Consider the following 57,671-nt stretch of genomic DNA (forward strand, 5'->3'; position numbering starts at 1 on the left):
TAATGCTTCTAAACTAAACATAGGGCAGGTGCTGGATTTAACGCTATTTTCAGCTTACTACCTGCTCCTTTCCTTATCCCGAACTCAGGTTACATAAATAAAGCTTTGTCATTACTCACATTTTGGTAACAGTTAAAGATTTGATAAGTAATCAAGCAAAGATGATATCAAAGCTTTCTTTCCTCAGTGACTAATGTCAAACTAACCCATTCGCCTTTCTCGTTGTATTTACGAATCATCCGTTGGCGCAGGTTTGGCTGGATTAACCAACCCGTTTCCAGAAAAAATGGTTGGCGTAACTGCACCTTGAGAGGTGATGTTGCAGAAGCGCCATTTGGTAAAAATAATACTTGCACTTGCTTTTGGGGATCTTGGTCAAAGAGAACAATCGGGCCTTTGATGGTAGCAGTTGAGGTAATTGTGCGGTCGCTAAAAGAGGTACTTTGAATTAATCGCCCAGCATCATCAAGTTGTAATTTGAAGATTGTAGAGTAAGTATCAGGCGATCGTAAATCTGGATATATTGTTACTGCTTGACCTTGCCATTCTCCCAACAAATCATTTATCTGCAAAGTTGGACGTTCTGCTGCTGGGGTTCCAGCGAGATGTTCTCGAATTAAAATTAATTCCTTTAGCTCACCAGTATTATCAAACAGTTGTACCAGACGCAAGCGGCGATTTTCATGAACTAAAGCGAGTTCTCCACCAAATTCAGAAAATGGCCCTAGCTGAATTAAACCTTCAGAAAATGAACCATTCTCAAAAAACAGCAGACCCCCTCCTACAGAATTAAATTCTCTGATTATATCTTGTCCCGAACGGCTCAGAGTTAGACGTACTTTCTGGCTATTGTTCAAACCTTCTAGGGAAAGACGACTAGGAGTATCGTTCAAAAGTGTTCCTTGAGGAGAGAAATTCGTAAATGAACCTTCCCAAACACCAAGATTTTGCAAAAAACATTCCCATTGCGATTTCATAGTGATTTTGTCATTTGTCATTGGTCATTTGTCATTTGTCATTGGTCATTGGTCATTGGTCATTTGATTAGCCTTGTTAAGTTGATATATAGGTTTCATTTCATATTCGTTCAAGTAAAACTCCAGTTGTTCTTTTAAAATTTTGAAAGTTCCAAGTTCAGAAGTCAAAGTTTCGGGTTTAGAGGTCGAAGTTTTAAGTTCAGAGGTCAAAGTTCCGAGTCTAGAAGTCGGAGTTCCAAGTTCAGAGGTCGAAGTTCCGAGTTCAGAAGTCAAAGTTCCGAGTTCAGAAGTCAAAGTTCTAAGTTCAGAAGTCGAAGTTCTGAGTTCAGAGGTCAAAATTCCGAGTTCAGAAGTCGAAATTCCGAGTTCAAAGGACAAAGGACAAATGACCAATGACAAAGGATAAAGGACAAATGACAAATGACCAATGACTATCCTTTAGCAAAACGTCGGACAGCAAATAAGCTCCCCATTAATCCTACAGCTGCACCGAAACCTAAAAGAATCAGAGGCAGTAATAAAATTTCTGCTGGAGTGAGTTGCACTCTGTTGGTGATGACCTGGATAAACTCAGGTTTATTGACTAGCAACTTACCGAGAAACTGTTGAATTACAGAAATGAAACTCCAAGCGATCGCACCACCAACCAAACCAAAGGCAATTCCTTGTAAAATAAACGGCAGGTAAATCCAAACAGAAGTTGCTCCTACTAGCCGCATAATTTCAATTTCCTGGCGACGCGCCATGACAATCAGCCTAATTGTGGTGGTAGTCACTGCGATCGCTGTTAAAGTCAAAATAATCGTAATTGTTAAAGTAATCCAGTTCAGGCCTCGGTGCAACTGGGCAATGCGTTTAACTGCTTCATCGACATACTGCACCGTCTCAACTCCACGTAATTTAGCCAACTGCGTTGCTAAGGTTGGCACAATTTGAGAATTACGCGCTTTCACCTTCATCTCATCAACCAGAGGATTCTCACCTAACTGCTGGGTAGCACCTTCAATATCAGAAATTCTCATTTCCTTAACTAACTTAGTCCAAGCTTCTTCTTTGGTAATGGTTTTTATCGCCGCCACCTCTGGCATTTTAGCGATTAGTGGCTCAATATTTTCGATTTGAGTATCCGGTTCGAGATAAACTGATACTTCTAACTGGCTACCAAACTGATAAAGGAGTTTTTCAACTTGCCAAGAGGTTTGCAAACTCAAGCCAAATAAAAATAGTAACACTGTTACAGTACTTACAGCTGCCCAATTCATCCAACCTCCCCGCAGTAAACCGAGGAAAGTTTCTTTCAGCAGATAGTCAAGTTTTGTGAAAGATTTAAACACACATCACCTCAAAAATTGAACTTAACGCCAAGGCACCAAGTTCAGCTTTTGTGTCTTCGCGTCAATAACACCACTATTTATAGTCAATGGTGCAAAGTTTGCCAATACATCAGCTTTTATCTATTGCTATTTCCTTCCTTGTCCTCTTGCTGTCTCAACCATTTACCTGATTTTCGTACCATTTTCTCACAGATATAGTCACTATTGCTTTTAACAGTTATTGATAATAATTGGCTAGCTGTTTTAGTTTCTAAGCAATTTTACTGTTCTTTAAACTTGACCTCAAAAAAGTGGGAAAATAGTTTGGTATTTATACGATGTTTTTCTTTGAAGTTCGGAGTAATTTTATAGGAGCAACAGATTGATTAAAGGAAAGTTGAACTATGAGCTTCTTAAATAAAGCCAATTTAGGCAATACTTTATTAAACCAGATTCGCTCTCAGCTTGAGTCCGTAGAAATACATAATTATAATCTGGCCAAACTATTGTGCAAAATAATTCCTTCTCATTGCCCTTTTGAAAGAACTGTTACAGTTCTCGGTCGGACTCTGTTTCAGATTCCACCTTTATGTAAATTGAATCCTCTTTATGAACAGATAGTTAGTCTTCGTTTTAAGTGTTTATTATATTTAGTCAATGAATGTGGTGAGGATGCCAGAAAATATTGTTAAACATAGGTTTCTATCAATAAAAAATAGATTGGATAAATATTTTTACCAATAAAAATTGTATAGGAATCCTAGTTGCAATCAGATGTGAATACAAAAATAGGCTGGTGAACGACTTATAATCGATTTCACATTCGGTGAGGTTCAGAAGCTTTAAAAGTACTGTTTAATAACCTCAGCCTCGATAATATTATCACTCTAAGTATGGTGCAACGTGACTTCACAAGAATTATTTTGGAGATTGATACTACGTCTAAGAAGATGTTTAAAAGTATTATTGCTAACAATACAACTCCAAAGACGTAACCCCCTTAGCAAGCCCTCCTGACAAAGAAATAAGGGTTTCACAGCCTCTCCCCCTTGGCATCAGCCTGCCGTTAGGCAAGCAAACAGAGGAATGGCAGCTGGGTTTTTGGTATATTCTAGGACTTTTTAAACATCCTCTAACTGAGATTGATAGAATGAAAATAGTAGGAATTTGCACCATCTAGCCATCGAGACTCATGCCTTCTGAAATTGCTGTCGAGAAAAAAAAGTTAAAAAATCCACCTTTGGAGCTTCATTATTTAGGCGATCGCGTGCTGCGTCAAGCTGCAAAACGGATTTCTAAGGTTGATAACGAACTTCGCCAAATAGTGCGCGAAATGCTGCAAACTATGTACAGCAAAGATGGCATTGGTTTGGCTGCGCCCCAAGTGGGAATTCACAAACAATTAGTTGTCATCGACTTAGAACCAGAAAACGCAGCTAACCAGCCTTTGGTGTTGATTAACCCCACTATTAAACAAGTCAGCCGCGATATCTCTGTTGCCCAAGAAGGATGCTTGAGCATTCCCAACGTATATATGGATGTGAAGCGCCCGGAAGTCGTAGAAATTGCCTATAAAGACGAATACGGTCGTCCCCGGACATTAAAGGCTAATGACCTCTTGGGACGCTGCATTCAGCACGAGATGGATCACCTTAACGGCGTGGTATTTGTAGACCGTGTAGAAAACTCCTTGACTTTAGCCCAGGAGCTATCTAAGAATGGCTTCTCGTATCAAGCGGTGAAACCAGTAGCATAGGGGGGCAGTAGTGTATTTAACTCCAAAAAGCAGTTTATTTCTGAGTGGTTCTTGTGTAAGTGCGATCGCCGCCGTCGGTTCAATTTTTGAACTCGGTTACGGACAACCAGATTTTGGTGTCACAGCCACGGCAATTATCCTGGTATTGAGCATTCCACTCACAGGATTATTTTTCTTTGCCGCAGTGAAGGACGCAAGGGCTAACATGAAATAAGCATCAGGTACATAAAAAAGGTAAAAGGATGAAGGAAAAGGCAAAATTCATTCTTTTACCTTTTATCTTTGCTCTGGATCTTCCACTGCCCCTAAAGCTTTTAGCGTCACCAACTGCGCTGCGGTTAATCCTGTAACCCCGGTGATATTCATTTTCTCGTAGGGTTGTGGCGATCGCAGTGTTCTTAGGCACTCACCCGTCAATACATCCCAAAGCTTAATTGTCTCATCTTGGCTACCACTAATCAGGGTTTGACCATCAAGATTAAAGGCAACTGACTTTACCCAATTAGCCCCTTGCAAAGTTTTCAGGCACTTGCCATTATAGACATCCCATAATTTTATCGTTTGGTCTTCACTGGCACTAGCTAAAATTCGACCATCGGGACTAAAGGCAACTGACCAGACTCGATTAGTATGTTCTTGCAAAGTTGTGAAGCACTTGCCCATGTAAACATCCCATAACTTTACTGTTTGGTCATCACTACCACTAGCTAAAGTCTGACCATCTGGGCTGAAAGTAACCGATCTGATCCGATTGCTGTGTCCCTCCAAAATATGGAGACATTCTTCTGTATAAATATCCCATAACCTGACTCTTTGGTTTTCACTACCACTAGCTAAAGTTTGACCATCGGGACTAAAGGCAACCGATCTTACCCAACTGGTATGCCCTTTCAAGGTTTGGAGACATTTGCCGATGTAGACATCCCATAATTTCACCGTTTGGTCGTCACTACCGCTAGCTAAAATTTGACCATTGGGACTAAAAGCAACGGACCTAATTCGATTGCTATGTTCCTGCAATTTTTTCAGGCATTGCCCTGTGTGAACATCCCATAATTTAATTGTTTGCTTTTCACTGCCGCTAGCTAAAATTTGACCATCAGGACTGAAGGCAATCGAACGTACCCAACTGTTATGTCCCTCCAAAATTTTGAGAAACTGATCGTTACGGACATCCCATAATTTCACTGTTTGCTTTTCACTGCCGCTAGCTAAAATTTGACCATCAAGACTGAAAGCAACTGACCTTACCCGATTGCTATGTCCCTGCAAGGTTGTCAAGGACTTCCCATCCTGAACATTCCATAATTTAACTGTTTGGTTTTCACTACCACTAGCTAAAGTTTGACCATCGGGACTAAAAGCAACTGACCTTACCCGATTGCTATGCCCTTGGAAGGTTTTCAGACATTTACCATCACGAAAATCCCATAATTTCACGGTTTGATCGTCGCCACCGCTAGCTAAAGTTTGACCATCAGGACTAAAGGCAACCGACCAAACCCGATTGGTATGTCCCTGTAAGGTTTTCAGGCATTTAGCGTCATGAACATCCCATAATTTTATGGTTTGGTCGTCACTGCCAGTAGCTAAAATTTCACCATCGGGATTAAAAGCAACTGACCTTACCCAACTGCTATGTCCCTGCAAGGTTTTAAGATATTTACCATCACAAATATCCCATAACTTCACTGTTTGCTTTTCACTGCAACTAGCTAAAGTTTGACCATCGGGACTGAAGGCAACTGACATAATTCGATTGGTATTTTCCTGCAAAGTTATCAGACATTTGCCACTGTGGACATTCCATAACTTCACTGTTTGGTCTTCACTGCCACTAGCTAAAGTTTGACCATCAGGACTGAAGGCAACTGATCTTACCCAATTGCTATGTCCGTGCAAGGTTTTCAGGCATTTACCATCACGAACATCCCATAACTTCACTGTTTGGTCATCACTGCCACTAGCTAAAGTTTGACCATCAGGACTGAAAGCAACTGATTTTACCCAGCTGCTATGTCCAGTACAGCTAAAAAGTAGCTTTCCATCGTCAACTTGCCACAAGTAAGTCTTGCCATCAGCATCACCCGTAGCCAAAAGTTTTCCATTTGGGCTAAATGCTACTGACGAAACACTAACTAGTGTTTCACAAAAAACGGACTTAGCTAAATCAGCATTGGCAAAATTTACTCGATGCAAATTCACACCTTGTAAATATGCTTGCCAAATACTCAAATTAGAAAAGTCATAGCCGCTAAAATCAATTTGTAGTTGACAAAGAATATTTAACAGATTTCCACCTGCATATCCTGCTGTTTGGGGAATCTGTCGCAGGGACAATAAAATTTGATATAGATGATGTTCAATATTTCTAGCATATCTAAAAATAGTTGATAACCTATCTATAATTGGTTTAATAATTAGGGTAATTTGAGTGTTTCTAATATAATCTTTGGCCGTAGCTTCCATTAAAGCATGGCTCGTAAATAGTTTAATATTACCAGTGGTAATTTCCTGACAAACCTGTTCAATCAGTTGGTCGGTCATGTATTCCATGACCACAGACTGGAGGGTGAAAAGTGCTGTTCTTTGTTCAATTAGTGATCGCCGTCGCAGTGATTCTAGCGCTTCCATCACTTCTCTTTTGGGCAAGGGACGCACAATATCACTTAGCAATTCGTCAAGAGAAACTAACTTGCGTTTGATTGCTAGCCAATAAATTATTTCTTTTTCGATCTCTGATAACCGCTTGAATTGCTGGTTTAGTAAATTCCGAGTGTCGCCAAAAATTATCTCTCCTTCAGCTAGAAAAGCAGCGATATCACCATCAAATAACTCTCGAATTGGCTCAGAAACGAGCTTTAAGGCTAAAGGATTGCCTGAATACTTCTCAACAAGTTTGGCCCATTCCTGTTGTGAGCCAAATAACCCTTTATCTTGGAGAATTTCTTGCCCTTCTGTTTCTCCTAAGCCAACTAATGATAATGTTCTGACTGGTGATGCTTTTCCCTCTAAAGGCGCAAATTCTTTTGGTTTTTCGCGAGATGTCAGCACCAAACAGCTTTTATGTAGTTCTTCCCCTACCCGTTGCAGTAATTGACCATAATCTTCATATTCTTGTCTATATTGTCCAGCGCGATCGCCTTCTTGTAAAATTGTCTCTGTATTATCAAATACCACAAGACAACGACGCTCTCGTAAATAATTAATCAGCAGCGTTACTCTACCATCTACGCTTTCTGGCAAATCTGTTTCCCGCTGATCGGATAAAAACCCGATCAAGTTCGCTAACATCTCTGCAACAGGTGGCGCATTGCCAAGACTTCGCCAAATCAAATACTCAAAACTATCCTGAACTTCCTTTGCCAGTTTTACAGATAAAGCAGTTTTGCCGATTCCGCCCATTCCCAATATTGCCACTAGTTGGCAGTTATCCTCGATCAGCCACTGCCTTAGCTCAGACAATTCTGCTACACGTCCATAAAAAACGCAGACACCAGGCGCTTCACCCCAATCTTGGCGGTTTTGGGTAATATTCAGCAAAGATGCTTGATACTCAGCTATAACTTGTTGTAACTTAGTGAGCTTCCCTGGGCCGCTACCAGTAACATTAAATTTCTTGTAAACTTCGCTTAATCTTTTGCGTACTGCCTCGGCGCTGATTGCCAATTTTTGAGCGATCGCATTTGGCGAATGTCCCTCAACAGCATATAAAAAGACCTCAATCTCGCTCTTAGACAAGCACCTTTTTTCGGATAAAGCCAAAAGAGCATTTTCGGGAATGACACTCATACTCACACAAAGACACATTACAAACCAATGTTATCTCACTATGTGAGATAACATTACTGCCAATCTGGTATCCCCTCAATATTTCAGGGTAAACATTTGCTGTGGGAATGCTTTCTTGGGCTTTGTCGTTTTTTCTCTGACGAGATGGGCGATCGCATGCATGAGCTTAGTGTACCTCACTTAGATACATTGAGTCTACTTTCTTTGTGCAACTGGCTGCACGCGCAAACCCTCTGTCTCATCAACTGTAGGAGTGGCAATCAGCGATTCATTTCCTGTCAGACCTGATGTAATTTCTACTTCAGTACCGTAATCTCGCCCAACAGCAACTTTTTGATAATGCACTGTGTGGTCTTTGGTTACAGTTGCTACCTGTGTACCTCTGGCATTAACAACCAAGGCACTATCTGGCACGATAAAAGGAGGATTAGTGCGGTTAATCGCAAATCTGACATTGGCATACATCCCAGGTCGCAGCGTCGCGTCTAAATTCTGCACTTCTAATTGTGTCAGCAAAGTGCGAGTCGTTGGATCTATAGCGTTGCTAGTACGCACTACTTTGCCCGTAAACACTCGTTGAGGTAGCTCTCTGACTGTAATTTGTGCTGTTTGTCCAGTTTGAAGTGACTGTGATAAACTCTGGGGAACACTCACATTTACGTTTAGATTGTTATAAGCAGCAATAGTATAAAGGCTGGTATTGCTGCTAGTGTTGGTATTGCTGGTACTGTTACTGGTGTTGCCATTACCTGCTGAAATTAAAACACCTGTATTGACATTACGTGCAGTAATCACTCCTGCAAAAGGAGCTGTGACTTTCTTATAAGACTGCAATACAGTATTACGCTGGAAGTTTGCTTGACTTGCGTAGGCATTAGCTTGTGCTGCTTTGATGTTGGCAGAGTCAGAATTAACCGTGTTTTGTGCTGCCTCAACGCTGGCAAGATTAGCTTGATATGTAGCATATCTTGTATCTGCATCTTGTTGAGGCACTGCACCTTGCTTTACAAGAACACTCCAGCGCTGCCAGCTCTGACGTGCGATCAATAGATTAGCGCGGGCTTGCTTCAAATCAGAAACGCTTTTAGCTAAATTAGCACGAGTTTGAGATACATTGGCTTGTGCTTGCGCTACCTCTGCCTTCGCTTGCAGAACTTGCTGATCGGTGTCTGGTGAATCAATTTCTGCCAACAACTGACCGGCTCGGACGCGATCGCCAATATCTGCGTACCACCGCTTTAAATACCCAGTACTGCGAGCGTAGATAGTCGTTTGATTCAGGGCTACAACATTGCCAGGTAGTTCCAATTTGGTAGCACCAGTAGCGCGACGGGGAGTGATTACGTTCACTGAGGGTAGGGTGCTTGCCTCCTTGACTGCTGCTTGTAATTCTGACTTTTGGCTTAATCGGGGTAGAATGCCTATGGCCAGTAAGCTACCAAAAAAAACAGCACCAATTACAGCCCAACCAATAGCACCAATGCCGCGCCTGTGTTTTTTAGAAGTCGTTTGTTGTTCAGAATCAGGAGATGGACGATGCTGAGAATCCATAGGTAAACTGTCCTGTATTATCTAAGAAAGCAAAAATTTAGCGGCTAGAGTTATTACCATCATTGGTTTTGACAAGAAAGCAGGGGAAGCAGAGGGGCAGAGGACAAAAAGTTCTATTTGGTACACCTCGTATATTGTGGGCGCTACAACTTTTCTCCTCTGCTTCCCATCCCCTCTGCCCCTCTGCCTCTGTGTAACCTGCTGAATCGCAGAATTTTCAATTGCTTATGACTTGCCTTGAGATGATGACAACGAATATGCTGTCTGCGAATCTGAGAAATTTAAATCGTCATCATCCTGATCGATAGGACGAGGTTGTTGACGCCGCATAATGCTGTATACAACAGGTACAAAGATGAGAGTAGCAACTGTTGCAGCTGACAAGCCACCAATTACAGCGCGACCCAAGGGTGCATTCTGTTCGCCACCTTCACCTAGACCAAGAGACATTGGCACCATACCAATAAGCATGGCTAAGGCAGTCATCAACACAGGACGTAACCTTGTATAGCCTGCCGCTTGCGCTGCTTTATAGGCATTTTCTCCTTCCTGACGCTGGTCATTAGCAAAAGTGATCATTAAAATACTGTTGGATGTCGCCACACCGATACTCATAATTGCACCCATTAACGAAGGAACGCTGAAAGTGGTGCGGGTGACAAACAGCATCCAGACAATACCAGCTAAAGCACTTGGCAGTGCCATCATAATAATCAGGGGATCGAGCCAAGATTGGAAGTTGACCACCATTAAGCAGTAAACCAGTACAATTGCAAACACAAGTCCTAAACCAAGTCCCAGAAAGGAAGAGTTCATCGTTTGCACTTGCCCGCGGACATTAATCTGACTTCCCTTAGGCAATTTTTTCTGATAATCAGCGATGATTCGATTTACATCATTGGCAACTCCCCCAAGGTCGCGACCAGAGGCGTTAGCGTAGATATCGAAAACTGGCTGAATGTTGTAGTGATTCACAACTTGCATCACTGTGTCGCGCTTGACACTAGCTAAATTACCTAAAAGTTGGGGTGTAGTTTGACCGTTGCTAACTGGCGTATTTTTCAGGCTGTCAATAGAGTCAAGTTTGTACTGCGGAACTTGTACAGCAAGGGTGTAACTCACGCCTTTTTTGGGATCTAGCCACTGATTGATTGCAGCTTGACCGCTTGAACTTAAGGAAGTGAGGACGCTATTAGCAACATCACGCTGGGTCATACCCAGTTGTTGAGCCTCGGTGCGATCTACATCAAGACGTAATTTGGGAGCATCGACAACTTGCTGAAGATGTACATCTACAGCCCCAGGAATGCGCGTCATCTGGGCGGCGATTTGTTGGGCAATTTCAAAGTTGCCCTTTGAGTTTTTCAGAGGACCAGATATTTGCACGTCAACAGCAGCAGGCAAACCGAAATTGAGAATTTGAGTCACAATATCAGCTGGCTCAAAAAAGAAAGTGTAGCTGGGAAATGTCGCTTTCAATTTCTGGCGGAGTTCCTTGACGTAAGAAAAAGTTGCACCAGATTCTTTTAGGGACACAAGAATATCAGCATCAGCCGGACCAATTGTGGCACCGTTGTAGCCATAAGTAAGGTTAATGCCACTGGTGGGTAAGCCGATGTTATCCAGAATTAGAGAGAGCTTCTCTTTCGGTACAGTCTGGCGAATAACGCCTTCAACTTGGCTGACAATTTTTTCTGTCTCTTCCAAACGAGTGCCTGGTAAGGCTCGAACATGTAAGCTAAACTGACCACCATCAACTTCAGGGAAAAAGTCTTGACCGACGAACGGTAACAAAACTCCTGCACTGACGATAAAAGCACCAAACAGCACAAAGACTATACGGCGGTGATTTAATGCTGAGGTCAGTACATTGTAGTACCAACTGCGAAGTTTCTCAAATTGCCGATTGAACTTTTCGTGTAGCCGCCATATCCAATCTTTCTTCACAGATTTGGTAGTTGTCGTTGTTGCTTCTGACTTTTGGTGGTGGTTGTCGTGACCATTATTGTTTTGGACTGGCGAATCAGTATGGTTGTCGCGATGAGCGTGGATTTCGACTAGTGAAGAATGGCTGTGGTGATTGTCGCGACCATTATTGTTTTGGACTGGCGAATCAGTATAGTGGTTGTTGCTATGACCATTATTGTTTTGAACTGGCGAATCAGTATGGTGGTTATTGTTACCATTATGATCCTCGCTTTCTCTATGCCAGTCCGCTTCAGATGGTAAAAGATAGCTTGCCATTGTCGGGACTACAGTCCGAGATAGCACATAGGAAGCAAGCATTCCAAATACTACCGCCATTGCTAGGGGGACAAACAGGTACTTTGCTACTCCACTGAGAAATACAACCGGCACAAAGACAATACAAATACATAATGTTGCTACAAGTGCTGGAGTGGCGATTTGCTGCGCCCCATCTAAAATTGCTCGCTTGATGGGTTTACCTTGTCCGAGATTTCGGTGGATATTTTCAATTTCTACTGTGGCATCATCTACCAGAATACCAACAGCTAAGGACAAACCACCTAAGGTCATAATGTTAAAAGTTTGTCCCAGACGACTCATCACAATAATTGAAACTAGCATCGAGAGAGGAATCGATACGGCTACAATTACCGTGCTGCGCCAACTTCCTAAGAAAATCAAAATCATCAGCGCGGTCAGACAGGCTGCAATCAATCCTTCTTTGAGAACGCCTTCAATCGAAGCTTTCACAAATATAGATTGATCAAACAAAAACGATAAATTCAGTTCTGGGGGCAAGGTGGATTGGATACGAGGCAAAGTTTTTTTTACCCGATCGATCACATCAATCGTTGAAGCATTGCCACTCTTCAGGATACTAAGTAAGCTTGATCGTCTACCATTCTGACGTACAATGTTTGATTGCACACCAAAGCCATCTCTTACCTGCGCGACATCACGAATGGAAATGACAGTACCATTAACTTGCTTAATCGGTAAGTCGTTGAGTGCTGCCACCACATCTGGACTATTGTTGATTTGTACGGCGAAGTTGCGATCGCCTATCTTCATATCACCTGCGGGCAAAACCAGGTTTTGGGCACTGACAGCATTAGTTACATCTTGGGCAGAAACGCCATTAGCCAACATCGCTTGGGGATCGATATCAACCATAATTTGCCGAGGTTTACCACCATAGGGCAGAGGTACACTCGCTCCTTGCACTGTTGCCAATTGGGTGCGGACGAAGTTGGTAGCATAGTCGAAGAGTGCTTCTTCTGGCAAGGTTTTGCTACTGACACTCATCTGGATAATCGGCACCGAAGAAGCGTTGTATTGAATGATGAATGGCGGTGTGATCCCAGGTGGCAAAGGACGGAGAATTGTTTGGCTGACAGAGGTAATTTGAGCAACTGCTGAGGCGATATTGGCGTTGGGTTGGAAGAAAACCTTGACAACACTAACACCACTCAAAGATTGAGACTCAATGTGTTCGATGTCACCAACAGTTGTTGTCATAGCGCGTTCGCTAATGGTGACGATTCGCTGTGCCATTTCCTCTGATGTGGTACCAGTGTAAGTCCAAACTACACTGACAACCGGAATGTTAATTGCGGGAAAAATGTCAACTGGTGTACTAAATATCGTGACTGCACCCAGGATCGCAATCATTAAAGCGGCGATCGCGAATGTATACGGAAGACGTAAAGCAATTTTGACGATCCACATAATTAGTTAGGATACTTCAAAAGTTTTTTGTGTTAAAGCTAAACTGTTTTCCTGAGGTTGGCGTTTGAGCTAATTGAAGTTGTTCTGTTTGGAGTTGCTCAATTAGCCACTCAATTTCTGATTCGATCACTTCAACTGCGCGCTTTTGCACTTTCGCTTGATATAAATCATCAGTAACTTCAAGTGCTTTTTTCTCCGTAAGGCGTAAGTGACATAACATCAATCGATGTTCGATTAACTGGACTCGTTCTTGGGGTAATAAATGACTAAAGAAAAAAAATTTGATATAGAATCGCGATCGCATATTCACCCAGCTTTCATGAGGAAATGCCAGCATCTCTTCATACCAAGTGGTTTTGCCGAGGGGTGTAATCTCATATACCTTTCCACACTGCCCACCTTCTTCTCCTTGTTCTACACATAGGATCGCTTCACCTTGTTCTTCCATGCGCTTGAGAAGAGGATAAATCGCGCCATAGTTGACACAAATACTGCAACTCATAAACATCTCTAGTTGCTGTTTAAGCCGATAACCATTTAATGGCTCTCGTTGTAATAGACCTAATACTGCTAGCTTCAGCATTTTGATATATCAATTTGATATGTCGATCAACAATATCAAATTGAACCTTTTTAGCCAAGTACCTAAAGTTCAATTGTCAGAATTCTCTGTGATACCGTAAAGGCGAAGCCACATAAGTTACCTGTGGGCTAGTTAGGGACAAGTGAGACGTTCACCTCACAATAGGTAGTTGAGTATTTTTTTATTTGAAAGTCCCTAAGTGCCAAAAGTGAGGATTCATTTGGAGACTTCAGTCAGATTTGTCGCAATACAGTTCAGTTAAGCCTAAAAATTATACTAACGTAGGTTGTGGAGCCACTGCGTTGCGGTGAGGGAGTCGCAGTCTTCTCCCAAGGGGGGACGCTAAAAGCGATAGCGCAGCGTTAGTGAGTCCGCGAGCGTCTGGCGGTTCCCGTCGTTAGCGAAGCGGTAGCGACGACGCAGGAGCGTCACTCCCGAACCCGAAGGGGGGTTCCTCCCGTTGTTCGCGCAGCTTCTCCCCTTCTCCCAAAGGGAGAGGCTAGCGCCAAGGGAGAAGCTAGTGGCGTTTGAGGAATAAAACCCAACATTATCGAGATGTTGGGTAACGCTTACGCTCAACCCAAGCGTATTGAAATTTGTAGTATCTTATGCTGTTTAAATAATTTTCTCTACAGTTTGCCTTGACCTAAGTAACCAAGTTACTTTATAGTGAGCTTAGCAGTAGAAACCACGGTGACTTAGTAAGGTTACGGGTGAATTAAAAAAACTTAGTGAGCAAAAGATAAAGGCAAAGGCTGGAACTGCAAATTCTGAAAAAGGCAATTTGTATACAAGTTACCTGTAGGAATTTCGAGGGTTCAATGTGCGTAGTATGCCTTCTATGCGATTACGCGCATTGAGCGCCTAATTTTTGATATCCAGATTACTCTGGAAATTCATCAAAGAGCTTAATTTTTCATAATCTGCAAATATCAATACCAGCTTTTTTGGTATTACTACTCCATTTCAGGAGTAGGACTGTTGTGTACCTTGACTTGGTGGGAGCAAAGCTGTGGAAATTCACTGTTTCTTTAGTGTGGTCGGGGGAGTGCAAACTGCTGCCTAGATTCAACTTTCAAAACAGGAAAAAACTATGAAACCCAGTCTAAAAGATAACGATAATCTGTTGTTCAAGTGGTTTTGTATAGGACTCAAATATTTTCTGCTGGCGCTACTGGGGCTGGGAATAGCCTTTGTTGTGTCTCACACTTTTGGGGCAAATGCGATAGTTGGGATGCTTTTATCTGCAAGTCTACGGTCATGGGTTGCGAAGATAGCAATTTTCCTAGTCTGTCTATTTGCGCTCGCCATGATCGTTGAGTCTTGGGGTTAACAAAACAGGGTTACTATTCAATGTTCATGCTCAAACTTAATAAATAGCCTTTGGCTAACTTCCACTCAGCCAAAGGCTTCTTAACTTTTTACTCAGAGGGTAAAGACAGTAAAAAATACTTATTTTTTATAGATAATCTGCCACAGTTGAGTTACAGATTATACAGCGTATTTAAAGTTAGTGAAGTACACAGTGATTCGTCTCAAAGCCAGGTATAAAGCTTGTTTGACTTCTAACTTCTGAATTCTGCTGTAATTTACTTCTAAAATAGAAGAATGCTGTCAACTTCCACTCAACTACTGCGACTGTCTCAAGGACAACTTAACTTACTAGAAGCTTGTCCGCGTAAATTTCAACATACTTACCTCGAAAAACTCAATTCCCCTTCAAATCCAGAACAAGAAGAACGGCTAACTTTGGGTAGTCGTTTTCACTTGCTAATGCAGCAGCGAGAAATGGGTTTGCCAATTGATAGTTTCCTGCAAGCAGATGCTCAACTGCAAAGCTGGATGCTGGGTTTTGCCGATGCAGCGCCTGAAATTTTAACGACTGCATCTGATAATCAAACTTTCCGTGAAAGTGAACACTACCGAACTCTGCAAGTTCAGGACTATCTGTTGACGGTTGTCTATGATTTATTGATTGCAGATAACCAACAAGCGCAAATTCTCGACTGGAAAACTTATCCTAAACCACCCAATAAACGCAAGTTAGAATCCAACTGGCAAACACGGCTTTATCTGTATGTATTAGCAGAAACTAGCGACTATTTGCCAGAAAAGATTTCTATGACTTATTGGTTTGTCCAATCTGAGGGCAAACCACAAAATATTAAATTTAATTACAGTACTGTTCAACATGCACAAACAGGAAAGAAACTTAATCAATTATTAAGTCAGTTAACTAATTGGCTGGAAAATTACCAGAATAACCAGCAGTTTCCCCAAGTGGTGGAGGATAGCAAAAACTGTGATTATTGTCAGTTTGCCAAACGTTGCGATCGCATCCAAGCGACTGAAGAAGCAATAAAAGACTCATTGCCAAATTTTGACAGTATTCAAGAAGTCTCACTTTGATTTGATCCGCAGGATTTTGTTACTAAAACAGACTCCTTTTATCTGTAGAGTCTTGTGGAAAATTTTCTCAAATTCTGCATCTTGTTTTTTTACAAATTTAATTATTCTGGTAATTTTTCAACTTGATTGAAGTATGAATTAGGCGATCGCATAGATGTAATATATCGAAACAACGGCGATCGCATAGTACACATACGATGACAATTAACATCACGGTTTATAATTTTTGGGATTTGAAGAAAGCAGCAAATCAAAAACCTCTAGTTGATCCCATCCATCCAGAAGATCATCTTTGTCGATATCCTAAAGAACTCGGTGAAGGCTATTTTCGCTGGATTTGCCTTCGTGAAGGCATCACCATCCAAATTCTCGAAACTTATTTACTGCAGTAACCTATGATTGATTATAAATACCAAGTCGGTGGAAGTTTGACAGTTAATGCACCTAGTTATGTGCGAAGACAAGCAGATTACCTGCTTTATGAGGCTCTTAAGCAGGGAGAGTTTTGCTATATATTGAACTCTCGACAAATGGGTAAATCCTCTCTGCTTGCAAGTACAAAACATCGCTTGGAACAAGAAGGATTTAAATGCAGTACCATTGATATGTCGATTATTGGTACTTCCCATATCACCCCACTCCAGTGGTATAAGAGTGTAGTTGGTGATTTATGGTTGGGTTTTAATTTATTAAATAAAATCAACTTAAAAAGTTGGTGGCGTGAACAAGAAGATATATCTTTACTGGAAAGATTAAGATGGTTTATTGAAGAATTATTACAGCTTCATTTTCCTGAGAAACGATTATTTATCTTTGTTGATGAAATTGATAGTATTCTGAGTTTAGATTTCTCAGTTGATGATTTTTTTGCATTGATTCGGTTTTGCTATAATCAACGAGCAATCAATCCTGAATATCAACGTATTACCTTTGCTATTTTCGGAGTTGCAACTCCATTAGATTTGATTCAAGATAAAAGATGTACGCCATTTAATATTGGTAAATCAATAGAAATTCAGGGTTTTAAGCTACAAGAAACTATTCCTTTAACAAAAGGATTGGAAGGAAAAGTAGTAAATCCAATATTTATTTTAAAAGAGATATTAGTTTGGACTGGTGGACAACCGTTTCTTACTCAAAAGCTATGTCAAATTGTGGCAAATGAACAATATAATGATAGAGATGAATCACTAATAAATAATTCTCAATTATTTATTGCTAGTTTAGTTAGGTCACATATTATAAATAATTGGGAGTTTCAAGATGAACCAGAACATTTAAGAACAATAAGTTCACGCCTTTTAGAGAACGAGCAAACAGCAGGAAGACTGTTAGGATTATATCAGCAAATTTTAATGGGAGAAGATGTCACAATTTATGATATTAGAGAAAAAAATGAGTTAATTTTATCAGGCTTAGTTATCACATCTCAAGGAAAAATCACAATTAAAAACAAAATATATCAAACTATATTTAATTTAGATTGGGTTGCCACAAAGCTAGAAAATTTACGTCCATATTCTCAAAATATCAAAAAATGGCTTGCGAGCAATCAGCAAGATAAATCTCAATTATTAAAAAATATAAGATTAAAAGAAGCAGTAGCTTGGTCAGAAAATAAAAAGCTTTCTAATATAGATTATCGGTTTCTTGCTACTAGTCAGCAATTAGATAAACAAGAAATTGAAATAGATTTAAACACCGAAAAAATTGAATTAGAAAAAGCACAGTTTACTCTAGCAGCTGCGAAGGAAGCAAATCGGATTTTGAACCAAGCCCAAAAAGCTGCTAAATTAAATGCTGTATTACACTTTGGTAAACCGTGTATTGTCAGCTTTGCAATTGGTATTACTAGTTTGATTATCCTGCTACGCTTCATTGGTTTATTGCAGGGGATGGAATGGAATATGTTTGATAGCTTTTTGCAACAACGACCCCAAGCAGGAATTGATTCTCGTGTTGTTGTAATTACAATTGATGAACCAGATTTACAAAAAATCGGACAATATCCCATACCTGATAATATTTTGGTCAAAGCACTCAACAAATTGAAAACTTATCAACCTAAAGTAATTGGGTTGGATTTATATCGAGATTTGCCAGTAGAACCGGGGTATCAAGAATTAGTAGAATTGTTCAAAGCTACTCCCAATCTTATTGGGATTGATAAAGTCGTAGGCACTAAGGTTGCACCACCAAGAGTATTAGCCCAATTAAGCCAGGTGGGTTTTAGTGATCAAGTATTGGATGGAGATGGTAAGGTACGTCGTGCCTTATTGACAGTACGATCGCCAAAAAATCAATTACGCCAGAGTTTGGGTTTACAATTAGCATTACAATACTTAAAAACTGTTAGCATAACTCCCCATCCTCATCCTCAAAATCGCCATCATATTCAGCTTGGTAAAGCCTTAATAATACCCTTGCAACCTTTTAACGGAGGTTATGTTTGGGCTGATACTGGAGGTTATCAAATTTTACTTAATTATCACGGTACAGAACAAAATTTTCAAAGCTTCTCCATCACAGATTTGTTGCAAGAACGCATACCAAAAGAAAAAATCCAAAATCGTGTTGTCTTAATTGGTGCAACAGCTGAAAGTATTAATGACTTGTTTCAAACACCTTATAACAATCGGCTATTTGGGTCATCAAAACAAATGGCAGGAGTATTCATTCATGCTAATATTACCAGCCAAATATTAACCGCAGCGCTGCAAGGAAAAGGAATGCTGCAAACTTGGTCTAAGATATGGGAGAACTTATGGATTTTGCTTTGGTCTGGGATAGGAACATTAATTGCTTGGCAATTAAAATCACCTAGACAATTAATGTTTGTTGTCACTAGCACTGGACTAGGATTAATCGTGTTTAGTTATCTGGCATTTTTACAAGGTTGGTGGATTCCGATTATTCCCCCATTATTGGGATTAATACTTGCTCCGATTATTCTACCTATGTTTGCAACTAAGCAGCTTGAGAAAATCCAACTTCGGCAAACTCTCAAGTTACTACTTGCGGTTGCAAAAGAGCAACCTGCTGCTGGAAAAATTGCGATTGAATATTTCAAACAAGCAGAAGGCAAAGAAAATCAGCAGTTGATTGACAAGATACTACAACAAAATAATTACGAATTATTTTAAATTGGTATTTTTAAGTTCAGCTTTTCTAGCTTTTTCTATAGTCATAAGCATTTCATACCAGTATCCTCTCTGTGCGTACCAGTTTGCTTGACCGATGGTAGTCAACTGGCTCAACTCCCTATCTACTTTGGTAGTTTTTGCAACTCGTTGTACCCAACCTTTAAATATAGGATCGTCTGGTTGCACAGTTTTTCCACAGACAACTACCAATGACCATTCGTAATTTTTACCTACAGTTAGCGGCGTTTTTTCTTTGGGTTGAGTGAAGCTAACAATCTCTCCACTAGCAGTAATAGGTAAAAAAGTTCTTTCATAATAGTTACCCGTCTCATCTCTAAAGGTCAGTACAACCTTCTGTGCTGAAGTTTTGGGTAAGGAAATGAATACGGGAGGATGGTCTTGGAAGGTTAACCCAAAGTTACGCTTTGGCATCAAAGGTCTAATGGGCTGTTCATTCTCAGAACACCTCAGCCGATCACGAGAACCTGCACCAACAGTTTCACTTTTTGGTTCTGGCTCTCCGGGTGGTTCAAAAGTCTCTTGAAAAACGAATTGGTCTGGTAGGCTGGTTTTTGATGTGACTGATTCTGATTGCGCCAAACTGGGTAAGGTAAATATCAACAGTTGTAGAGATAAGCCAACAGTAAAGAATTTAAATTGATATGAGGCATTATTTACTATCATTTTCTGAAATGTGTGTGGTCAGTTGTTATTGCAAGAGTTTTTAATTTTGAATTGTTAAGCCTCCCTGCCTCCTTCATCGTGAATCAACGCCAATTTCCTATCAGTACAAACCCAGACCAATAATAAGGATGTTTGTACTGAGGAGAATTTAATAGAGATAGTTGTGCTTGACGCAGTGCTTCGGCTTTGCTGACAACATTTTGGGTAAGCAGACGGTAAAATTCTGCTGTCAAGTCAGCAGTTGATTTGTCTTGTACTGACCAGAGGGTTGCTATAGTACTCCTAGCACCAGAACGGACGGCAATTCCTGCTAGTCCTAAAGCAGCGCGGTTGTCGCCTTTAGCAGTTTGACAAGCGCTGAGAACTAGCAGTTCAATTGGTTGGTGTGGAGCATTTTTGCTCAGTTTTGAAGATGCACCTTTTAACCATCTATCTAAATCTTTAACATTAATCCGGTCTTCCCAAGTTAAAAGAAATGTGTCTTCGGTTTTGGAGCTAAATTCACCGTGGGTGGCAAGATGAACTATAGAAAAGGGAACTTCTTCTATTTGCTTTTGGACGTTGGCACGAGTAAATTTTTCATTAAGCAGTACTTGTGCATGGACATAGTTTGTAATTTGTTTAATTTCTTGTTTGACACCAGGTAACTCAGCAAAACCTTGACGTGCTTCTGCTAAACCCGCAGTTAAAGCTTGAAACTGTTGGGGAAGAAGATGTCGAGATTTTAATAGTTGTAAACCAGGAGTTAATGCTATGCTGTACTTTTGGATGATAAACTGTTGGCGATCATGCAAAACTGCCATTGGTACACTGCGTAAAAAACCATCCAAGACAAACACTAAGGTTTTAATCTTCTGAAGTTCTATCTCTTTTTCGGCAGGACGCAATAACCAATCATACAATTTTTGGGCAGAAGGTAGTACCTCGTCAGGCAAGAAAGCAGGGTTTAAAGACTGGCGCAGTTCATCAAAAACCTCTGATTCCTCTTTTGAGGAAAGATTTGTTCCATAATGTTGCAAAGGTTGTCCAGGAAGAGAAACAACTACCTCCAAGCGACGTTCTAGCAAAATTGGATAAATCACTGCGGCTTTTAGATCAATTTTATCTATTGGTTGCGGTTTATAAGTTAAGCAGGCTTGGTGGAAGAAGTTTTCTAATTCTGCTAATTGCAGTGCTTCAATTGTTTTGCGAGATTTCTCTAAGTGTTGTTGCTTGATGATTTGTGGTAGGCTGTCTACATCTTGTAAAAGTAATTGTACTAACTGCCGATACACTGGTTCAACGCGATCGCGGAAATTAAATTGCACGTCAGGATTCAATTGCACTAAGTCATGACGCAAAGATGTTAAAGAATCAACAGCTTGTTCATAAGCAGTAATTGCTGACTCAATATTTCCCCTAGCTTTCTCAATTCGTCCTTGTTGCCAAAACCAATTGACAGCAATATCTTCTGCTTGCACTCCCTGTGCTAAAGTTAGTGCTGTTTGGGTGAGATTTAAGGCTTCTGAGAATTGCTGAGTTTGTTCGTAAAGATGTCCTAACTCTCCTAAAGCATAACTTTGCGCTCTTGCATCTGTTAATTCTCTAGCTTGTGTGACTGCTGTTGCTAAAAGTTGAGCAATGTCTTTTGTGTTTGATGATGACAGTTTCATCCAACTTACAGCTAAATTAACTTGGGCATAAATTCCCCAACGACTAGGAGTCAGGTTAGCAAGATGCGCTTGAATTTGCGGTAATAATGCTAGTGCAGCTTGATTTTGCTCAGTTTTTATTAAAAGGCTGAGTTGGTTGAGCAGCGCTTCTAGTTGAGTACGCTCGTCACCACTACTTGCTTGTTGATAAAATTCTAAGGCGGCTTTAAAATCTTCCCTAGCTCTAGCAGTATTCCCCAATCTTAAGAAGGTTTCGGCGATATCTGCGGTAGAATTTACTTGCTTTGCGATCGCTAAACTTTGCGATAATACTTGTTGCGATCGCTCTAAATCTCCCACGACTTGCAGAGTTACCCCCAAACTTTGTAATCCCCTGGCTTTTAGGAGATTATCAGGTAAAGCAGCAAGGTCTTGATTGATTTGTTCTAGTTGCTTTTGGGCGCGACGATACTCTCCCAACGTTTGCAATGCTTGGGCTTGGTTAATCTGCGTCAGCACAATCCCTGTTATATCCTTGAGGGAACGATAGATTTTCTCTGCTTGCTGCCAAGTTTCTAAAGCTAATTCCGGTTGTCCAGTATTAAATTGTAAACTTCCTTGGGTGTTGAGGACTTGGGCGTAAAGGAAGGAATCATCCACTGTTTTGAGGATATTCTCTGCTTGGGTAAGAAGCGATCGCGCTGCTGACCACTTGCCCAAGTCTTGATAAACAATAGCCAGGTAATTGTAACTTAATACTTGATAGTGCTGCTGTTTACTTTGCTGAAATATCTGGGCTGCTTGTGACCAAATTTGTGCAGCTTCTACTAATTTTCCGGCATCATAAAGTTGTTTTCCTTGTTCCAGTAAGATGACTTGAGATTGAGTTCTAGAAATAGAATCTTCTGCGGTGGCTGGTAAAACAGTTGTAATTAAAAAAAAGATTAGTATGCCTAAAATTAGGTAACGATGAATACGCATAAATGCTTATAATTTGCAATTTATAATTGCTTAGTAGACATTGCCTTAAGCTTGCTGAGTGGAGCGCTGACAACGCCACTGAACTGTACCTTTACCAAAGATGATGTTATTAGCATCCCCAAAATAGACTCCATGCAAAGCTTATACTTGTTTTTTCTCTCAATCTCTAATTATTATACTTTTTGGATGCATATAATTTATTTTTAGTCAATTCTTATTGTTAATAAGATAATCATTTTATATTTTCTAATGCAGATAATTTATTACCAGTCAAGTAATCATATTAATAATATATTATTTAATTTTTCAAAGCTGATTGTATTTTTGTAAAAGCTTAATCAGTGTTTTGAATGGATATTGTAATGTGTGTATAGTGTTTAATCGCCACTTGTTAATCAACAAAATGAAAGAGCTACGATTTATTGCTCAAGCATGATAAAAAGTGCTTGCTACCGAAGTTTATCCACCAAAATAGATGCACTTGAAAAGCAGAGCGCGATCTGATTTTGATCAATGGGATTTCCCAATTTAAATTCAAAACTAGTATGGCTTGTGGAAAAGTTTTCTGTCTACTGAAAAATAGTTAAATAGTGGAGAAAGATATGGCACTATATCAAGTAGAAAATCAGTGGGGTGGCTCATTTGCGCCGTGGAACGAAGGTGGCAGCTGGGAGATTGGTGGTCGCTCTGACCAGAACGTCGTTGCTATCGATGTCAAGTCTGATGATGAAGGACAAACCCTCAATGGAACCATGACCTATTCTGGTGAGGGGCCGATTGGTTTTCGGGCGAAGCGTTCTGGTAGTAATGGTTATACAGTTGAAAATCAATGGGGAGGGGATTCCGCTCCTTGGCATGACGGGGGTGTATGGGTACTCGGTGGTCGCTCTGACCAGAACGTCGTCGCTATCGATGTCAAGTCTGACGATGACGGACAAACCCTCAATGGAACTATGACTTACAAAGGTGAGGGGCCTATTGGTTTTAAGGGCGTTAGAACTGAAGGCGGTGCTGACATTAAAACGAGAGGAACAGCAATGCTTTAGTTTTGCTATTTCTGGATAAGTTTTAGCAACACAAATGTGTAATTAATTAGGAGAACATTCTCATGTCTAATCAAGATGTCGTTAATCAAGCTGTCGTTAAGTTTAATGATAAGTTTTTTCTCAAACACGAGAGCGGAAAATACTTGATTGCGGTTGAACAAGGACGCTACAACTGGCCCAAGTTGAGCCAAGAGAAAAAAAAATTAGTAAAACTTGAACTTGTGGGCGGCAATGGCGAGGTTCAAGCCAACAGCCACATCAAAATCAGAACGACAGAATCAGCAATAGGCAACAATAATGTTTTGGGGGCTTTTGCGGATAGCCATGATTGTTACTATTGGCAAGATGGCTATGATGAGGATAAACAGAGCTGGCAGATTACTAAAGCGGATGGCGATGCAAGTCCAATTCGCTATGGCGATCGCGTTCGCATCACCAACATCTCCTACACTAATCAAAGCCTAGCTGCCGATACAAAGTACGATGGTTATATAACTACCGTGGAAAATGCTGGCGACTCGTGGATCTTAGCACCTGTTCCCGCCGTAGACGCTTCTTTTAGAGGTTTAGACGATACAGGGAGGCACGATCCGGAGGAAATAAGTGATGGAGAGGATGATGATGATGATGCTCCTACTTGGTTCTAATTCATCTGTACTATCGGCTTTTTCTCGTTCGTCGTGGTTCGTCGTTGTGTTGCGTGTTTGACGGCGACGACAAATATTGATGGGTGAATCAGTCACGGTTGATATGATAAATTCCCGCAATCACTTTTACTTCTCCCACCATCAGGTTGTATTTGGGTAGTATTTGCCACCAATTCTACCTGTCCTTGTTGATTAATCATCCATCCAGTAGCTTCTAGTAATGGTGGTTGCCCTTTTATTTCTGGTACTTTTCTATGGCTGATTTGCCCTGATTTATTTGGGAAATCTGCACCAATTCGCATATCCTGTAAAACTACTTGACCGCGCAACACTTGGCGGGGGTCTTCTGGTAAACCTCCGCGTCCGCTAATCACAAAATTCGCCTCTTCGTTGCTGGGACAACCAGCGACAATTTGATTGGAAGGGTCGGTAGGCACAGAAGGTAATTGAGTTAATCCTCTAGAAGGGTCAACATCTGGGGTGTTGATATTAACGATGCCATTGATGCCTAATTGAGAACTGGCGGTGATATCACTATTTGGAGTAAGTTTGTCATTAACTTGTAAGCCAAAAATACCTTGAGTAGTAATGTTGATATCCCCACCATTTCCAGCAAAAGCATTGGCGGTGATGTCGCTGTTTTCTAACGGGACAGCAGTAATAAATTTACTATTAATATTGATATTGCCACCATTACCACCGCCACTGTTTTCTGTTCCCGCACGGGTGGAAATTTGACTGTTATTTCGTAAAAGTAAATTATTGGCTACCTTGAGGTTGATGTTACCTCCTTGTCCAGAGATGCTGGTAGCTGCGATGGAACCTCGATTGAGAGAAATTGCACGGGCATCAATATTAATATCTCCAGCATTGCCTGTTCCTAAAGCGCTGACAGATACGGTGGCGCGATCGCCAATATTTAAGTCACCATTGGGAATGTTGATATTAATGTCTCCCCCGTTTCCTGAAGCAGTTTGAGCCGAAGAGGCAAATAAGCCTGAACCGAAACTCTGCTGTGAGGGGTCAATTAAATCAATGGACTCGAAACCATTAACTATTAAATCCCCAGCTTTTCCAGAACCAAAGGTAGTAGTAAATACCTGTGCGCCACCTTTGGCTATAAGTTGACGCGCTGTTAAGTTAACATTGCCAGATTCGGCATTAGTTAATGTTCCCGTACCGATAAAAGAGTTATCTAACTCGAAATTATTACTGCTATTCAGGGTAATATTCCCCCCTTGTCCTTGACCCAAAGCGGTAGTAGCAATTAATCCACTATTGCGAGTAAGAAAATTCGGGGTTTGAATCACAACATTTCCGGCTTTACCTTGGCCTGTGCTGACAGCAACAATTCCCTGGTTAAAGTTAGCAGGGCTAAGAGTACCTGCATAAATTGGATTGATAATTTTTTCTTGCAAGTCTGCAAATCCATTTCCAGCAACTTCTACAGATTCGCTGGCGTTGATAGTAATATCACCTCCGTTACCAGTTCCAGCTGTGGAAGCGTTAATCCTAGCGTTATCTAATTGCAGCCTGCGGGTATTAATTGTAATGGGTGCGCCATTTCCTTGACCAACGGTAGCGCTGGTAATCTCTCCTCCTTGGCGGACAATTAACTGTCCAGTCGTAATATTCAAAACCCCAGCATTACCAATCGGACTCAAGGAACCTGTTGCGATCTGACTGGGAAAACTGCTATTGTCTGCGAAATTCCCCACCACTTCTACTTTGTCGGTAGCGTTGAGATTTAATGTTGCTCCATTGCCCTCTCCTGTGGTTGCTGAGGAAACAATGGAACCATCACGGACATTTAGTTGTTTAACTGATAAAGTTAAGTTGCCAGCATTGCCTGTACCAGCTAGCGCTGTTGCATTGATTATCGACCTATTAGTGAGCGTTACATTATCAGCATTAATTGTCAAATCCCCAGCTTGCCCGGAACCAGCAGTTGCTGTTTGAATCCCAGCAAAATTCTGCAACAATATTTCTGTAGCATTAATTGTTAAATCTCCGCCATTACCTGACACTGGGAACGTGCTAATTCCACCTGCATCTCGAAGCACTAAGCGCCCAGTGTTAACCGTTAGTTTACCAGCGTTGCCACTCCCAAAAGCATTTGTACTTATACCTACTCCTGTTCCTTGTAGAAGTTGGCTCACCAATTGGCTAGGGGTAAGTATTGGGGTTGTGGGTTGACGACCGATAACTTCTACGGATTCTAAAGCATTAATTGTTAAGTTCCCGGCATTACCCGTAGTGTTTGCGTCAGTTCCAGTACTTATGGTAGTTGCTTTAAAAGGGAAAAAAGCTGTTGGATCTTGGCTAACGCTCAACCGACGAGCATTGAGAGTAAAATCTCCAGCATCGCCGCTAGCACCAGTAGGCAGATTTACAGCCAACGCCGCATCAGAATTTGTACCAATATCGCTTGTCCGCATGACTACATCATCTATAGCATTGAGAATCATATTTCCCCCTCGACCTTTACCCCTAGCTAGGGCGAAAATAGATGTAGTATCTAGAAAGATTGAGTCGGCAGTGAGGGTAATATCATTGCCTTTACCAGCACCTAAGTTGGCATTGACAATGCGAATATTTTTACTAGAGAGGATATTACCACTAGTAAATGTAATTTTCCCTGGTGTGTCTCCAATAGAAGCGATATTACCAGAACGAGGAAAATCGCCTGCGGCGTTGAGACTGAGATTACCTGCAGCGGTAAGAGAAATGTTTCCTGCTTGCTGTTGGGCATTAGCTAACAGATAATTAGTAGTAGTAATTCCGCCTGCGCTGCTGTTAATAGTAATGTCACCGCTATTAATGGAGTCGGTGATATTGGGTATGTTGAAAAACCCACTAATTAAATTACCAGTCGTAATATCATTGATCGCATTTAAAGTAATGTTGCCACCATTGCCGCTACTTTTTGCAGAGATAATAGATGCATCGGTAGTATTAATTTGATTATTTTGCCCATTTCCTGATGTAATAGTTGCATTGCCGCCATTGGTGAGAATTTGGGAACCTGGGTTCATGAAAAATTGCGCTATTCCAGGATCTCTTTGGGTGGCGATCGCATTTTCATCGTTAATTTTGGCATTAAAATTACCACCATTGAGAATAATACTGCGGTTGGGATTGATGGTGAGCGATCGCCCCGCTTCTAAGTTAAGATTATTTGCCCTAACGCCTGTGATATCATCATCAACAGTAATATCATTATTAGCTTGTAAACTGACATTATTAAGTGCTAACGCTTGGCTTAAACTTTGACCGCTAACAGTGCCCCCTGCTTGAATCAGAATATCTTTCAGGTCAAGCAGTAATGTACCAAAACCATTTGCAGCACTAGTATCCACAGTACCAGCAAATTCTACTCTGCCACCTGATACTTCTACAAAACCACCGTTCCCAGAATTGTCACCGCCACGGGCACTAATATTACCCTCAAAACGGGTTAGATCATTTGCTTTAATAATTACAGTGCCACCATTGCCATTATTAAGAGCATCAGTGTTAATAGTGGCATTCTTTAATAAATTCACCTGATTTCCTAAAATCTGCACCGTTCCCCCTGGTACAGTCAAAGAACCTGTGTTAGTAACAATCTCTCCTTGTAACGTAAGAGTTTGTCTACTACCTATTGTTAAATTTCCTTCTACACTAATCTCTGCTTGTTGTTGGTGCAAGGCATTAGCAAATAAAACTGTTGGCTGAATTGTGAGTAAATTACTATTTTGTGGTTCTGTTGCACTAAATAGCCCATTTTCTCCTAATCTAATTGCATTTGCAGTACTAGCTACAAAAGAACCTGCGATATCTAACCGGACATTTTTACCAAAAACAATCCCATTCGGATTAATAAAAAATAAATTTGCGGTACCATCTATACCTAATGTGCCGAAAATCTTAGATATATGATTTCCGGTAACACGAGTGAGGATGTTACTAATGCCCGCCGGATTAGTAAAATAAACCTGCTGCCCTTGATTAACATTAAATTCTTGAAAACTATGGAAAAGATTACCACCACGAATTGCACCTCCACCAATTAATTCATGAATATTTTGAGGTGTAATGGTAGATTTTTCGCTTCCTAAAGTGTTATCAGGTATTATTTGAGCGTTAGCTGGGTAAAAATCAGTAAAAAAATAAGTAAATATATTACTAAAAAATAAGATTATATATATTTTCAAATACCAAGAGTACTGTCTAGGAATATTTACTACTTTCAACATAAGTCAACTTATTTTTTTTCAAAGTTACAGATACCCTACTTATTTAAGAAGTCGTGTATCTTATGATCTTGTTTATTACGAATGATTTAAAATTGCTGTTTTATTAATAAAGTAATCACTAAAATACTCTCTATATAACCCACAACTAACTGTTGCAGTTTTCTTTTCTAGATATATCAGCCCTAAACTTTTTAACTTAAATGCTACTTCTTGCTCTAAGGTAATCGGTACAGTTGACCTAATAACCTGTTGAAAAGCATCAACCAAATCAGGACTTTGCAGAAGAGAGTGTAACTGATTGTGTAAATGCTCACTAAAAATTCCAGTATCATTTGTGGCATCTTGTAGTATCTTGTCCACAGGAATTTGATATTGAACGCTATGATAAAATGCCAGTCGCACCAAGTAAGGAAATCCTCCTGTCAGTGCCATTAATTGTTCAAATTGGAAAGCTGTTAGTTGGAGTCTGTGACGTTGGGCTAAATCCTCTAATTGCAATCTTGTAAAAGCAGGTAAATCAATTGCTAACCCTATATTAAAAGGAGATTTATTAATCTCTAAATTAATATATATATCGGTAGATTTAACAATTAACACTCGTAACTTTTGCCAAATTGATATATCTCTAGTTTCTTCATACCATGAACGCAATAGCCCCAAGAAATCACGAGTCAATTGAGTATATTCAAACAACTTATTCACTTCATCTAACGCTAAAATTAAGGGAGTATTGATTTCCTGTAAAACATACCCTTGAAAATAGATAGTACAGTTCATCAAATCACCTATATCCTCGTCCCAATATTCCTCTAGCTTCGATTTTATTCCTAACTGATGAGTAACATTTGCACAGAACCAGCGTAAAAATTTTTCTAATGAGCTAAAAACTTCTGTTTCAGCACGATGTAAACTTAACCTTACAGTATGATAACTATGCGAACTACCATAGGCAAGGATTCTAGTCATTAAAGAAGTTTTTCCCATCTTTCGCGGCGCTTTGATGTGGATAAACGCACGAGGTTGAAGAATTGCTTGATAACAGACTTGTTCTAAACCCCGCTCAATATACAAGGTAGAAGAAAGCGGAACTTGTCCATCTGAAGGTTCTAAATTTATCTTTTGCCATATATGTGTAGGCTGAGATATTGTTTGCAAAGATGAATTATCTAGTCGTTGCTCTAGCACAGCACGACAGTTAGTGCGATTAACTTTCTCACCAAGAGTAGTAGAAAGTAGTTGCCACAATTTAGGAGCAACCAATTGTCTAATATAATTCTCCGAGTAGTTATTTTCTATAGCAATTTGGGCATAATTTTTTTTTGTTTCCAATAGAGATGCAGACAAGACAGCTTTTTGGATAAATGAGAGTGATTTTCCTGTCTTATCATTAATTAATATTTCAGTATACTCAATAATTTGTTCTATGCTCCTCATCTGTCTTCAAAATTAAAGGTATTTAAAGCTCCATTTCCTAAAACAGCAATTATAAATTGTTTGTGAACACTAAATATTTCTCTTGTTTCTCTTCTCTGTGCCTCTATTGGTTCATGCGTGAGATTCTTTTTACAAATCAGAAATATTTAATGCTCCATTTTTCTTCAACCATTGCTTTTGTTGAGGAATTAACCCAATAGCGTCAGTAAATAGCGCTCCCTTAACGCGAGAACCGGAAGAATTTACTTCCTCTAATTGGGTATTTGTAAAATTTGCGTGTCTTAAATCACTATCACTCAAATTTGCCCCATTTAGAACTGCCTCCTCTAAGTTGGCGTTAAATAAAGAAGCTAACTTTAAATCAGCACGACTCAAGTCTGCATTAAATAAACTGGCTAACTCCAAGGCAGCTTGACGTAAAATTGCATCACTCAAATCTGCACTACTCAAGTCCACTTTAATTAAATCTGATTCTGTTAAGTTGGCTCCCTTTAAAATAGTATCCTGTAATTGCGCTCCTTCCAAATCAACTTGTTGTAAAGCAGCAGCACATAAAATCGCTCCTTCCCAGTTGGATTGGCGAAGATTGGCATCATCAAACTTAGCGGCAGTGCAATTTGTGCCTTTGAGACTCGCTTTAAACAAATTTGCTCCAGTTAAGTCTGCTTGAGTCAAACAAGCATTTTCTAAATCAGACTTGTTTTAGCGAAGTAGAGCCAACAAAACGAGATTTTGATCCTGGCGACGCTCGGCAACCGCACTGGGTTAGGCACAGAGCGGATGATTGGCTGCTTTATCAATGACGTGATTCTGCGATCGCTAATTTTGCCGGAACAGACTGGCTCAACCGTCATTAAACAACTTCAAGAGACCGTTTCCGTTCTTCGGAATTGTAGACCTGCAGTATGGACATTGCACAGTAGATAACCTCAAATCATCCCTCTATTATGCAACGCCCTATTAGCTTGAGATGTGACTCCCCAAGGTAATACATTAATGTATCTGGGGGAATAGACAATGCTTTTATAAACAATCTAAAAATTTAATCATCTCGTACAATGAATGATAAGTATATACAGTTTGGCTGTTTGTGATTTTCCAAAAAACTTGTTTAGAATTTGATATCACTTCTACTGAAATTGGTAAGCTATTTTTACTTTGATTAACTTGGAAGCCTGCACGTTTTAAAGCACGAATAGTCCATGTTGCTGCAATCCCCTCACCTATCAAATTAATTTCTCCTTTATGGGATGTATGGAGATGAAATTCACCGGAAGCAACATCAAACTCTACACCTTCACTCTCAAAAGTATCAGCAAACGTACCATTCAACACTAAATCTTCCGGTGCGCCAACGTGTAAAATACCATTAGTTGATAATAGCCAAACTTTATCAGCGAGGCGCAAAGCTAAATTTAAATCGTGGGTAGAAAGGAGAATCGCTTGATTAGTTTCTCGTGCTAACTGGCGCAACAATTGCATAATTTCCACCCGTCGCGGTAAATCGAGAAATGCAGTTGGCTCATCAAGTAATATCATAATAGGCGACTGAGCCAACGCACGAGCAATCATAATTTTTTGACGTTCACCGTCACTTAATTCGCTAACTTGGCGTTGTGCTAAGTGTACTGCTCCTACAGATTTGATTGCCCAATGTACTATTGCTTTATCTTCGGGTGTTAAATTTCCCCACCAATCAGTGTAAGGATATCGTCCTAGAGTCACTAAGGTGTAGGCTGATAGCATTCCTACATCAACTTTCTCGGTAAGTACCAAACTCAGACGTTTAGCTAAGTTCTGTGGTTGTAAATGATAGATGTTTTTGCCCAAGAGTTTTACTTCACCTGCAATTGGGGGTTGCATTCCGGCGAGCGATCGCAGTAATGTAGATTTACCCGCACCATTGGGGCCAAGTAAACAAACCAGTTCCCCCGCTTGCAGAGATACAGAAATATCAGAGGCGACACACCGAAAAGTTTTACGGGATGTCTTATAACCGATAGTCAAATTATGAGTTGTCAGAATTGAATTACTCATTACCGGAATAATACACCTCATCAATTTATAGCGGATTAACCTTAGAAATACTCTACGTTACCACTGAAGTTATAATCGGCAAAAACCGCCGCTCAAACTTGTGTGTGTGCTTACTCCTTGTACCTCTGCGTTTAAAAAAGCTGAGTTCACTCATAACGGAAAAGACTTCGGAAATTATGCCATAGAATTACCCAAGTAACAACCAAGACCAACAAAGCCAGTTAAAACTCCCAACTTATAGAACCAACAATGGTAAGAGGTTCGCCGATTCCGATAAAGCTAAAGCTCCTATCACCTTCAACAGTGCTTACATAGTATATATCGAACAAATTGCGGATATTGATTGCAGCTTTGAGGCGATCGCGTCGATAATAAAGTGCTGCATCAGTCCGCAAATAATCGTCTACTTGAAACGAGTTAGCCAAGTCGCCCTGTCTTGAACATACATAAAACAGTCCCAGACCGAATCCTAAACCTTGCAAATCTCCTTGTTGAATTTCATAAGTTGTCCAAAGACTGGCTTGATGCTCTGGCACGTTCAGCAATCGATTATCTACAGGAATATCATTATCTTTAGTGACTTCTGCATCGGTATAAGCATAGGACGCAATCACCTTCAGCCCAGGTAGGATTTCACCAGAAACATCGAGTTCGATTCCTTGACTGCGCTGTTCTCCAGTCAGAATAAAAAACCCCGGATTATCCAAATCGGAGGTGGTCACGTTTGTCTTGGTGAGATGATAGGCTGCCAGGTTAGTTGAGAGCCTGCCGTCTAAAAATTCAGTCCTAACCCCTATTTCGTACTGGGTGCCTCTGCTTGGCTCAAACAGTTCATCATCCACGCTGCGTCCTGAGTTTGGAACAAATCTACCATAAGTTTGAGAACTGAGCATACATCACAAGCTAAGAATACGTTAGTGTGGACGCAATAGAGATTATTGCCGAGAGTTCGAGATTTAAATTAGTTTGCGGTAATAAAACAATTGATGATTAAATAATATTTTAGGATGGAATATCTTAATTAAATCCGCTAAAATAATATCTGGATTATTAATCCCACCTTCCCAGTAATCATTACCTCCGCTTTCATTGACACGAGCATTATTATTATAAAGATTGCCTGTTTTCACTGCTTTAAAATCAGCATAGCGATTATCTTCAGCCAATAAATATTGTAAACTATGCCAAGATTGGCTCAAATTCAACCAGTAGTCAGCGTTTGCAGCACGTTCTAAAACAACTTCAAAAGATAGAGGTAAACTACCAGAAGATTTATCATAGCTCCAAAGATAGTTTGCACCCGCATCAGCAAGATATTGGGCTACGTAACTTTTACTACCCGGCATAAACCAAGTTCCTTTAAAGTTGAAACCCACAAATACACTCGGACGAATTTTGGCAGATTTAGCTTTTTGAGCTATTTGTTTGTATTTCTCAGCAATTTCCTTAAATATCTTTTCTGCTTGTGCTTCTTTGTTAAAAAATAAAGCCGTAAATTTCAACCATTCACTTCTACCCAATGGTGTATCTTCCATATATTCAGCATTTATCCCGACTTTTAAACCTGCCTCTGTGAGTTTGACATAGTTATCAGTTTGGGTATTTCCCGTGACAAAAGTTGTTACCAAGTCAGGATTTAATTCTAATAACTTCTCGATATCCACATTGGCATTGTTACCTATTTGTGCTACTTTGCCTGCTTTAATTCTTTCTACCACATCAGCCGTATTCACTTGCTTAGTATCACTAAGTCCAATAAGTTTATCAACTACTCCTAACTTAGCTAAATGTGGTAAATGAGTTGTAGATAAAGAGACTATGGAATGAATAGGAACTGTAATTATTTGTGCTTGATTAAATCCCTTTGGTGTGGGACTTCCACATTGAACTAAAGCATATTGAAACGTTGTTTTTGCATTCTGCCAAGGATTTTTGATAGTGACTACTTTGTAGTGTTTGTGATATTCTATTGCCAAGCCTGTGGCATGAGTAATTTTAACTTTATTGGGAAAGTAATCAGTATTTTTATTGTATCTTTGAATACAATTGTTATTATTAGTATTTGTAGATATGTTGATTGCTGTACTATGGCAAGCAATGATTAAAGTCGCAATTAATAAGAATTGACTCGCGCCTACAGCAATACGAAAAACCAGCTTTTGATGGCGGAAACGCCCGCCGTTGGCAAAGCCTCTCGTAGAGAAGGCATCGCGAAAAATCCGTGCAACTATAGCCATCATCCGTACCTCGCAGATGGTGTGAACAGTAAGTTAACCATCGGCGGGCATCCTGACTCGGAGGCATAAGCCTCTTCACAGTTGCGGGACAGCGCCGGATTTACACCGGACTTTCCCCCTTGCGTCTGATGGCTGCTCCCCATCAGAACCGACCTCTGCATTGGAGCATATTTTGAAGCGTGCTATATGCAAAAGCAACAAATTTTTAACAAATCTACTGTTTGTACGGGTTGATAGAGTTACAGGCGAAGCAAGCATTGATTGCGATCGCCCTTGCTTTTCATACTCCAGTTAGGCGATTCTATAAAAATACAATTATTCTCATCTCAGCGAATTATGCTTGGCGTTGCTCATAAGTTTGGTAATAATAGCCATGAATATCAAATGGCTGGAGGAATTCGTAAAAGCGATATCTACGACAGGCTACGCCAACACAAACGTACTGCGCGTCAAACTAATATCGATCATACCCCGCACTCAGCCGCTCCTGATGCGTCAAGCTGATTCATAGTGACAATTTGATGTGTGCATTGAGCGATGTCTACAACGGGCTACGCCTACGCACTAATTGTTATAGCTATTTTCAGTTAAATCGACCACACGGTAGGGGCGCAAGGTCTTGCGCCCCTACGACAGGTATGGTTTAAATACATGAAAACTGCTGTAAAATGCGATAAATGCAATAAATGTGATCGCTATACAGTTTTTATGTTTTATGCCTAGTCATTTGCTGCAAAATACTACCGACGATATATCTAAACTTAACTATTCATACTCTAATCAGGCGATTCTATAAAAATACAAAATTATTCTCATAAGCAAATCGTGCAGCAGATGAAATTGAGAATCTACCTAAGTAAACCCAACTCTCACCATGACCCTCACCATTTCAGGAACTTCTTATTTAGAAGAATTGTTGGAGACAGAACATACCAAGCGCCCTTTCGATCCATTCGACCCCTTAGATGTGCTTTGGCAGTATCCTTCCCGACTGGGTAACGGGCAGTGCCGAATCATCCAACTGCGAGAAGGGTTGCGAATCGTAATTATTAACATCCAGTTGCACGATAATTTGATTACCAAAGTCATAGAGCGAGAGCATGGTTTAGAATTTACCTTCTTACTTTCAGGAACGCAAGAACTGCGAAGCACTCATGAGGAGCGTTTCACGACCGCAGGGGCTGGATACTACTTTGGTGGACAATACTTTTTTTGTGGCAGCGGGACAGCACCCCAAGAACTCACTGAGTTGTCAGCAAAACACTACTCTCAAACGGTTAATATCGAAATCGATCCAGAGTTATTTTGCTCTTTTACTGGAGATCCATTCGGAGAACTACAACTAAATCTAAAGCATCTAATTCGACAGACAACTCAGGAATATTACGCCCGTGCTGGAACGATTACTCCTGCGATGCAAATTGCCTTACGGCAGATTATCCAGTGTCCTTACCAGGGCTTAAACAAGCGGCTGTATCTGGAGAGCAAAGTGCTGGAGTTAATGGCGCTGGTCATTGAGCAGGAACTTGAAATCAGCAATAGCAACGAGAATGCTCACTCCTTGAAGCCAGATGTAGCAGACAGAATTTACCGTGCCAGAGAATTGCTGCTGCAACGATTGGATAATCCTCCAACCTTAATGGAACTGGCGCAACAGGTGGAATTAAATAGCCGCACACTTAAAGAAGGATTTCGTCAAGTGTTTGGCAAACCTGCGTTTAGTTACCTGCATGACTATCGGCTAGAACAGGCGCGTCAACTTTTGGAAGCAAAACAGATGAAAGTGACTGAAGTGGCTAATGCCGTGGGGTTCGGTCACAGCTATTTTGCCAAAGCCTTTAGCAAGAAATTTGGTCTGACTCCCAAACTCTATCAAAAGCAATGGAAAAAGTTCCTCTAGTCCTAAAAAAAAGTTCTTCTAGCTGCAAAAAGTACTTTCTGTGATTTCGGCTCACCTGTATTCTCTATTTATTGAGAAGAATTCTTGTTGGGTGTGGGGAGTCATGATAAATCAGTTGCAGTGGCTAGGTTTGGTGGCTAGTTCTTTGCTGGTGCTGGGCGTTGGGCCTGTTTGGGCACAAGGAAAAAAAGTACAAAATCGGGAAAATTTAGCGACATCGGCTCAAAGGGTGGCGGATCGAGGCGATGCCTACGGCGGGTTGCGCCTACGCGAATTGGTGAATCATAATATAGCTACCCAAGACAAAGTAAGACCGAGAAAGCAAACCTCTAGCAGGATTCGACAACTGAGTGAAGTTGAGCGTCCTAGCACTAGCGCCCAAATGCTCGTGCAGTCGCCAACACCAAGCAACCCCTCAAACCTTGGGGGTGAAGTTGTACCAATAACGTCTGTGAAAGCGAATCCTACTTCTAAAGGTGTAGAGGTGATTTTAGAGACACCTCGCGGCGATCAACTACAAGTAACAAATCGCAGTACTGGTAATAACTTTATTGTAGATGTAGCTGGTGGGCAGTTGCGCTTACCTAGTGGTGAAGCTTTTACATTCCGTTCTGATAAACCAATTGAGGGAATTACTGAAATAACAGTTACGAATCTTGATGCAAATACTGTGCGAGTGACGGTGGTGGGTGTTGCGGTTTTACCAACCGTTGAGTTATTTGATGATAATGCAGGGCTAGTTTTTGCAGTAGCTTCTACAGCAACGGCGACACAGCCACCGCAACAGCCATCCCAAACACCCCAAGCACAGCCACCGGAAAACCAGACACAACCAAAACCATCAACTGGTGATGAGCCAATTGAACTGGTAGTAACGGGGGAGCAAGATAGTTATCGTACAACAGATGGGTCAACTGCTACCAAAACCGATACCCCCCTGCGCGATATTCCTCAGTCGATTCAGGTTATACCTCAGCAAGTGCTACAAGACCAGCAGGTGACGAACCTGCAGGAAGCCCTCAGAAATGTCCCTGGTGTATCTCAAGGAACGAATCCATCAGGTCGTGGAACATTTGATCTACCCGTGATTCGAGGCTTTAATGCTGGTGGCGATATCCTGAGAAACGGGTTGAAAGATCCCACAAATCAATACATTGGTTTTGAAGCGGCAGGACTCGAACGGATTGATGTACTTAAAGGACCTGCCTCTGTTCTCTATGGTCAAGGCTCATTAGGAGGAGTCGTCAACTATGTAACCAAACAGCCACTTAGAGAACCGTACTATTCGTTAGAAGCCTCTGCGGGAAACTTCAATTTATACCGGGGCGCAATAGACTTTTCCGGTCCACTCAATGACAGCAAAACGGTATTATATCGGCTAAACGCTGCTGCTTTAACCACCGAAAGTTTCCTTGACTTTTATGATGAGCAGAAATACTTTGTTGCTCCTGTATTCTCTTGGCAAATTAGCGATCGCACCAAGTTGACTCTGCAAACTGAGTACTTGACTCGACAGAGAGATTTTGGTCAGGTGGGTCTTCCTGCTGTCGGCACGGTTCTGTCAAATCCAAATGGGAAAATACGCCGCGATCTCAACATTGCCGGACCAAACACCGGAGATAATTTGCGTGCCATTCGAGTTGGCTACGATCTAGAACACCGCTTCAGTGAAAACTGGCAGATACGCAGTGCTTTTGGAGCTTCTTTGATTAACCGCGATCGAGACAAAGGTATCTTCTTTGCTACTGCATTAGCTCCTGATAACCGTACCTTAAGTAGAAATTATCAAAAGGAATATTATGATGATGAAACATTCTTCAATTCTGATACTTATGTAGTGGGTAAATTTGCTACAGGCAGTATTCAACATCAAATTGTTGCAGGCTTTAATCTGACTAGAAGCCAATCTGATTATATAAATATTCAGCGGTCTGCTGCTCCAATTGATCTATTTAATCCTGTCTATAATGAGACACTTGGTGCAGTAAACAGAACATTGGATGTTTTTCAATTAATCGACAGACTAGGTGTTTATGTTCAAGATCAAGTCTCGCTGGCAGAAAACCTGAAGTTACTGCTAGGCTTGCGGTTTGATACTTCTAAGCAGACCATAGAGAATCGGGTTGCTAATACAAAGCAAGAGCAATCCGATGATGCATTCAGCCCCCGTGTGGGAATTGTTTATCAACCTGTGCCGCCAATTTCGCTTTATGCCAGCTACAGTCGAGCATTTAATCCAGTTGTTGGCAACTCCTTTGATGGCAATCAATTCCAACCAGAGCGCGGCACTCAGTATGAAGTGGGTGTCAAAGCCGATTTAAATGATAGACTTTCTGCAACACTCGCCTTCTATGAGCTAACTCGTTCTAATGTCTCAATCACTGACAGTAGACCAGGTGTACCACCAGGCTTTTCCATCCAAACGGGTGAGCAACGTAGCCGGGGGATTGAATTGAACATTGCAGGTGAAGTTTTGTCGGGATGGAACATCATTGCTGGGTATGCTTACACTGATGCAGAAATCACTGAGGACAATAACATATCGCTAGTTGGAAATCAGTTAAATAATGTGCCAAAACATAGCTTAAATTTCTGGACAACTTACCAAATTCAGTCTGGCAATCTCCAAGGCTTAGGCTTTAGCTTAGGATTTTTCTTTGTCGGCACTCAACAAGGAGACTTAGCCAACACTTTTGAACTTCCTAGTTATCTCACCACAGATGCTGCCATCTTCTATAAGCGGGAACAATTTCGAGCCGCTCTTAACTTCAAAAATCTGTTTAACGTTGACTACTTTCAGTCTGGAGGGAGCCGGGTGTCCGTTTATCCTGGTGAGCCGTTCACAGTACAGGGGACGATTTCATGGCAATTTTAGGCAAGAGTAATTATTTTGGCGTCGAGTGGGTGCATAGTATCTCCATCAGAAAATCGCCTAACGAACACTAAACGTTTTTGTATCAACAGAAAAGTCGAATGTACTGTAAGTAGCTTAGAGATTGCGGTAATCAAAGCCATAAACTAAGGTTTGATTATTAGCAAACAGATCACCGAAGTCGGCGGAGGAAGTGGAGGTCGAGGCCGGACAGTGGAGCGCCGACCTCATGCATTGCACCACCCGTTGCCAGGGAACCGAGATCAACCGCGACCAACCCGGTGCTGTCGATCAACTCCATCACCAGCTGTTTGGCTTCGTGGTCGTCGCCGGAAGTGAAGATGACTGTGCGGGGTTTATTTGGTGAGAAATCCTGTATCCAGGCCATTGGTATGTTGCTGATGGATTTAACGAGCCGCGCGCCAACTGCCATCTCAGCAACCATCTCGCTAAAGGTGCGCCCTTTCAATGCGGCACGCGATCTGGTCACACCAGCCAGACTAATGTCCGGCACAGCGTCCATATGTGCGTTCGTTGCATCGATCAGGATACGGCCTTGCCAATCAACTCCCTTTAGAGCATCGGCCACACGGACCCAATTCGTGGCAAGAATGACGACATCGCATTCGGCAGCCTGTTGCTTCGTCCCCGCGATCGCGCCTGAACCGAGATCGGCAACAAAATCAGCAAGCGTCTCCGGTCCTCTTGAATTTGATACGACTATGCTGTGACCAGCGGTTAACAAATGACGGCCAAACGTACCCGTGACGGTACCGGCGCCTACAAAGCCTACTTTCATGACTAATCTCCTTTCTTCCCTTGGACTTGCGAACGAGCTTACAGCCACTTACCCTATGCTTTGTCCTAATTCCAATACTTTACAGCATAAATGGAAAATTTACAGGTGGAAGATTTTAAGGATTATCTAATTTTCTATCGCATTCAGGATGCTACTGTTGAGATTCTGAGGGTATTTCATGGAGTAGGATATTTTGCAGATCTACTGGGCGAATTAAACGAAGATTTTAATACAGACCTAATTTAAACAGACTCTGGTGGATATATATATTCAGAGACTTTATTCCCTTTCACCAAATGTTCATTGACAATAGTTTCAGCAACATTTGAGTTAACGCGAGTGTACCAAGTTCTATCATCTGAATAAAATACTACTGGCCCTAATTGGCAAACTTCTAAACAACCAGATGTTCTCACTTCCACGTCGAAACCTGCTTTTTCAACTGCTGATTTTAAAGCGTTAAAAGTAGGTTGCCATTTGCGAGAAGGAAGACAACGAGTTGAAGTGCAAACTGAAATATAAGAATGTTTTAGAGGGTTTTTGGGAAACGGTATCGGTTTTTTACCTAATACATAAATATCTCGTAGTTCCTCGTAAAGAGCTAACTTTGATAAATTCGGCTTGCCTTCTGGTAATAAATTCTCACCTTCTACATATGGATTTGGTAAGAAAATAGTCATGAGGTTTTCATCTGCACCATTCCAAAAATCGATTCCCCAACTTATAGGAATACCTTCTGCATTAAACCGTCGATAAAATGCAGCACGACTTACTTGACGTTGTTGCCTTAATTCTAAAGGAGTCTTACAATAAGGGCCACCTAAATTCGCCTCTATACATAGATGCAAATGCCAGCCTTCTGCGACTACTGTGAGATATCCATCATAGAGGATACAAATTTTAGGTGGAGCATTAAATTCTAATTCTAATACACCTCCTTGGACAATATGCCCTACCCCTACCTGCTGCCAATTCTGCTGAAATAGAGTGTAGAGTAATGATGACAAAACATCGGTACTCGAATCAAAATATTCGTATTCAATAGACCCCCCCGTAGATAAAACCTCATTCACAACCTTATTTACTGGAGTTACCCAACAATTAAACTCAGTCATTTAATACTCTCCTCTGCGTCTGTGCGTGAAAAAACTCTTTCCTTCAAAACGTAGAACTCAACCCAACTTGAAAAACCCTTCCCCCATCAGGATAACCTGGGAACAACTGATAACGCTGGTCAAAAAGATTATCTACACTACCTGTAAGTATTAAGTTATCACTTAGAGGTACGCGCATTTTGAAATCAAAAGTAGTGTACCCAGGCAAAGATTCTGTATTGGTGTTGTTTATGGGATACGCACCCAAAGAATGCATTAGTATTCCAGCATATAAGCCTTGAGAAGTTTCATAAGAAAGTCCTGCATTTAAACTGTCTGCACCTGCGAATCGCAATTCTTTATCAACTTCGGCAGAGTTTGTACTTATTAAAATCTGCGGATCGTTTGCTGTATAACCAACAAAAGCGTAGACATTCTTCGCTAACTGCAAATTTAAAACTGCTTCAATTCCTGTAGTGCGAACCTTACCAATATTTTCGTAAGTAGCTACCGGAACAGCAAAGTTATAAGCGATTAAATCTGATATTGTGTTGTTGAAATATGTCAAACGCAATAGACCAAAATTGCCTAGTTTTTGGTCAATTCCGATATCATAACTATCACCTTTTTCTGGACGCAGATTAGGATTGCCAACGTAAGTACTACCATTTGCATATAAGTTGAAAAGATTCGGCGCACGGAAATTCTTGATATAATTAGCTCTCAAGGTGGTAGAGTCCGTAAGTGCAAATTTTGCTCCGACACTGGGTGATGTAAAAGAGCCATTGGTCAAGCTGCTAAAATCCTGACGTAAACCTAAGTTGGCAGTGAAAGTAGGGGTAAAGTTGATTTCATATCTAGCAAATAGCGCTCCTTGACTAATACTATCGTCGTAAGTGACTGTTTTTGTATCAACAGAAAAGTCGAATGTACTGTTAGTAGCTGATACATTGCGGTAATCAAAGCCATAAACTAGGGTTTGATTATTAGTAAATTTCCAACTATGTTGTGCTTGCAATCCGTAAGAAGCTTGCCTGTTATCATATCGTGCTTGGGATGAATTGCGACTATCAAAACGAGTGTTAAGGAAATCTGCATACACTCTTGCTGTTAGCAGCGAATCATTTCCACTTCCTAATTTTGAATTCCAAGTTAAATCTGTGAGAACTTGGTCTGTGTATTTGCGATCGCTATCCGTCAACGAGTTAAAATAGCCTTGACCATATAATGGCTCAGGAATGGGGACTCCTCCTGGTACTCCTTGATTTTTACCTAAGTATAGGGTTGAGAGGGTTAGAGTATCGCGCTTTCCTAAATTCGCCTCCAACTTAACATTAAAGTTATTGTAGAGAACATCATTATTTTCCCTGGTTTCCTCGAAGTTCGCCTCTGGGATAGAAAAAGGATAATTATTTTCAGCTTCAGTACGGTTGTAACCTACAACCCAACCAATATCTCCTATTTTTCCGCTACTGTTGATAGTCTGCTGATTTAACCCGTATGCGCCAAAAGTAACTCCCGCTTGCGTTGTCACTTTTTCTGTAGGACGACGAGTAATAATATTAATCACCCCTCCAATTGCATCAGAACCATAAAGGGTAGAACCACCACCTGGTAATACTTCGACTCTTTCAACGATATTGGTAGTAAATTCTGAAAGGTCAAAACCACCAGAACCAAGTTCATTAATTGGTCTACCATCAAGTAAAATCAAGACTTGTGCAGAGTTAGAACCTCGGATAAATTGACCGCTTAAGGCATTCACTTCTGTACCAACTGTTCCATCAGGTAAGATACCTGGAAGGAATTTTAATGCTTCTCTAACAGTTCTAGCACCCTGCGCTTCCATCTCTTCACCCGTAATTACGTAAACCGGACGGGTGGAATCTTTCACTGTCCCTTCGCGGCGAAAGGGCGAGTAAACAGGTTCATTGAGTAGCTTGTCGATGACTGTTAATTCAATATCTGGTTCTTCTGTGGATGCTGGAGTATTTTCAGGTGTTACTTGTGCAACTGGTTGTAAGTCTCTTGCAGAACCTTCATACTTGGGAAACTCAGATATTTGTGGAACTTGATTAGCGTAGGCGTAGCTCAACCTAGGCATCGCTACATTTCCTCCACATACCATCGCATAAATTGTAGTAAAAACGAAGATTTTTGAGAAAAATTCACAATAAGTAACTATACGGGAAGTGGACATGAAACTCCTCGTTCTCAGTAAAGACAGGTATTTATTTGTGCTGTTGAATTTTGAAGATTTAGGCTTTAACTAGCTTGCTGCAATGCATTGCCATACCTAAATCATGGTGGATACTATTTGGATAGCAAAAAAGACTCTGTGGTATTTCTTATGAATACCCAAATTCCTATAGCACAACCCAAAATTGAGTGTCGTTACTAACAGCGAAGCGAAGTAGTAAAACTTGTAGAGGGTACTATCTTAAAACAGTATCTATACCCATGAAATTTTTTAATCAAATATATCATCTGTACCTCGCAGATAAGTGTTTTGTGTCTAGAGCGAGTCGGCGGGCATTCTGACTTAGAGACACGTTATCTTCGTCTCATTACAGCTGCGGGACAGCACCGGATTTACACCGAACTTTCCCCCTTACGCCTGATGGCTGCTCCCCATCAGAACCGACATTCATGTGTCACATTACCATAGTTGCTGTCTGTATGTAAATTCAGCTGCCAACAATTTTGATAAATATTCCAACTCTCGAAATTACTGTAAAATACTGAGAATAATCATCTAAATTTGCTATTAATCGCCTGCAATGACCATTACTCTCACACAATAATCGCAATAAGAAAAGCCGAAACACTTATGCTTTAAGCGGTTTGCAATTGCTTGCGTAATTTATGCCCGGGTTTGGTCATTATAGGGTAAGCTTTCGGTCGGCGTTTACGGACTCGTGGTTCACTTCGTACTGGACGATCAGGAACAGCCTTGTGAACAATAACTTTTAGTAAAGTACAATAAATTTGAGGATGTTTTGTTGAAGTTGCGGCTAACAATTGGGGAACAAAGTTATTTAAATGATGGTGAGTAGCTTGTAACGACAAGTGTAAAGGAGGAGCGCCATAATTGGTTGTGCTAACTTAGGACACTTTGCAGCTGCCTTCAGACGCAGGTTTATTTCTGGCTTCAAAATTAAGTGGAATGCTCATCCCAAACGGGTTAACTTTGATGTTCATAAAGTTGCTGGCGTTGTGACAGCAGTATTTCTGATATTTGCATTCTTTACAGGATTTTGCTGGAGCTTTAGTGAGTTCATCAACCCGATGATCTATGCTGTGACTTTTTCCAAACAGCAACCGACTCCGGTATCTGTTCCGATTGCTGGTAAGTCTGCGCTTGGACTAAAAGAACAATTAAAAACGGCTATTGCTGCTTTACCGGATGCAGCGCTTAGGAGTATTTATTTTCCAAGTAAACCAGAAGAAGTCTTAACAGTTAGCTTTAAGCTTCCCCAGGAAACTGAGGACTATGGTCAAAGCAGTGTTTACCTCGACCAATATAGTGGTAAAGTTTTGCGAGTGGATAGTTCTTTGAAGTTATTGTTAGGCGATCGCATCATCAACTTTTTTGGTCCTTTACACTTTGGCACTTTTTTGGGACTTCCATCCCGAATTTTCTACGTCTTTGTCGGACTTGCATCGTTAATTTTGTTTATTACTAGCTTTGTGATGTGGCGGTATCGTTATCAAGCAAAATTTAGGAGTAGCGATGCCTATGGCAACCTGAAGCGGGAACGCCCAATAGAAATATCATACTTAGGTCGAAATTAACTGACAACTGAGATTGTATACACCAAAGGGGTTGCCAAAAGCGTCGCCCTTGTTGGGTACTCTATGCGTAGGCGTAGCCAGCCTACGCGTGGCTTGTGTGATGGCTGAAAACTGCTATGAGCGATACCAACCGTAAGCTCCCCTAACGCCATACTAACCTATAATTGTTGATAAAATTTATTATTACTACTAACCATGACTATTACCCTGACGACAAAAGAGTGGGAGGAACTATGGGCTGAAGCTGAAATGAACAGCCAGAAAAACCCAGAATCTAATGAATTTATTTATCAAATGCCTAGACAGCTGGGCAAAGGATATGTGCGAGATATTGAGGTGTATCCCCATCTGTTGCTTTCAATTTGTGACTTTGAATATCACAATGATGTATTGATAAAAGTTCCTGAATATAATCATCCTCTGCAATTTTGTGTCGAGCTTTTAGGAAGTAACACAGACGATACACTGATCTCTGGTGCTGGCGTTCAACGCTCATGGACTGCAAAAAATCCAAAATCCCAACGGAGTGTGGGCATTGATATTCACATGCCACCTTCGCTATTGGGAATCTTTTTCCCGACAACAGGTGGCGAAATTCCTTCCCAGTTCAGCCTACTGGCGAAAGGTGATGATTGGCAGACAATGCTACAGCCCAAAAAGACTGCTGCTGTCCACTCTGTAGTAGAGCAAATCATTAACTGTCCTTATCAAGGAATCGCCAAGCGGATGTATTTGCAGGTGAGAGTGCTGGAACTGATCAGGTTGCAGTTAACTCCGATGCTGGTGGATCAAGGTGGAGTGCAAAGGTCACCACGACTGAAGGCAGAAACCATCACTCGGATTCATCATGCCAAAGAAATTTTGCACTCCCGTATAGAGAATCCGCCGTCGTTGCTGGAATTATCACAACTTGTGGGGGTGAGCGATCGCACTCTACGACGTGGATTTCAGGAACTCTTTGGCACAACTGTATTTAGCTACATCACCAATCAGCGTATGGAGTGGGCAGAGTCACTATTGCGGCAAGGCGATCTTTCCGTTGCCTCTGTTGCTAACTTAGTTGGTTATTCTAACTTGGGACACTTTGCAGCTGCCTTCAGACGCAGGTTCGGCATTACGCCGGGGAAATGTTTATTGGGCAACAAGTCCGTTTCGGGATCTAAAGCCGTTTCTGAGTAGACTTGATTGCCAACTCTTGTATATACTCAGTTTCACTAAAAATCAAGAAATATTTGCAATAATTCAGATTTTTTACTGAAGTCATCCTCCGGTGTTGCTGGGGGACTACAAGGCGTGTGAATAAGCAAAGTTTTGTGAGCAGGTGTGTAGGGAGTTGTTATGAAGCGTTGGCGGTTTTTTAATAGTGTTTATCTGTGGCTGGCACTGTTTACGGGATGTCTGAGTGCTGTAACTATTTCACCAGGATGGGCAGAGGTTAAACTAATCAATGAAAATTCAAAATCCACGCTAACTTCAAAGATTCGTCATTTAATAGAGCATCCGATCGCCAGCGCTCAACAGCTTGTGCAATCGCCTGCACCGCCAAACACGCCCTTAGCAGAAGTTGTGCAAGTGACGCAAGTGAAAGCTAATCCCACCACCAAAGGTGTGGAGGTGATTTTACAAACTACCAAAGGGGAACAGTTACAAGTTATTAATCGCACTGCTGGTAATAGTTTTATCGCTGATATTCCTAATGCCCAACTGCGCTTACCGTCGGGCGAGGCATTTACATTCCGTTCTGATAAACCACTTGCGGGAATTACTGAAATAATAGTAATAAATTTGGATGCCAATACTATCCGGGTGACAGTTATAGGTGAGCCAAGCTCACCAACAGTCGAGTTATTTGACAGTGATGAAGGTTTGATTTTCGGGTTGACAACTGCTGCATCTACTGCACAGCAACCGCCCCAAACACAACCAACACCTGAACAACAGCAGCCAGCAAGCCAAACCCAGCCACAGCAACCATCAGCACAAGGTGAGCAGCCAATTGAATTAGTCGTGACGGGTGAGCAAGATGGCTATCGCGTACCGAATGCCAGTGTAGGGACTCGAACCGACACCCCCTTACGAGACATTCCCCAATCCATTGAAGTTGTCCCTCAAGAAGTGCTGCGCGATCAAAACGTTACCTACTTAGAAGATGCCCTAAGAAATGTGAGTGGGGTAACTTCAGTGAGTTCGTCAGTAGGCTTTGGAGACGGTAGTCAGTTTAACATTCGAGGCTTTGACACCACAAATCGCAGTGGCGGCAGCTTTCTTAGAAATGGATTTAGAGAGGGTGGTTCTATACCCTCGGAAATCCCCAATATCGAAAAGATCGAAGTGCTCAAAGGTCCTGCTTCCGTGCTTTACGGTAATGCCAATCCAGGTGGAACCATCAACTTGGTTACGAAACAACCGCTGCACGACCCCTTCTATGCCATTGATGCCACAATTGGCAGTTATGACTTCTATCAGGGTACCATTGATTTGTCTGGACCGTTAAACGACTCTAGGACGGTGTTGTATCGCCTCAATGCATCCTATTTGAATACAGGAAGCTTTGTTGATTTCTTTGAAAGAAGTAACTTCTCGATTGCACCAATCGTGAGTTTTGCGATCGGGAAGCGTACTCGTCTCATCCTGGAAGGCGACTACACACAAACAAGCACAGTTGGTTACTTAGGCTTGCCAGCGCTCGGTACAGTACTCCCCAACCCCAATGGTCGTATTCCGCGCAATCGTCTGACTGGAGAGCCTGACGGTGTTGTTGATAACTCTATTTTCAGAGTGGGCTATCGGTTGGAGCATCAGTTTAGCGACAACTGGTCATTACAAAGTGCATTTCGGGCGAGAATTCAAAAAAATAAACCTGGAAACGAGTTTTATATTGTTAATGACTTTAGTAATAGTCTTGACTCCTCCGATAATCGAACCCTCAACCGTAATGCGATTATCAACACTGTCGATAACGACGACTACGACTTAGCTATAAACTTGACTGGTAAATTTTCAACTGGATCAATTGATCATCAGCTAGTCTTTGGCGTTGATTTGAGCAGATCGTTTTTAGGATATGAGCAGTTTAGCACACCTGCACCACTAGACGTGTTTAACCCTGTTTATCGGCGACCTTTTGCTGAACCTTTCACTTTCGCTTTTGATGGTGAACAATTAACTAATGCTCTAGGGATTTATATTCAAGATCAGGTGACGCTGGCTCCTAATCTCAAGTTATTGCTGGGCGGGCGGTTTGATCTGTTTGAGCAAAACAATCGTTTTCTGAGTGATACCACTAGTCAATCAGGGGATACCTTCAGTCCGCGTGTCGGTATTGTTTATCAGCCCATTGAACCCATTTCACTCTATGCCAGCTACAGTCGCTCATTTTTTCCAAACAGCGGCACCGCCTTTGATGGTAGCGTTTTTGAACCAGAGCGGGGCACCCAGTATGAAGTTGGAGTCAAGGCAGATTTGAATGACCGACTTTCGGCAACCCTTGCCTTTTACCACCTGACCTGCTCTAATATTGTGACCGATGATCCACTCCATTCAGGCTTCGGTATCCTAACAGGTGAGCAGCGCAGCCAAGGGGTTGAATTCAGTATTGGCGGCGAAATTCTGCCAGGGTGGAACATCATTGCAGGCTATGCTTACACGGATGCCCAAATCACTGAAGATAACGTCCTACCTGTGGGCAATCTTTTGGCTAATGTTCCTGAAAATGCATTTAACCTATGGACAACCTATGAAATTCAGCGCGGTTCTTTGCAAGGCTTTGGTGTGGGTGTGGGCTTCTTCTTTGTCGGAGAGCGGCAAGGTGATTTAGACAATAGCTTTCAACTCCCCAGCTATCTACGGACAGATGCCTCAATTTTTTACAAGCGCGATCGGCTCCGCGCCGCCCTTAATTTGAGAAATTTATTCAATGTAGATTATTTTGAAAGTACCACTGGTCCGCTGAGCGTTTATCCTGGTGCGCCGTTTACGGTGCAGGGCACAATTTCGTGGCAGTTTTAAGTACCATTCAAGACACTGCTGATTAAACTACACTACCCAACTACTGACTATCACTATTTTTCAGACAGACAGTAACCCTAGCGGCATACGAAATTACCAAGAGCAATGTTGCAACACCAGATCCAAACTATCCTGAAGACTCAGGGTTTGTCATCCCGATTGGAGAGGTGATATCATGTTCGGCAAATCACCCATATATAGAGCTAGGTGCATGAAATGGTGCGATCGCAATGCCGAATGATACAATTCCACCCAAACCACCAATCCAATTAGGGGTATTGCATAATTAAGGTAAGAAATATTCTTAATAGATACTGATTAAATTCTTAAATCTTGGCATTATCTACACTATTAGACATCTCCGATAATTAATTCTGCGTTGCCAAAATCCTTGGTAGGGGCGAACGGCCGTTCACCCTTACATTATTTCTGAAGATGTCTATTCATCTATGCGTTCTGTGCATTAGACATCTGGTGAAAAAGAATGTTTAACTCTGACACCTACGTTGTGGGTCAGTTTGCTACAGGTAGCATTCGTCATCAATTGGTCACTGGCATTAGTCTTACTAGACAGGAAAGCGGTTTTAGTGGGTTTAGTGGCCAAGCTGCTCCCATTGACCTATTCAATCCTGTGTATGGTCAGCCGCTTGGTGATGTGACTTTCGAGTATAATATTCCTGGTAGCATGACGCATTGGGCATTTACGTGCAAGACTAGATCACCCTGGCTGAAAATTTGAAGCTGCTGCTGGGCGGACGATTCGATCTGTTTCGGCAAAGTGAAGAGGATCGGATCGCGAATACAGAAACCAAGCAGTCTGGCAATGACTTTAGCCCTCGTGTGGGCATTGTCTATCAACCAATTCAGCCCATCTCACTCTATGCCAGCTACAGTCGCTCCTTTACCCCAACGCTTGGCACTGGCTTTGGCGGCGATGTCTTTCAACCGGAGCGCGGTACCCAGTATGAAATTGGGGTCAAGGCAGACTTGAATGATAAACTTTCGGCAACTCTGGCTCTCTACGATCTGACCCGATCCAATGTTTTGACTGAAGACACCAGACCTGACGTACCCCCAGGCCAGTTTTCGATTCAAGTAGGCGAACAGAAAAGCCGAGGTGTTGAACTCACCTTTCAAGGAGAAATTCTACCAGGATGGAACATCATTGCGGGCTATGCCTACATTGATGCCAAAGTGACTAGGGACAACACGCTTCCCGTGGGTCTTCGTTTTCGTGCTGTTCCTGAAAATACCTTTAACCTGTGGACAAGCTATGAATTTCAACGGGGTAGTTTACAAGGCTTCGGCGCTGGCGTGGGATTATTCTTTGTCGGAGAACGGTAAGGGGATACATTAAATACCTTTCAGCTACCCAGCTATTTCCGCACAGATGCAGCGATTTTTTACAAGCGCGACAGGTTTCGCGCTGCCCTTAACTTTCGCAATCTATTTGATGTGGATTACTTTGAAACTTGTTTCGATAGCAATCGAGTTTTTTATGGCGATCCGTTGACGGTGCAGGGGACAATTTCCTTCGAGCTTTAATCCCTCTTGAATCCTGCTCTTGCAAAGGGAAGAGAGCCGGGATTCGCTGCACACTTCTATTCCAGGTTATCGAGGAAGAATACTTCCTCAATCGGCTTCTCGAAAAGGCGGGCAATTTTGAACGCTAGCAACAAACTTGGGTCATACTTGCCCGTCTCAATGGCATTGATAGTTTGCCGCGACACGTCCACGCGCTCGGCTAGATCCGCTTGCGACCATTTGTGTTCAGCCCGTAGGACGCGCAGTTTATTATTCATCGATACCGCCATGCTGACCATGCCAAACCGATGCCCCACATGATGGCCATAAGGGGCCACACAAAAAGCCAGCTTACCTGAGGAAACCCGGCCAGTTGTAACCAGCCGTAGGTGAAGGTTAGCACTGCCGTGCCAGTAAATCCGAAGCCGAGCGCCTCAAGGTGAAACTTCCGATGAAATTCGTCAACGCGCCTAAGCAACCGCACAACCACGATCAGAAAGAAGCCTGCTGGAATCATCGGCATGAGGGCGATCGGGATTCGTAGCAGGCTGGGTAGGGACAGATTCAACAGAGATGCTGACACGAACACGACGATACCATACACAGTCATCGTGATAGCGAGTTCGACACCATACCTGTGATAAGGTGAACGCATAACAAAGCTCCTAGAATTAATGTAAAGTAACCTTGTCATTCAATGTAAATTACCGTTGTCTTTTTGTCAAAAATACTTTACTTTTGACGACAAGTAGCCAACGCATTTTTAAAGACGCGATATCAAATAATCCGCCAACAGCGATATGAAATAATTCTCTGGTGTTGGGTTATCGACATACTTTTGATATAGTCCAGCGATAAATTCGCATCGTTCTTTAAGAATGCGTAGGCGTAGCACGCCACAGGCATCGCTACGCTAAAAATCATAAACTTGTGTCCGGCGATCACTTTGCGACAACACCGATAACCTTTCTTTGTCAGTGCGCTTCAACCGGGTTGTTTGTTATGCCGCGATCGCCACACTGTTGGGGCTAATTTTGTGAAGACTCATTCAGTTGCTGCTGAAGTTGTTGAACTTCCTCAATCGATAAGCCTGTGGAAAGGGCAATAATGTTGATCGCCACTCCTCTGAGCAAGAGATTGATAGCGATCGCCCGATTTCTTTCTTCCTCAGCCTCTCTCCAGATCGAAGGATAAACGGTGGATTCCGACATGATGTCCCTCCGTAACGATCGTGTTCAGCGGACGCTGATCGCCTTTGCAACTCAACTAAGCAGGCTGATAAGTTCCGCTGCAACACGTTTGTTAGGCTGTGCATTGTGATTGCGCCTGAAACCACTTTAGATTTTAGCTTTCTTGCGAAGTATTAAGCTTATTTCCTCTACAGTTGTGAAGAAGGCATCCCCCATAAATTTAAGGCTAGCAACGGCTCGCTGACCAGCTTCTTCATTACCCGCTCCACAAGCATCAGTCACCATGATTGGGATATAGCCAAGATCGGCAGCATGGCGAATTGTCGGCTCAATCCCGATTTCAGTTGCTACACCTACTATAATTACAGTGTGAATGCCACAGTCGCGTAAGGCAATGTCGAGAGGCGTTCCCTCAAATGCAGACATCGTGATTTTGTTAAAAATTCCTTCGGAAGGAAGTGGAGTTACTTCAGGAATCAATTGAAATCCCGGCGAATCAGGAAGAAACCAAGGCTTTACATCATCAACCGAGGTTACTCTTTGCCATGCCTTAGCTGTCTTCAGTTGAAAGACACCCGACAATTCTTTGGGTAATGACATGTGACGCATAAAAAATACGCGCAAACCAACTTCTCGCGCTGCTTGAAGAACTTTTATGACCTGAGTTTTTATGTTAGAGCCGTCATTTAACTGGCTAAAGATGCCTATTTGCATATCATAAACGATCAAAGCTGTTCGATTAAGTTCGCAGGCATCCTCCAAATTTTCAGGAACTTCTAGCCCAAATGCCTTTTCCATTTTTCTTAACTCCTGAGCCTTACATATAGAGGGTAGCAGGTTAGTCATAGACAGGTTCAAGTTAGGCTAACTATTTATTATACGGAAAGTTTCCGTATAATCTTTTTCTCAATCCTAATATATCGAGCATTACAACGAACTTCTGTCTGAATATACGGAAAACTTCTGTTTTACATCCTTATTTGGGTATCATACTGAATTTTTCTGTATAACCACCCTTTACGGGAAGATTATAAATAATTTTTCCGTATATCTCTTGGTATTATCAATAATTTTCCGTATTATATCCTTAATTTAGAGTTTTGTATTTAACGCGATTTACGAGCGAGTGATCTCAGCAGGAACGCATTTTAAAAGACGCGATATATCGCGTCTCTACATCTAAACCAATAAGAAACCCCTTTTAGAAATCATCCCAACCTTCGATACTAGATGACATAACATAACTGGTCACACTCGCCTCAAAGAAGTTTGCTTTTGTGTGAGCTTCTTTTTTTGTATCTGAGAAACGTTCCAAGTGGGTATAGGGGCTTTTCTTGTAGATAGCTTCTGAAAACAATGGCTCTAAACCGATCGCCTTCAAGCGAGCATTTGCCAGATATTTTGTGTACTGTTCTGTACTGTTGGCTGTAATGCCCAGAATATCATCTCCGACAATATGTCCTGTCCACTTGCATTCATGCTCGACAGCTAGAGCAAACATTTCATAAATTTGTTCGCGGCTATGGGGGAAAACTTGCATCGCTTCTGGAATCAATTTTTGATACAGCCGCACATGAGAGAGTTCATCTCGGTTAATCATTCTAAAGATATCGGCACTCCCAGACATCAGCATCCGTGATGACAGATTGTAGAAAAATATAAACCCGTTGTAGAAATACAATCCTTCCAACAAATAATCTGCTAACAACGATAGAAAATAATTCTCTGGTGTCGGGTTATCGACATACTTTTGGTATAGTCCAGCAATAAATTCACATCGTTGTTTGAGAATGCGATCGCTGCGCCAAAAATCATAGACGTGTGTACGGCGATCGCTGGGAATCACCGTCTCAATAATGTATTGATAAGACTGATTGTGCATCGCTTCTTGGGAAATTTGCTCTGCCATACACAATGCAATTTCTGGTGCAGTGACGCTGTTTTTAATATGAGGCACATTACAGGTTTGCACTGAATCGAGAAAGGTCAGGTAACTGAGGATGCCATCAAATGCACGTCGTTCTCCAGGTGTGAGATTGAGGTAATCTGTTACGTCCTGAGTAATGTCTATTTTTTCGGGAACCCAGAAGTTCTCTCGCATTTGACGGTAGAGAGACACAGCCCACGAATAGCGAACATCATTTAATTGCATTAAGTTCGTAGTCTCTCCAAACCATATTAAACGGTTGGCTGTATCATCATTCCCATTCGGATTGAAAACGGGATTAATCGGCATTAAAGATTGTCTTGGTTGGTACATTTTAATTCTATTTTGATTAGTTTTCACTATTAATTGGGCAATGTCTAATGCCCATTGCCGATTACCTATGCTTGATAACTGATAACTAACTGTTTACTAATGACTGGTATTCAGCTTGCACAAGCAACACATTGCTCGTTCGATTCTTTAAAACTGTCTTTTTGGACAGTGCGAATATAGTAGATTGCTTTACAATCCAATTTCCAAGCCAGCATTAGGGTTTCAAAAATATCAACAGCTGTGAGAGAACGCTCTGGCTCATCGGGGAAATAAACTCCAGCGTTGAGATTAAACAGTAGTTCCATCGAAATTCCTGTATCAATCCATTGTTGGATTGTGGCGATCGCCCGTACCACTTTTTTCTGATTCAGTGTCTTATTCTCGACATAGAACCATAAATTATCCCGAATGTAAGGCGGTGCGATGGGTACTGAACCCTTTGCCCACTTTTCATAAAAGAATTTGCTGTAAACGGGTAAAACACTTGCTGTACAACCCTGAACTAAAGATGAAGAAGTGTTGGGTGCGATCGCAGTAATGTGTGAATTGCGAATCCCATGTTGTTTGATATCCTGACTCAATTTTGCAAAGCGTTCTGGAAGAAGAGCGTGTTGCAAAAACCATTGTACAGGTTTTGCTCCGATTAAATGTCCCTTACTCCATTCACTACCTGCAAAAGCAGGATACGCACCTCGTTCCTTAGCAAGGGACATTGATGCAGATGTGCAATAGTAACCGATATCTTCAAATAAATCGCTGATTTCCTGAAGATGGGTGTAGGTGAGATGACGTTTTGCTAACCAATCGGCTAATCCCATACAGCCCACTCCAATTGTGCGATATTTGGCGTTGTGGGTGGCACTAGCAGCAAAGGGTGGTGAGGTAAGTTCAATCGTGTTATCTAATATACGTACTGCGATTTGACAAATTTTTGCTCGTTGATCATCCTCAAGATTTGCAAGATTGATACTTACAAGATTACACGTGTGTGCTTCTTCACCCGGTTTTACATTTGACCACGATTCTTGACATAGGTTCCCACCGGGAATATAGCCCTCATGCTGATTGGGATTAGCTCGGTTCGCGGTATCTTTAAACCATAGGTAAGGCATCCCGGTTTCTAATTGGGTTCGCATCACCTGTTTGAGTAAAAGACGAGCATTCACCCGTTTGTAAAGTGTGATCTCGCTTTGTAAACTGGCTTCGATTTGAAGATAAGCCTTTTCAAATGCTTCACCCCATAATTGAGCCAATTCAATGCCTAAACGAGTTCGTATCTCATAAGGATCAACTAACGTCCATTCTTCATCTGCTGCTACCCGCCGCATAAATTCATCACTGACAACCAGTTGCGGGAACACATCATAAGCTTTGCGTCGCCCGTCCCCATTTTCGGTTTGCATTTCCAAAAATTCCGGCAAGTCCAAATGCCAAACATCTAGACTGACGGTGACAGCACCTGCTCTGCGTCCACCTTGATTAACTGCGATCGCTGTATCATTCAACAATTTAATCCAGGGAACCACACCACCAGAGGCATTCTTCTTCCCCATTACCCAACTACCAGTAGCGCGAATGCGAGACAGATTTACGCCGACACCGCCACCATTTTTGGAAATCCGAGCCGCATCATGAATGCTATCAAAAATGCTTTCTAAATTGTCGTCCATCGCCGTAATGAAACAACTGGCTAGCGAGCCATTGGGAATTCGCAAGTTCGCTAAAATGGGCGTTGCTAAAGATATTTGACGATTCGCTAACGCTTGATAAAATTGCTTTGCCCAGGTTAATCGATTCTCTGGTGTTTCTACAGAGGCAATCAACAGCGCACAAGTTAAAAACGCTTCCTGTGGTAGCTCATTCGCCAAAAGATATCGCTTCGTCAGTAATACCGCTCCCGCATAATCATAGTCGGCATCCCAGTCGGGATTGATCCAAGTGTTAGCAATCTCTAATTCGGCGTCCGTATAGATTAAAATACGGCGATCGTATTGTTCTGACAAAACTTTTGTTTGTACAGTCCGAGCATATTGCCCGTACTGATAACCACGGCTAAGTGTTATTTCTTTCCACAAACTCCAAATGTGTAATCGTCCTGCTACATAGCGCCAATCAGGTTCTTCAAGACTACACAAATCCAAAGCACAGCGAATCAAATTATCTTGAATTTCTCGTGTGGTAATGCCGGGACGCAATCGAGTTGTTAGATGCGCTTCTAGAGCAATAGAATTTGCTGACAGTCCGCAACAAGCCCAATTAACCACTGTACGAATTTTATTAATTTCTAACGGTGTTGTCGAACCATCACGACGAACAACATAGATATCCGTTGTGGAGCCGAGAGAGAGTGTGGATGGAGCTTGCATACAAAATGTGTTGATGAATTGGAGAAAAATAATTGCAAAAATGGAAAAGAATTGTTAACTAGGTTTGGCAATGTAAAAAATTGTCAGCGCTATGTCAGCAAACGCTGGCAACCCGAAAAAGTTTGTTAGGTTGAAAAACTTCTAGAACAATTGCCCAATAAAAATCCAGAGCAAGTTTTGGTAAAGAATGAGACTTGCTCCGATTAATGACGAATGCCAGTATAGATCGACCATTGATTTTTATGCAAGCAAATCACAGTTATGTTAGTATTCAGATGAATCTCGGTTCTAGTGGGAAACAGCCACTAGAGGAAACGGGGAAAGTCCGGTGTAAATCCGGCGCTGTCCCGCAGCTGTATTCAAGGCTATGCAAGCCTTGTGAGTCAGAATGCCCGCCGAAGTTGACCTATAAATTTTGTACATCTGCGAGTTACAGATAAGTATCTTTATGAAAATTTCTACAACTACTACTCAGCTTTACGTTCTCATAGCCCCACATATCAAGACGCTACAGATTACGACTTTCTATGAGAGGGTAAGCGATTAGTTTCCGGTGTAAATTGTGTCTTGAAATACAGCGATCGCGATCGCTACTTCCTATGAGAGTATCCCTTGCAAATAGTCACAGCAACAACGAAATGCTGTATTAACTAACAGGTGGAAGTTGTTAAAAAACAGGAAGTAAATGGCGTGTATGAGGTACATAGTTCTGTTTTATTACTGAACAAATGCTTTCCCAATTATCCGTATAAATTGCTAATTTACTAGATTTTTACTCGGTTAATCATCATGCCGAAATTCTATCTTCACCGAGTTGGGAAGATTCCCACTTCTGTTCATCCCTTTGTCAAACAAACAGCTCTTCTCCAAAATAAACACAAACCCAGTCTACTTCAAGAGAGAATTATTCAAGATGTTCAAAACATTGCAATGTCGATGTATCGGATGATTTATATTGCAATCGCCTCCGTCGGGCGGTTACGACATCCCTCGTCTGATTCGGGACGAGCAGCAATGAGTAAACCGTTAGATCGACTCAAATAGGTGTACAGAAGCGTTCAAAAAAATGTCAACGTTATTATATTCTATAATTGGTTTTCTTGTGCTTTTAGTAATTGGAATTGCGGCTTATTTCCTAACTGCCCGCAAGTATCAATCCTCATCCACAGTCGCCAATTCCTACGATCAATGGACAGTTGACGGCATCCTAGAGTTTTATTGGGGGGAACACATTCACCTTGGTCATTACGGTTCGCCGCCACGAAGTAAAGATTTTTTGGCTGCTAAATCTGACTTTGTACATGAAATGGTTAAATGGGGTGGCTTAGATAAATTACCTCCTGGTACTACCGTCTTAGATGTTGGCTGTGGAATTGGGGGTAGCAGCCGGATTTTAGCGCAAGATTATGGGTTTGCTGTCACAGGGATTACCATCAGCCCACAGCAGGTAATGCGTGCCCAAGAGTTAACGCCCCAAGGGCTAAACGCCCAGTTTGCGGTCGATGATGCGATGGCATTGTCGTTTCCAGATGCCAGTTTTGATGTGGTCTGGTCGATTGAAGCCGGTCCCCACATGCCCGATAAAGCTGTTTTTGCTAGAGAGTTAATCCGGGTGCTAAAGCCTGGTGGAGTGTTGGTTGTAGCTGACTGGAATCAGAGAGATGACCGCCAAAAGCCGCTAAATTTCTGGGAAAAACCAGTAATGCGG

The 57,671-nt window shown here is 41.6% G+C and carries 45 protein-coding genes, 1 pseudogene and 3 riboswitches (1 of these 49 running past the window's edge); of the genes and pseudogenes, 22 read left to right on the forward strand and 24 right to left on the reverse strand.

Going from position 1 to position 57,671, the window contains the following annotated elements; genetic code table 11:
- Window positions 1-167: 167 nt before the first annotated feature.
- Window positions 168-977: a DUF3598 family protein gene (locus V7K89_RS29755; RefSeq protein WP_335193861.1), complete on the reverse strand. Its 810-nt coding sequence runs from the start codon at window positions 975-977 to the stop codon at window positions 168-170.
- A gap of 142 nt (window positions 978-1,119) precedes the next feature.
- On the opposite strand from V7K89_RS29755, the gene V7K89_RS29760 reads away from it, so the two are divergent.
- The gene (locus V7K89_RS29760) at window positions 1,120-1,383 is read left to right on the forward strand and encodes a hypothetical protein (protein ID WP_335193737.1); all 264 of its coding nucleotides are present in this window, start codon (window positions 1,120-1,122) and stop codon (window positions 1,381-1,383) included.
- A gap of 25 nt (window positions 1,384-1,408) precedes the next feature.
- On the opposite strand, the gene V7K89_RS29765 is transcribed toward V7K89_RS29760, so the two are convergent.
- Complete coding sequence (locus V7K89_RS29765) at window positions 1,409-2,311, reverse strand: cell division protein FtsX (RefSeq protein WP_335193738.1); 903 nt, start codon at window positions 2,309-2,311, stop codon at window positions 1,409-1,411.
- Window positions 2,312-2,694: 383 nt separating this feature from the next.
- On the opposite strand from V7K89_RS29765, the gene V7K89_RS29770 reads away from it, so the two are divergent.
- The 3 genes from V7K89_RS29770 to V7K89_RS29780 all read left to right on the forward strand — a co-directional run bounded on the left by V7K89_RS29770 (window position 2,695) and on the right by V7K89_RS29780 (window position 4,260).
- On the forward strand, window positions 2,695-2,982 hold the full coding sequence (locus V7K89_RS29770; RefSeq protein WP_335193739.1) for a Mo-dependent nitrogenase C-terminal domain-containing protein: 288 nt from the start codon (window positions 2,695-2,697) through the stop codon (window positions 2,980-2,982).
- A 500-nt stretch (window positions 2,983-3,482) separates the two neighbouring features.
- A complete protein-coding gene (gene def, locus V7K89_RS29775) occupies window positions 3,483-4,046 on the forward strand; it encodes a peptide deformylase (RefSeq protein WP_335193741.1) in 564 nt (187 codons plus the stop codon).
- A 10-nt stretch (window positions 4,047-4,056) separates the two neighbouring features.
- Entirely contained in the window at window positions 4,057-4,260 is a 204-nt protein-coding gene (locus V7K89_RS29780) for a hypothetical protein (RefSeq protein ID WP_335193743.1), read from the forward strand.
- Between the two features lie 62 nt (window positions 4,261-4,322).
- Here the strand turns inward: V7K89_RS29780 and V7K89_RS29785 are convergent, their stop codons facing one another.
- The 4 genes from V7K89_RS29785 to V7K89_RS29800 all read right to left on the reverse strand — a co-directional run bounded on the left by V7K89_RS29785 (window position 4,323) and on the right by V7K89_RS29800 (window position 13,668).
- Window positions 4,323-7,838, reverse strand: a complete 3,516-nt coding sequence (locus V7K89_RS29785; RefSeq protein ID WP_335193745.1) for an NB-ARC domain-containing protein — start codon at window positions 7,836-7,838, stop codon at window positions 4,323-4,325.
- Window positions 7,839-8,033: 195 nt separating this feature from the next.
- Window positions 8,034-9,389: an efflux RND transporter periplasmic adaptor subunit gene (locus tag V7K89_RS29790; RefSeq protein ID WP_335193747.1), complete on the reverse strand. Its 1,356-nt coding sequence runs from the start codon at window positions 9,387-9,389 to the stop codon at window positions 8,034-8,036.
- Between the two features lie 225 nt (window positions 9,390-9,614).
- A complete protein-coding gene (locus V7K89_RS29795; RefSeq protein ID WP_335193749.1) occupies window positions 9,615-13,085 on the reverse strand; it encodes an efflux RND transporter permease subunit in 3,471 nt (1,156 codons plus the stop codon).
- Window positions 13,086-13,101: 16 nt separating this feature from the next.
- Complete coding sequence (locus tag V7K89_RS29800) at window positions 13,102-13,668, reverse strand: PadR family transcriptional regulator (protein ID WP_335193751.1); 567 nt, start codon at window positions 13,666-13,668, stop codon at window positions 13,102-13,104.
- 1,093 nt (window positions 13,669-14,761) lie between these two features.
- On the opposite strand from V7K89_RS29800, the gene V7K89_RS29805 reads away from it, so the two are divergent.
- The 4 genes from V7K89_RS29805 (at window position 14,762) to V7K89_RS29820 (ending at window position 19,220) form a co-directional block, all read left to right on the forward strand.
- Window positions 14,762-15,001: a hypothetical protein gene (locus V7K89_RS29805; protein ID WP_335193753.1), complete on the forward strand. Its 240-nt coding sequence runs from the start codon at window positions 14,762-14,764 to the stop codon at window positions 14,999-15,001.
- Window positions 15,002-15,276: 275 nt separating this feature from the next.
- Window positions 15,277-16,077: a PD-(D/E)XK nuclease family protein gene (locus tag V7K89_RS29810; protein WP_335193754.1), complete on the forward strand. Its 801-nt coding sequence runs from the start codon at window positions 15,277-15,279 to the stop codon at window positions 16,075-16,077.
- Window positions 16,078-16,274: 197 nt separating this feature from the next.
- Window positions 16,275-16,469 (forward strand): hypothetical protein, encoded by a 195-nt coding sequence (locus tag V7K89_RS29815; RefSeq protein WP_335193756.1) that lies wholly within the window; start codon window positions 16,275-16,277, stop codon window positions 16,467-16,469.
- A 3-nt stretch (window positions 16,470-16,472) separates the two neighbouring features.
- Complete coding sequence (locus tag V7K89_RS29820; protein ID WP_335193758.1) at window positions 16,473-19,220, forward strand: CHASE2 domain-containing protein; 2,748 nt, start codon at window positions 16,473-16,475, stop codon at window positions 19,218-19,220.
- On the opposite strand, the gene V7K89_RS29825 is transcribed toward V7K89_RS29820, so the two are convergent.
- Together V7K89_RS29825 and V7K89_RS29830 are read right to left on the reverse strand one after the other, a co-directional pair.
- Window positions 19,212-19,904, reverse strand: a complete 693-nt coding sequence (locus V7K89_RS29825) for a DUF928 domain-containing protein (protein WP_335193760.1) — start codon at window positions 19,902-19,904, stop codon at window positions 19,212-19,214. The genes V7K89_RS29820 and V7K89_RS29825 overlap by 9 nt on opposite strands.
- 83 nt (window positions 19,905-19,987) lie before the next feature.
- On the reverse strand, window positions 19,988-22,516 hold the full coding sequence (locus tag V7K89_RS29830; RefSeq protein WP_335193762.1) for a CHAT domain-containing protein: 2,529 nt from the start codon (window positions 22,514-22,516) through the stop codon (window positions 19,988-19,990).
- 602 nt (window positions 22,517-23,118) lie between these two features.
- Here V7K89_RS29830 and V7K89_RS29835 point away from each other — a divergent pair.
- Both V7K89_RS29835 and V7K89_RS29840 read left to right on the forward strand, forming a co-directional pair.
- Complete coding sequence (locus tag V7K89_RS29835) at window positions 23,119-23,562, forward strand: lectin OAA family protein (protein WP_335193764.1); 444 nt, start codon at window positions 23,119-23,121, stop codon at window positions 23,560-23,562.
- A gap of 143 nt (window positions 23,563-23,705) precedes the next feature.
- The gene (locus tag V7K89_RS29840; protein WP_335193766.1) at window positions 23,706-24,209 is read left to right on the forward strand and encodes a hypothetical protein; all 504 of its coding nucleotides are present in this window, start codon (window positions 23,706-23,708) and stop codon (window positions 24,207-24,209) included.
- 92 nt (window positions 24,210-24,301) lie between these two features.
- On the opposite strand, the gene V7K89_RS29845 is transcribed toward V7K89_RS29840, so the two are convergent.
- From V7K89_RS29845 to V7K89_RS36165, 4 genes and pseudogenes are all read right to left on the reverse strand, one after another.
- Window positions 24,302-28,447, reverse strand: a complete 4,146-nt coding sequence (locus V7K89_RS29845) for a two-partner secretion domain-containing protein (RefSeq protein WP_335193768.1) — start codon at window positions 28,445-28,447, stop codon at window positions 24,302-24,304.
- 75 nt (window positions 28,448-28,522) lie between these two features.
- Window positions 28,523-29,881 (reverse strand): AAA-like domain-containing protein, encoded by a 1,359-nt coding sequence (locus tag V7K89_RS29850; protein ID WP_335193770.1) that lies wholly within the window; start codon window positions 29,879-29,881, stop codon window positions 28,523-28,525.
- Window positions 29,882-30,010: 129 nt separating this feature from the next.
- Window positions 30,011-30,526, reverse strand: coding sequence for a pentapeptide repeat-containing protein (locus V7K89_RS29855; RefSeq protein ID WP_442941798.1), 516 nt, complete (start codon window positions 30,524-30,526; stop codon window positions 30,011-30,013).
- Window positions 30,509-30,565 (reverse strand): annotated as a pseudogene (locus tag V7K89_RS36165) (hypothetical protein); the annotation flags it as partial. The pseudogene V7K89_RS36165 and the gene V7K89_RS29855, both read right to left, overlap by 18 nt.
- Window positions 30,566-30,613: 48 nt before the next feature.
- Here V7K89_RS36165 and V7K89_RS29860 point away from each other — a divergent pair.
- A complete protein-coding gene (locus V7K89_RS29860; RefSeq protein WP_335193772.1) occupies window positions 30,614-30,808 on the forward strand; it encodes a hypothetical protein in 195 nt (64 codons plus the stop codon).
- Window positions 30,809-30,904: 96 nt separating this feature from the next.
- Here the strand turns inward: V7K89_RS29860 and V7K89_RS29865 are convergent, their stop codons facing one another.
- From V7K89_RS29865 to V7K89_RS29875, 3 genes are all read right to left on the reverse strand, one after another.
- The gene (locus V7K89_RS29865) at window positions 30,905-31,918 is read right to left on the reverse strand and encodes an ABC transporter ATP-binding protein (protein WP_335193774.1); all 1,014 of its coding nucleotides are present in this window, start codon (window positions 31,916-31,918) and stop codon (window positions 30,905-30,907) included.
- A 221-nt stretch (window positions 31,919-32,139) separates the two neighbouring features.
- Window positions 32,140-32,811, reverse strand: coding sequence for a TonB-dependent siderophore receptor (locus tag V7K89_RS29870; RefSeq protein ID WP_335193776.1), 672 nt, complete (start codon window positions 32,809-32,811; stop codon window positions 32,140-32,142).
- Window positions 32,812-32,874: 63 nt separating this feature from the next.
- Window positions 32,875-34,158 carry an ABC transporter substrate-binding protein gene (locus tag V7K89_RS29875; protein WP_335193778.1) on the reverse strand — a complete coding sequence of 428 codons (1,284 nt, stop codon included), beginning with the start codon at window positions 34,156-34,158 and terminating at the stop codon, window positions 32,875-32,877.
- Between the two features lie 22 nt (window positions 34,159-34,180).
- A riboswitch (cobalamin riboswitch) is annotated at window positions 34,181-34,323 on the reverse strand.
- A gap of 168 nt (window positions 34,324-34,491) precedes the next feature.
- Between V7K89_RS29875 and V7K89_RS29880 the strand changes: the two genes are divergently transcribed.
- From V7K89_RS29880 to V7K89_RS29890, 3 genes are all read left to right on the forward strand, one after another.
- Window positions 34,492-34,659, forward strand: coding sequence for a hypothetical protein (locus V7K89_RS29880; RefSeq protein WP_442941794.1), 168 nt, complete (start codon window positions 34,492-34,494; stop codon window positions 34,657-34,659).
- 370 nt (window positions 34,660-35,029) lie between these two features.
- Window positions 35,030-36,055, forward strand: a complete 1,026-nt coding sequence (locus V7K89_RS29885; protein WP_335193780.1) for a helix-turn-helix transcriptional regulator — start codon at window positions 35,030-35,032, stop codon at window positions 36,053-36,055.
- 103 nt (window positions 36,056-36,158) lie between these two features.
- A complete protein-coding gene (locus V7K89_RS29890) occupies window positions 36,159-38,930 on the forward strand; it encodes a TonB-dependent siderophore receptor (RefSeq protein WP_335193782.1) in 2,772 nt (923 codons plus the stop codon).
- 169 nt (window positions 38,931-39,099) lie between these two features.
- On the opposite strand, the gene V7K89_RS29895 is transcribed toward V7K89_RS29890, so the two are convergent.
- Window positions 39,100-39,726 carry an NADPH-dependent F420 reductase gene (locus V7K89_RS29895; protein WP_335193784.1) on the reverse strand — a complete coding sequence of 209 codons (627 nt, stop codon included), beginning with the start codon at window positions 39,724-39,726 and terminating at the stop codon, window positions 39,100-39,102.
- Window positions 39,727-39,816: 90 nt separating this feature from the next.
- Between V7K89_RS29895 and V7K89_RS29900 the strand changes: the two genes are divergently transcribed.
- Window positions 39,817-39,972 (forward strand): type II toxin-antitoxin system RelE/ParE family toxin, encoded by a 156-nt coding sequence (locus V7K89_RS29900; protein ID WP_335193786.1) that lies wholly within the window; start codon window positions 39,817-39,819, stop codon window positions 39,970-39,972.
- Here V7K89_RS29900 and V7K89_RS29905 read toward each other — a convergent pair.
- Window positions 39,969-40,841: a (2Fe-2S) ferredoxin domain-containing protein gene (locus V7K89_RS29905; RefSeq protein ID WP_335193788.1), complete on the reverse strand. Its 873-nt coding sequence runs from the start codon at window positions 40,839-40,841 to the stop codon at window positions 39,969-39,971. The two genes, V7K89_RS29900 and V7K89_RS29905, sit on opposite strands and share 4 nt — an antisense overlap.
- A 43-nt stretch (window positions 40,842-40,884) precedes the next feature.
- Complete coding sequence (locus V7K89_RS29910; RefSeq protein ID WP_335193790.1) at window positions 40,885-42,924, reverse strand: TonB-dependent receptor plug domain-containing protein; 2,040 nt, start codon at window positions 42,922-42,924, stop codon at window positions 40,885-40,887.
- A 406-nt stretch (window positions 42,925-43,330) separates the two neighbouring features.
- Window positions 43,331-43,480, reverse strand: a riboswitch (cobalamin riboswitch).
- Window positions 43,481-43,961: 481 nt separating this feature from the next.
- Between V7K89_RS29910 and V7K89_RS29915 the strand changes: the two genes are divergently transcribed.
- From V7K89_RS29915 to V7K89_RS29935, 5 genes are all read left to right on the forward strand, one after another.
- Window positions 43,962-44,615: a PepSY-associated TM helix domain-containing protein gene (locus V7K89_RS29915; RefSeq protein WP_335193863.1), complete on the forward strand. Its 654-nt coding sequence runs from the start codon at window positions 43,962-43,964 to the stop codon at window positions 44,613-44,615.
- Window positions 44,616-44,810: 195 nt separating this feature from the next.
- The gene (locus V7K89_RS29920) at window positions 44,811-45,794 is read left to right on the forward strand and encodes a helix-turn-helix transcriptional regulator (RefSeq protein WP_335193792.1); all 984 of its coding nucleotides are present in this window, start codon (window positions 44,811-44,813) and stop codon (window positions 45,792-45,794) included.
- A gap of 159 nt (window positions 45,795-45,953) precedes the next feature.
- Window positions 45,954-48,623, forward strand: a complete 2,670-nt coding sequence (locus V7K89_RS29925; protein ID WP_335193794.1) for a TonB-dependent siderophore receptor — start codon at window positions 45,954-45,956, stop codon at window positions 48,621-48,623.
- A gap of 484 nt (window positions 48,624-49,107) precedes the next feature.
- Window positions 49,108-49,362, forward strand: a complete 255-nt coding sequence (locus tag V7K89_RS29930; RefSeq protein ID WP_335193796.1) for a hypothetical protein — start codon at window positions 49,108-49,110, stop codon at window positions 49,360-49,362.
- A complete protein-coding gene (locus V7K89_RS29935; protein ID WP_335193798.1) occupies window positions 49,359-49,967 on the forward strand; it encodes a TonB-dependent siderophore receptor in 609 nt (202 codons plus the stop codon). Before V7K89_RS29930 ends, V7K89_RS29935 begins: the two co-directional genes overlap by 4 nt.
- A 257-nt stretch (window positions 49,968-50,224) precedes the next feature.
- On the opposite strand, the gene V7K89_RS29940 is transcribed toward V7K89_RS29935, so the two are convergent.
- From V7K89_RS29940 to V7K89_RS29965, 6 genes are all read right to left on the reverse strand, one after another.
- Complete coding sequence (locus V7K89_RS29940) at window positions 50,225-50,425, reverse strand: helix-turn-helix transcriptional regulator (protein ID WP_335193800.1); 201 nt, start codon at window positions 50,423-50,425, stop codon at window positions 50,225-50,227.
- Complete coding sequence (locus V7K89_RS29945) at window positions 50,422-50,802, reverse strand: hypothetical protein (RefSeq protein ID WP_335193802.1); 381 nt, start codon at window positions 50,800-50,802, stop codon at window positions 50,422-50,424. Before V7K89_RS29945 ends, V7K89_RS29940 begins: the two co-directional genes overlap by 4 nt.
- 373 nt (window positions 50,803-51,175) lie before the next feature.
- A complete protein-coding gene (locus V7K89_RS29950; RefSeq protein WP_335193804.1) occupies window positions 51,176-51,358 on the reverse strand; it encodes a hypothetical protein in 183 nt (60 codons plus the stop codon).
- Window positions 51,359-51,484: 126 nt separating this feature from the next.
- Complete coding sequence (locus tag V7K89_RS29955; protein WP_335193806.1) at window positions 51,485-52,135, reverse strand: cysteine hydrolase family protein; 651 nt, start codon at window positions 52,133-52,135, stop codon at window positions 51,485-51,487.
- A gap of 403 nt (window positions 52,136-52,538) precedes the next feature.
- Window positions 52,539-53,597, reverse strand: coding sequence for a ribonucleotide-diphosphate reductase subunit beta (locus V7K89_RS29960; RefSeq protein ID WP_335193808.1), 1,059 nt, complete (start codon window positions 53,595-53,597; stop codon window positions 52,539-52,541).
- Between the two features lie 110 nt (window positions 53,598-53,707).
- Window positions 53,708-55,963: a ribonucleoside-diphosphate reductase subunit alpha gene (locus V7K89_RS29965; protein ID WP_335193810.1), complete on the reverse strand. Its 2,256-nt coding sequence runs from the start codon at window positions 55,961-55,963 to the stop codon at window positions 53,708-53,710.
- A gap of 266 nt (window positions 55,964-56,229) precedes the next feature.
- A riboswitch (cobalamin riboswitch) is annotated at window positions 56,230-56,377 on the forward strand.
- Between the two features lie 375 nt (window positions 56,378-56,752).
- Between V7K89_RS29965 and V7K89_RS29970 the strand changes: the two genes are divergently transcribed.
- Both V7K89_RS29970 and V7K89_RS29975 read left to right on the forward strand, forming a co-directional pair.
- Complete coding sequence (locus V7K89_RS29970) at window positions 56,753-57,007, forward strand: hypothetical protein (RefSeq protein ID WP_335193812.1); 255 nt, start codon at window positions 56,753-56,755, stop codon at window positions 57,005-57,007.
- A gap of 22 nt (window positions 57,008-57,029) precedes the next feature.
- Window positions 57,030-57,671, forward strand: the 5' portion of a protein-coding gene (locus tag V7K89_RS29975) for a methyltransferase domain-containing protein (RefSeq protein ID WP_335193814.1). It continues 360 nt past the right edge of the window; the window shows 642 of its 1,002 coding nt (coding positions 1-642); the start codon lies at window positions 57,030-57,032; its stop codon lies beyond the right edge, outside the window.

Origin of the sequence: Nostoc sp., from assembly GCF_036917515.1 — a bacterium.
Lineage (GTDB): Bacteria > Cyanobacteriota > Cyanobacteriia > Cyanobacteriales > Nostocaceae > Nostoc.

Bases quoted from the DNA above. Each gene is read 5' to 3' on its own strand.
- V7K89_RS29875 (WP_335193778.1), bottom strand. From the start codon at position 34,158: ATGATGGCTATAGTTGCACGGATTTTTCGCGATGCCTTCTCTACGAGA.
- V7K89_RS29960 (WP_335193808.1), bottom strand. From the start codon at position 53,597: ATGTACCAACCAAGACAATCTTTAATGCCGATTAATCCCGTTTTCAAT.
- V7K89_RS29830 (WP_335193762.1), bottom strand. From the start codon at position 22,516: ATGCGTATTCATCGTTACCTAATTTTAGGCATACTAATCTTTTTTTTA.
- def (WP_335193741.1), top strand. From the start codon at position 3,483: ATGCCTTCTGAAATTGCTGTCGAGAAAAAAAAGTTAAAAAATCCACCT.
- V7K89_RS29905 (WP_335193788.1), bottom strand. From the start codon at position 40,841: ATGACTGAGTTTAATTGTTGGGTAACTCCAGTAAATAAGGTTGTGAAT.
- V7K89_RS29865 (WP_335193774.1), bottom strand. From the start codon at position 31,918: ATGAGTAATTCAATTCTGACAACTCATAATTTGACTATCGGTTATAAG.
- V7K89_RS29850 (WP_335193770.1), bottom strand. From the start codon at position 29,881: ATGAGGAGCATAGAACAAATTATTGAGTATACTGAAATATTAATTAAT.
- V7K89_RS29785 (WP_335193745.1), bottom strand. From the start codon at position 7,838: ATGAGTGTCATTCCCGAAAATGCTCTTTTGGCTTTATCCGAAAAAAGG.
- V7K89_RS29885 (WP_335193780.1), top strand. From the start codon at position 35,030: ATGACCCTCACCATTTCAGGAACTTCTTATTTAGAAGAATTGTTGGAG.
- V7K89_RS29770 (WP_335193739.1), top strand. From the start codon at position 2,695: ATGAGCTTCTTAAATAAAGCCAATTTAGGCAATACTTTATTAAACCAG.
- V7K89_RS29890 (WP_335193782.1), top strand. From the start codon at position 36,159: ATGATAAATCAGTTGCAGTGGCTAGGTTTGGTGGCTAGTTCTTTGCTG.
- V7K89_RS29880 (WP_442941794.1), top strand. From the start codon at position 34,492: ATGCTTGGCGTTGCTCATAAGTTTGGTAATAATAGCCATGAATATCAA.
- V7K89_RS29805 (WP_335193753.1), top strand. From the start codon at position 14,762: ATGAAACCCAGTCTAAAAGATAACGATAATCTGTTGTTCAAGTGGTTT.
- V7K89_RS29845 (WP_335193768.1), bottom strand. From the start codon at position 28,447: ATGTTGAAAGTAGTAAATATTCCTAGACAGTACTCTTGGTATTTGAAA.
- V7K89_RS29940 (WP_335193800.1), bottom strand. From the start codon at position 50,425: ATGAATAATAAACTGCGCGTCCTACGGGCTGAACACAAATGGTCGCAA.
- V7K89_RS29950 (WP_335193804.1), bottom strand. From the start codon at position 51,358: ATGTCGGAATCCACCGTTTATCCTTCGATCTGGAGAGAGGCTGAGGAA.
- V7K89_RS29755 (WP_335193861.1), bottom strand. From the start codon at position 977: ATGAAATCGCAATGGGAATGTTTTTTGCAAAATCTTGGTGTTTGGGAA.
- V7K89_RS29900 (WP_335193786.1), top strand. From the start codon at position 39,817: ATGGAAAATTTACAGGTGGAAGATTTTAAGGATTATCTAATTTTCTAT.
- V7K89_RS29925 (WP_335193794.1), top strand. From the start codon at position 45,954: ATGAAGCGTTGGCGGTTTTTTAATAGTGTTTATCTGTGGCTGGCACTG.
- V7K89_RS29920 (WP_335193792.1), top strand. From the start codon at position 44,811: ATGACTATTACCCTGACGACAAAAGAGTGGGAGGAACTATGGGCTGAA.
- V7K89_RS29955 (WP_335193806.1), bottom strand. From the start codon at position 52,135: ATGGAAAAGGCATTTGGGCTAGAAGTTCCTGAAAATTTGGAGGATGCC.
- V7K89_RS29825 (WP_335193760.1), bottom strand. From the start codon at position 19,904: ATGATAGTAAATAATGCCTCATATCAATTTAAATTCTTTACTGTTGGC.
- V7K89_RS29945 (WP_335193802.1), bottom strand. From the start codon at position 50,802: ATGCGTTCACCTTATCACAGGTATGGTGTCGAACTCGCTATCACGATG.
- V7K89_RS29930 (WP_335193796.1), top strand. From the start codon at position 49,108: ATGTTTAACTCTGACACCTACGTTGTGGGTCAGTTTGCTACAGGTAGC.
- V7K89_RS29870 (WP_335193776.1), bottom strand. From the start codon at position 32,811: ATGCTCAGTTCTCAAACTTATGGTAGATTTGTTCCAAACTCAGGACGC.
- V7K89_RS29795 (WP_335193749.1), bottom strand. From the start codon at position 13,085: ATGTGGATCGTCAAAATTGCTTTACGTCTTCCGTATACATTCGCGATC.
- V7K89_RS29815 (WP_335193756.1), top strand. From the start codon at position 16,275: ATGACAATTAACATCACGGTTTATAATTTTTGGGATTTGAAGAAAGCA.
- V7K89_RS29965 (WP_335193810.1), bottom strand. From the start codon at position 55,963: ATGCAAGCTCCATCCACACTCTCTCTCGGCTCCACAACGGATATCTAT.
- V7K89_RS29970 (WP_335193812.1), top strand. From the start codon at position 56,753: ATGCCGAAATTCTATCTTCACCGAGTTGGGAAGATTCCCACTTCTGTT.
- V7K89_RS29800 (WP_335193751.1), bottom strand. From the start codon at position 13,668: ATGCTGAAGCTAGCAGTATTAGGTCTATTACAACGAGAGCCATTAAAT.
- V7K89_RS29810 (WP_335193754.1), top strand. From the start codon at position 15,277: ATGCTGTCAACTTCCACTCAACTACTGCGACTGTCTCAAGGACAACTT.
- V7K89_RS29835 (WP_335193764.1), top strand. From the start codon at position 23,119: ATGGCACTATATCAAGTAGAAAATCAGTGGGGTGGCTCATTTGCGCCG.
- V7K89_RS29820 (WP_335193758.1), top strand. From the start codon at position 16,473: ATGATTGATTATAAATACCAAGTCGGTGGAAGTTTGACAGTTAATGCA.
- V7K89_RS29790 (WP_335193747.1), bottom strand. From the start codon at position 9,389: ATGGATTCTCAGCATCGTCCATCTCCTGATTCTGAACAACAAACGACT.
- V7K89_RS29910 (WP_335193790.1), bottom strand. From the start codon at position 42,924: ATGCCTAGGTTGAGCTACGCCTACGCTAATCAAGTTCCACAAATATCT.
- V7K89_RS29895 (WP_335193784.1), bottom strand. From the start codon at position 39,726: ATGAAAGTAGGCTTTGTAGGCGCCGGTACCGTCACGGGTACGTTTGGC.